The organism is Nonomuraea deserti, assembly GCF_004348685.1.
GTDB classification, from domain to species: Bacteria; Actinomycetota; Actinomycetes; order Streptosporangiales; family Streptosporangiaceae; genus Nonomuraea; species Nonomuraea deserti.
Genome location: NZ_SMKO01000066.1, coordinates 1 through 44,875, shown reverse-complemented (window position 1 = coordinate 44,875; position 44,875 = coordinate 1). Strand labels below are relative to the sequence as shown.

The window sequence follows — 44,875 nt, the reverse complement described above, 5'->3', positions numbered from 1 at the left end:
GCCCCCGCCAGGTCCACCTTGCCGTCCCCGCCCACCCTGGGCAGCCGCAGCGCGTACGCGATGAGCGCCATGCCGAGCAGGCCGAGCGGCAGGTTGACGGCGAAGATCCAGCGCCAGCCCGCGGCGTCGGTGATCGCTCCACCGGCGAGCGGGCCGCCCACGCCGGCCAGGGCGAACACGCCGCCGGTGAAGCCCTGCACGCGGCTGCGCAGCCGCTGCGGGTAGAGCTCGGACAACACGATCGTGGGCAGCACGAACAGCGCGCCGGCGCCGACGCCCTGCACCGTCCTGGCGGCGATCAGCTGGGGCATCGTCTGCGCCAGGCCGCACAGCGCGGAGCCCGCGACGAAGACGGCGACCGCGACGAGCAGGACCGGGCGCCGGCCGTACCGGTCGCTGACCCGGCCGTAGAGCGCGCCGGTCGCGGTCGAGGCCAGCACGTACGACGTGACGACCCAGCCGATCGCGTCCATGCCGCCCAGGTCGGCGGCGATGTCGGGCAGGGCGATGGCGACCACCGTCTGGTCGAGGACCGACAGCAGCATGCCGAGCAGGAGGCCGGCCGTGGCGAGCGGCACGTTGCTCGTTCCAGACGCGGCACCGAGCATGACCCTGGGCACGGCGATCAGCTCCTTGCCCGAGCGAACGGGTCGGGGAGGCCGAAGTCGGCGCCGACCAGGTCCTGGTCGATGACGGCGCCGGCCAGGGTGCCGCCGGCCGCGGCGGCGACGACGGCGGCCAGCGGCACCGGCAGGGTGGCCCGCCGGGCCATGTCGCCGGCCGCGTACACGCCGGGCACGCTCGTCCGGGCGAACTCGTCGACCTCGACGCACCCGTCGGCGAAGGCCGCGCAGCCGAGACGCGCGGCCAGGCCGGAGCGCTGGCGCGGCACGTTCACGACGAACACCGCCTCCCTGGCCAGGGGCGGGCCGCCCTCGAAGACGACCTGTTCGAGCCGGTCGCCCGTGCCCTCCAGACGGGCGACGGCCTCGCACCGTACGGTGACGCCGTTCGTCTCCAGCGTGGCCCGCGACGCCGCGTCGAGGGGCTCGCCGCCGGTGCAGAGGGCGACGTCGGCGGCGAAGCGGCTCAGCTGCAGCGCCAGCCGCACCCGGGCCGGCGCCGCGCCGAGCACCGCGACCCGCTTGCCGGCGCACTCGTAGCCGTGGCAGTAGGGGCAGTGGAAGGCGGACCGGCCCCACAGCGCCTCGACCCCGCGCGGGCCTGGCAGGTCGTCGGCCAGTCCGGTGGCCAGCAGGAGCCGGCGCGCGTCCACCGTGCCGCCGTCCACCGTCCCGCCGCCCACCGTCCCGCCGTCCACCGTGCCGCCGCCCACCGTCGCGCCGCCCGCCGTGCCGCCGCCCGCCAGGTCCAGGCGGAAGCCGCCGTCCAGCACCGTGGCGTCGGTGACCGTCCCGGCCCGGACGCGGACCGACGGGTACGCGGCAAGGTCGGCGCGGCCGAGCTCCCGCAGCCGGGCGGGCGGCGTGCCGTCGCGGGTCAGGAAGTTGTGCACCTGCCCGGCCCGGGCGTTGCGGCCTTCGCCCGCGTCGATCAGCAGGACCGTACGGCACATCCTTCCCAGGGTCAGGGCGGCGGCCGTGCCGGCAGGGCCCGCGCCGGCGATGACGACGTCGAACATGTTCGCCTCCAGGCGTCTTGACGTGGAGGCAAGTCTGCAAGTTAATGTCAACATGAAGTCAAGCGAACCCATGCGGATCGGAGAGCTCGCCGAGCGGTTCGGGCTCGCGCCGCACGTGCTGCGCCACTGGGAGGCGATGTCCCTGCTGGTGCCCGCCGCCAGGGTGAACGGCCGCCGCCGCTACACGCAGGAGCACGTCATTCGCGTCATGACGATCATCCGCGCCAAGTCGGCGGGGATGAGCCTGGAGCAGATCAGGGAGATCCTGAACGTCTCCGGCCAGGCCGAACGCCAGGCGCTCCTCCAGCGGCACCACGAGGAGCTCGAGCGCCGGCTGCGGGAGATCGCGGCGTCCAAGACGCTGATCGAGCACCTCATGGAGTGCCGCGCGGACGACTTCACCCAGTGCCCCGACTACCGGCGCATCGTGGAGACAGGTACGCCGGCTCAGGACATGTGCATGATCTGACCCGACCGCTGGCAGCGGCGGACGACCGGCTCCAGGTAGTCGACCAGCGGCCCGCCCAGCTCGGCAGGCGAGCGGACCAGGGCGATCCGGTCGAACTCCGGGTCTTCTTCCGCGGCCCGCAGGGCCGCGAACCGTGCGCGCAGGAACGACGCCGGCCTGCTCGGCGCGCTGAACAGCACACCGACGTTCCCGGTCGCGCCGCGCGTGACGAGCCAGAGGCTCAGGTCTTCGGGAAGCGTGTCGACGCCGGTCTCCTCGACCAGCTCGCGGGCGGCGTGCCTGCCCAGCGCGGCCACGTCGAGGGGCTCGTCGCCCTGGGGCGGTTCCATGGAGCCGCCGGGCAGTTGCCAGCGGCCGGGCGCGACCGTCACCCGCGACATCCGCCCGACCAGCAGGCGCCCGTCGTCCGCCGGCTGCACGACGGCGACGAAGAGCGACGGCAACCACGCGGCGGAGCCCATGACCCGGCGCAGGACGTGATGCCGGAACGTCGTGCGTACCCAGGAGACCACCAGGCTGTGCGGGCCTTCCCAGCCGAGGCTCGCGCACGCCACCACCGGGCCGTCGAAGAGGCTCGGGTTGGCCAGGACCGCCTCCTCCCACAGGCGGTTCATGGCGGCCCGCTCATCCGGCGACAGCCGGGGCGCGGCGGTTTCGACCAGGGAGAGCCGGTGGACGTCCAGGAGCTCGACGCCGGGCGTGCGCGGCAGCGGTTGGGTCACCGGCCCATGGTCACTCGCGGTGATGACTCCATCACCGGACTTGACCTGACCTTTGTCGCCGGAACGGCGGTGGGCACGGCTGCGCCGGATAGGACGTAGGGTCCAGATCAGCAACCATTCCCGGCCGCGCGCACGGCGGCCCCTGCGAGATGGAAGCCGCCATGACCGTCACTCCCGCACACCTGCGCGACCTCGCGGGCCGCGCCGAGGCGCTCACCGCCGAGGTCCTGGCGCTCTGCGACCGCGCCGCCCAGCCGGAGCCCGAGCCCCTCACGACCGCGCGGCAGGCCGCGAGCCGGCTGGCCCGGGGCGCGGAAGACCTCCACCGGGCGGCCACCGACCTGGCCAGGCTCCAGGTCCAGCCGTGCGGCCTGCCATGGGGGGTCTGCCCCGAGCACGGCAACACCCTGTCCGCCAGGGCCGGTGTCACCACGTGCCGCGTGTGCCAGCGCACCTGGGACCATGACCGGCTCGGCCGGCCGTGCGAGGAGCCGGTGACGTGGAAGGTGATCGACCGGGCCGGCACGGAGACGCGGATGTGCGACGGGCACCACTTCGGCGCCCGCGCCGCCGCCGCGGGGGCGACCTTCGTTCGCCTCGATGACAACGGAGCCTGATCCGCCGCCCGCGACACGCCGCTAAATTGCATCGTTCGTTATCTTGTATCGTTCGTGTTTATGGCGATACGGTGGCGGCCATGACCGCACCCAAGACGCCGACGACCGCCGAGGAGCTGCGCGGGGCAGGACTGCGGGTGACGGCAGCCCGCGTCGCGCTGCTCGAAACCGTCAGGAACGGCGACCACCTCGGCGTCGAGGCGATCGCCTCCGGGGTGCGCGAGCGCGTCGGCCACATCTCCCTGCAAGCCGTGTACGAAGCCCTTCACGCGCTCACCGCCGCGGGCCTCGTACGCCGCATCGAGCCGGCCGGCAGCGCGGCCCTGTTCGAGGGGCGTGTCGGGGACAACCACCACCACGTCGTGTGCCGGTCGTGCGGTGCCGTCGCCGACGTCGACTGCGCGGTCGGTCACGCACCCTGCCTGGCCGCGTCGGACGACCACGGTTTCTCCGTCGACGAGGCCGAGGTCATCTACTGGGGCCTGTGCCCCCGCTGTTCCACCAGTCGCAACTCCTGAGTGCCAGGAAGTCCCGATATCGGAAGGAATCCATGTCCGAGAACCACGAAGCAATCGTCACTGACCCCAAGACCGAGGGCGAGGGCGGCTGCCCGGTGGCGCACGAGCGCGCACTGCACCCTACTCAGGGTGGCGGAAACCGCCAATGGTGGCCTGAGCGGCTCAACCTGAAGATCCTCGCCAAGAACCCGGCCGTGGCCAACCCGCTCGGCGCGGAGTTCGACTACGCCGAGGCGTTCAACAGCCTCGACCTCGCGGCCGTGAAGCGCGACATCGCGGAGGTGCTGACCACCTCGCAGGACTGGTGGCCGGCCGACTTCGGCCACTACGGCCCGTTCATCATCCGGATGGCGTGGCACAGCGCGGGCACCTACCGGATCAGCGACGGCCGCGGCGGCGCCGGTTCCGGCCAGCAGCGGTTCGCCCCCCTCAACAGCTGGCCGGACAACGCCAACCTCGACAAGGCCCGCCGCCTGCTGTGGCCGATCAAGAAGAAGTACGGCAAGAAGCTCTCGTGGGCCGACCTCCTGGTCCTGTCCGGCAACGTCGCCCTGGAGTCGATGGGCTTCAAGACCTTCGGCTTCGCCGGCGGCCGCGAGGACGTGTGGGAGCCCGAGGAGGACGTCTACTGGGGTCCCGAGTCCACCTGGCTCGGCGACGAGCGCTACACCGGCGACCGCGAGCTGGAGAACCCGCTCGGCGCGGTGCAGATGGGCCTCATCTACGTCAACCCGGAGGGCCCGAACGGCAACCCCGACCCGCTCGCCGCGGCCCGCGACATCCGTGAGACGTTCCGCCGCATGGCGATGAACGACGAGGAGACGGTCGCCCTGATCGCGGGCGGTCACACCTTCGGCAAGACCCACGGCGCGGGCCCGTCCGACCACGTCGGCCCCGACCCCGAGGCCGCCTCGTTCGAGGAGCAGGGCCTCGGCTGGCGCAACACCTTCGGCACCGGCAAGGGCGGCGACACCATCACCAGCGGCCTCGAGGGCATCTGGACCAACACCCCGACGACGTGGGACAACAGCTTCTTCGAGATCCTCTTCGGCTACGAGTGGGAGCTGTTCAAGAGCCCGGCGGGCGCCCACCAGTGGCGGCCGAAGGACGGCGCCGGCGCCGGCACCGTCCCCGACGCCCACGACCCGTCGAAGCGGCACGCCCCGACCATGCTGACCACCGACCTGTCGCTGCGGGTCGACCCGGTCTACGAGCCGATCTCGCGCCGCTTCCTCGAGAACCCCGACGCGTTCGCGGACGCGTTCGCCAGGGCGTGGTTCAAGCTGACCCACCGCGACATGGGCCCGGTCGAGCGTTACCTCGGCCCGGAGGTCCCGTCCGAGACGCTGCTGTGGCAGGACCCGCTGCCCGCGAGGACGTACGAGCTCGTCGACGCGGCGGACATCGCCGACCTCAAGGCCAGGATCCTGGCCTCGGGCCTGTCGGTGTCGCAGCTGGTGTCCACGGCGTGGGCGTCGGCCGCGTCGTTCCGCGGCAGCGACAAGCGCGGCGGCGCCAACGGCGCCCGCATCCGCCTGGAGCCGCAGAACGGGTGGGAGGTCAACGACCCCGACCAGCTGGCGCTGGTGCTGCGCTCTCTGGAGGGGGTCCAGCAGGCCTTCAACGCCGCCCAGACCGGCGGCAAGCAGGTCTCGCTGGCCGACCTGATCGTGCTCGGCGGGTGCGCGGCCGTCGAGAAGGCCGCAAAGGACGCCGGCTTCGACGTCCAGGTGCCCTTCACACCGGGCCGCGTGGACGCCTCGCAGGAGCAGACCGACGTCGAGTCGTTCGCCTCGATGGAGCTCACCGCCGACGGCTTCCGCAACCACGTCGGGAAGGGCCACCGGCTGGCCGCCGAGTTCCTGCTGCTCGACCGGGCCAACCTGCTGACCCTGAGCGCCCCCGAGATGACGGTGCTCGTCGGCGGCCTGCGCGTCCTGGGCGCGAACCACCGGCAGTCGTCGCTCGGCGTCCTCACCGAGACCCCTGGGAAGCTCACCAACGACTTCTTCGTCAACCTGCTCGACCTGGGCACGGCGTGGAAGTCGACGTCCCCGGACCAGACCACGTTCGAGGGCCGCGACCGCGCCACGGGCGAGGTCAAGTGGACCGGCACCCGGGCCGACCTCGTCTTCGGGTCGAACTCCGAGCTGCGTGCGCTCGCGGAGGTCTACGCGAGCGACGACGCGAAGGAGAAGTTCGTGACGGAGTTCGTCGCGGCGTGGGACAAGGTGATGAACCTCGACCGGTTCGACCTGCGCTGAACCTCAGTCGCTGAACCAGAGGCGCGTCCAGGCCGGCCGGCGCGGGCCGGCCCGGACGTCCTCAGGCGTCCAGCACCGCCTGGAGGAAGTCCCGTGTGCGCTGCTGCTCCGGCTCGTTGAAGATCTGCTCCGGAGGCCCGTCCTCGACGATCTGGCCCTGGTCGAACATGAGGACCCGGTGGGAGATGTCCCTGGCGAAGTTCATCTCGTGGGTGACGCACAGCAGGGTCAGGTTGCTCGAACGCGCGATGTCACGCAGCAGGGACTGCACGCCTGAGACGAGCTCGGGGTCGAGCGCCGAGGTGACCTCGTCGAGCAGCAGCACTTCCGGCTCCATCGCGAGCGCCCGCGCGATGGCGACCCGCTGCTGCTGCCCTCCCGACAGCTGCGACGGATGCGCGAGCGCCTTGTCGGACAGCTCCACCATCTCCAGCAGCTCGCGGGCCTTCTCCTCCGCCTGCTCACGGGGCACGCCGAGGGCCCGCACCGGAGCCTCGGTGATGTTGCGCAGCACGTTCATGTTGGGGAACAGGTTGAACTGCTGGAACACCATGCCGATCTTCTTACGGACCTGACGCAGGTGCTTCTCGTCGGCGGGCACGGTACGGTCGCCGCGTTTCATGTGGGACAGGCACTGGCCGTCGACCTCGATGGTGCCGGAGGTGACCCGTTCGAGGGTCATCAGCAGGCGCAGGATCGTCGTCTTCCCCGACCCGCTCGGCCCGATCAGGGTGACGCGTTCCGCGGGCTTGACGTGGAAGTCGAGCTCGCGCAGGACCGTCACGTCACCGAACCGTTTGACGACCTTGTCGAACTGGATCATCCACTGCTGATCCCCCTCGGCACGGGGATCTTTCTCAGACTGCGTTTCAGGTATCAAGACGGCGCTCCATACGACGGATGAGCATCGACGCCGGGATCGCGATGAGCAGGAAGAACAGCCCGGCGATGGTCATCGGCTCCAGGTAGCGGAAACTCTCGGAGCCGACCCCGCGGGCGAGCCCGACGACGTCGACGACGGTGATCACGGACAGCTGGGGCGACTCCTTGAAGATCGCCACGACGTAGTTGCCCAGGGCGGGCAGCGCCCGGCGTACGGCCTGCGGGAGAACGATGCTGATCCAGGTGTAGGGGCGGGGCATGTTGAGGGCGATCGCCGCCTCCCACTGCCCCTTCGGCACACCGTCGATGCCCGCACGGTAGACCTCCGAGGTGTAGGCGGCGTAGTGGACGCCCAGCCCGATGATGCCCGTCGTCAGCGCGGTCATCTTGAACCCGAAGTCCGGCAGCACGTAGTAGAGCACGAACAGCTGCACCAGCAGCGGCGTGCTGCGGATGAACTCCATGACCGCGCCCACCGGCCGGCTGATGTACGCCCTGCGCGAGCGGCGCAGCAGCGCCACGACCAGCCCCAGCGCGAACGCGAGCACCGCACCGCCGAGCGTCGCCTGAACGGTGACCAGCAGTCCCTGCGTGAGCAGCTGGGGAAGGATCTCCAGTGCCCAGTTCCAGTCCCAGATCATCGGGCCGCCTCCGCTGCCGCCGTGGCCCGCCGCGGCTTGCCCCGTCCCACCATGCGGGCGGCCCGCTTCTCGACGAACCTCATCACCAACGTGATCGTGTACGAGAACAGGAAGTAGATCACCAGCATCAGCGCGAACACGACCAGCTGGTCGCTCCCGGAGTTGACGAGCAGCCGGCCCTCGTAGGCCAGGTCGGCCACGGTGATGACGGACAGCAGCGACGTCGCTTTGAGCAGCTCGATGAGGAGGTTGTTCATCGGGGGGACCATTTCGGCGAACGCCTGCGGCAGGATGACGTAGCGCATCCGCTGCAGCGGCGTGAAGTTCAGCGCGATCGCGGCCTCACGCTGGCTGGGGGGCACGGCCTGCAGCGCGCCGCGCACCACCTCCGAGCCGTAGGCGCCGAGGTTGAGACCGAGTGCCAGCACGCCGGCGAACACCTTGTCCAGCTGGTAGCCCGTGAGGATGGGCATCGCGTAGAAGAGCCAGAACAGCTGGACGAGCACGGACGTGCCGCGGAAGAACTCCATGTAGACGCGGGCGACGCCCCGGACGGTCCGCAGAGGCGAGGACGCCATCAGCCCCACGATCAGGGCGATGACGATGGCGAGCGCGGCGCCGCCCGCCGCGCTCTGCAACGTGACCAAGGCTCCCTGGCACAGGAAGGGCATCGTCTCGCCGAAGACGCCAGGCAGGTCCCCGCTGCACGGGTTGACGGTCATCATGCTCGCGTCAGGAACCCGCGCAGAGCTGCTGGGCGGTGAGCTTGGCGGCGTTGTCGACCTCGGTCTTGCTGAAGCCGAACTTCTCGATGAGCGGCAGCACGCCGTTCGAGTCCTGCAACTTCTTCAGCTCGGCGTTGAACGCCTCGATGAGCCCGGTGTCCGCCTTGCGGAAGCCGAACCCGCCCGCGCCGACCTGCTCCTTGCCGTCGACGACCGGCACGAACGACTCGGTCACCTCCAGCGGCTCGTCCGCGTACTGCTGCTGAAGCGTCCAGCGCAGCGAGACGGCGGTCAGCGCGATGGCGTCCACCCGGCCGGCGAGGATGCCCTTGAAAGCCGCGTTCTGGTTGGGGAAGACCTGGATCTGGCTGCCCTTCACGCCGCCGCTCTCCGCGTAGCCCTTCTCGACGGCGCCTTCGAGCACGCCGACCTTGGCGCCGCCCTTCGCGATCTCCTCGAAGCTGGTGATCTTCTTCGGGTTGCCCTTGGCCACCAGGAACGCGGTCGTGCCGGCGTAGTCGGGGTTGGAGAAGGCGATCTGCGAGCACCGATCGGGGGTGATGAACATGCCGGCGGCGATGAAGTCGTACTGCTTCGACTGCAGCCCGGGGATCAGGGAGCCGAAGGAGTCGACGATCTGCGCCTCAAGGTTGTCCACACCGAGCGCCTTGAAGATCACGCGGGCCACCTCGGGGGCCTCGCCGGTCAGGTTGCCGTCCTTGTCGCGGTAGCCGTACGGCTGCTCGTTGGCGATGCCGACCTTGATCGTGCCCGTCTGCTTGAAGCGGGCGAGGGGGTCAGCGCTCTGCGAGGCGCTGGTGGTGCCGTCGTCGACGCGGCTGCAACCGGCGATGAGGGCGGGGCCGCCGACGAGGGCCGCCGCAGTGAGTCCCGAGCTTCTGAAGAAATCCCGACGCGTCCAACGGTTGGCCGTCACGCTCTACTCCCGTTCGTGCCGATAACGTTAACTATGCTCATCCGAACGGATCAAAGACAGGTGTCCCCGCCGTTCGGTTTCCTATGCAAGAGGGGAAGGCCCGGAGGCACCGTGGCCTCGCGATACGCTCCGCCGCTTCGGCGCCGCTCGAAGACATCCGGCCCCGCGCATGCGGGCAGGGCCTCCATGCGTACGCCGAACCGGCGATGCGTTTCGCCAACATGGGCCCCGAACCTAGCGGACGTTCCTGTGTGCTCCTCCGAACCGTCTTCGGTCCGCGATGTTTGAGGCCCCGGTATCACCGGGTAGGGAAAATGGCTTGTCCGTTTTCCGAGTCGTCTGGTGGGTTATACTTGCCGCCAAACCCGGTTACTACCCTGTCTGAGCTGGGCAAACGTCGCCGGTGACGGTGATCGCCCCATCCCGCCGAAACGCTTTCGAGGCCGTCACGGGACGATCTCAAACAGAGAACGGGGCGCTTGTCCAGAGAGAAAATATGTGATTCGCGTTACGTGACATTGATGTCAACCTGTGACCTGGGTAAACCCACCCGCCCACCGGCACCTCCCGCGCGCGCACGGCCGGGGCGCTTCGGCAAATTCCCAGGTGAAGCACGTAGGGCTTGGCATATCTGGACTGAGTGACACCCTTGCTATCGGATGATCCGATTTGATGAAGGTGATGCCCCCACCGAAGCCTCCCGGAGCTTCGCCGCCGTCCTTGACCAGGCCGAACACGGGGAGACAATAGTGGTGACCCGCGGAGGGAAGCATTGCCGTGATATGCCCCGCTCCTGTCGCACCGCGGCGCATGGTCAAGGCGTTTCTGGCCAGCCGCGGCCACGGCGAGAACAGTGATCACGATGGACGCCTCGGCCGCGTTCGATGAGCTGCCGGGCGTCCGCGCTCAGGTGGTTCCCCGCTGAGAGCCGGCCGGCATCTCCGGCGAGGGCTTCACGTGCAGCGTCACCGCCACCGCGAGCAGGGGGATCGCGACGGTCAGCAGGCCAGGCGGCCAGCGCGGTCGTCGCGTGCTCCGGTGCGAACCTCACGACGACAGGGCGGACCACCTCCCGCAGGCCCGGCCGGGCGCGCTCGCCACGGTTGCCAGCCGCCATTCCGCCAACGGCGAGTTCAGCCCTCGCCGAACATGAACGCCGAACCGCGCTCAAGGATGCCCAATCGACTATGCCGCCGCGTGTTCGCAAGCCCTGATCCCTGCGCGAGGTGCTCTGCCAAGAAGACGGCACCGACAAGGAAATTCGTCACCGGATTAGCGAACACGTCATAGACCCGTGAACCGCCCTCTCACAACGATGACGGGCCGACCCGTGATGGACCGGCCCGTTTCCCGTTATCGGGTTGAGCGCCTCCAGCCGATCGGCCTTACACAGCCATGAGCATGGGCATCGCGGCGGATTTCAGAGGTCGGTGTTGTACCGCTTGCCCTTGTAGTACATCTTCACGCCGTAGGCCCCCATGATGATTTCCCGCTTGAACGTGTGCGACGTCCCTTTGGAAATGGCCACCCAGCCACTGTCCTTGCCCGACCATTCGACGTTGGCCTTGAGCGTACTCTGACAGTTGTTCTTGACCGTGACGTAGCGATACGACTGCCAGCCGCCCTTCTCCGTGACCTTCGAGCACTTCAGCCTGGGATAGCCGCTGGCCGCCTCCGCGCTGACCTGGGTCGTCGCCTGGGCGCCGGCGGATGGGGCGGCGCCCAGCAACAGGGTGGCGGCAGCACCTGTCGCGGCCAGGGCGGGGATCACTTTCCTTAGCTTCACGCTTGGTCCTCTGTGAGGGGGAATTGCCGATGGGGACTCTAGTGGATCCCCATAACGAACTCAATTTGTCCTCTTGACCAGCAGTCAAGCCATGACTTACTCCCCGTGGGCATCCGTCCGGGTGACCCGTGCCGACACGGCGGTGGACCGCTCGGCGCATGATCTTTATGTCTGCCGAGGACCGCAGGCTGGTCTCACATGCCGGCGCCCTGCTACGGAGGGCTGTCATGAGAGCTGGCCCAGCCCTCCATCGCTATGGCGGCCGTCGTCGCGATCAACACCCAGGTACTGCCACCATGGCGCGGCGGAAATGCTCACATATCTTTGCCCTATCGAATACCAAGTGTTCACGCCCGGCAATTTCCTCGGAAAGCAGGCCACGACAAATGAGCGGAGAGTCCTGCGCACGTGCTCGCATTGCAGCGGACGCCGTTCGCCGAAGGCCACCGGGACGGATGCGCTGGATCGGGTAAGGGCGCCGCCGTTCGACGGCCTGCCTTTCCACGCCTGCGGCACCTCGGCGAGGGCCGCGGCCTTCATCCGCGAATGTTCCCCGTCCAGAAAGGCGCGGCTCAGGGTGGACGCTGCCGATCGGCTGTCCCCGGCCGGCTGCGCGGAGTCCCAGGACTGCTCGATGTCGGCAGCTCCGGCAGCTGGATGCGCAGAGAGTGTGCCAGGGCGCGCGCGCGATATTCTCCCTGCATGGGACGTGACGAACGTGGTGTGACTCCTCAGCAGGAGGACTTCTCTGCCTGGTACAACGAGCTGGTCGCCAAGGCGCAGCTCGTCGACAGGGGCCCGGCCAAGGGCACCATGGTCATCCGACCGTACGGCTACCGCCTGTGGGAGCTCATCCAGGACGAGCTCGACCGCCGGATCAAGGACACCGGTCACGAGAACGCCTATTTCCCTCTCCTGATCCCGGAGAGCTACCTCCGGCGAGAGGCCGATCACGTCGAGGGATTCTCGCCCGAGCTCGCCGTCGTCACGCACGCCGGCGGCAAGGAGCTCGAAGAGCCGCTGATCGTCCGGCCCACCTCGGAGACGATCATCGGTGAGATGATGGCCAAGTGGGTCTCATCCCATCGTGACCTCCCCCTCCTGCTCAACCAGTGGGCCAACGTCGTGCGCTGGGAGCTGCGGCCGCGCATGTTCCTGCGCACGACGGAATTCCTCTGGCAGGAGGGTCACACGGCACACGCCGGCGAGGCCGACGCGATGCGCGAGACGATGCTGGCGCTCGATCTCTACACGGAGGTCGCGCGGGACGTCGCGGCGATCCCGGTGGTGCCGGGCGAGAAGACGGCCGGTGAGCGGTTCGCCGGCGCCGTCCGTACGTTCACCATCGAGGGCATGATGCGGGACGGCAAGGCGCTCCAGGCCGGCACCTCCCACTACATGGGCACCAACTTCGCCAAGGCCTTCGACATCCAGTACACCTCGGAAGCCGGCCAGCTCGAGCTGTGCCACACCACCTCATGGGGCATGTCGACGCGGATGATCGGCGGGGTCATCATGACCCACGGCGACGACAAGGGGCTGGTCCTGCCGCCCAGGCTGGCCCCCTACCAGGTCGTCATCGTGCCGATCGGACGCGGCGACCAGGGCGCGCAGACCTCGGCCGCGGCGCGGGAGCTCGCGGGGCGGCTCAAGGCGGCCGGTGTACGCACCCACGTCGACGACCGCGCACAACTCTCGCCCGGCTTCCGGTTCAATGACTGGGAGCTGCGCGGAGCTCCCGTCCGGCTCGAACTCGGTCCGCGCGACCTCGAGTCCGGCACCGTGGTGATGGCCAAGCGGCTCGGCGACGAGGGCAAGCAGAGCATCCCGCTGTCCTCCGTACCGGAGCTCCTTCCTGGCGTGCTGGAGGATTTCCAGGCCTTCCTTCTCCGGCGGGCGACCGAATTCCGCGACAGTCACACCGCGGAGGTGGAGTCCTGGGACTCCTTCACGGATGCCGTCGCGTCGGGATGGGCGTTGGCGTTGCACTGCGGCAAAGCCGCGTGCGAGGCCGACATCAAGGCCAAGGTCGCGGCGACTCCGCGCTGCATTCCGCTCGACGGCGCCCCCGAGACCGGGCGGTGCGTGCTCTGCGGTGACGCCTCCGCCTACGGCAAGCGGGTCATCTTCGGGCGGGCCTACTGATTCTCGCGGGCGTCGATCAGCTCGTCCATGTGTGTCTCCGCCCAGGCACGCGCCGCGTCCAGCAGCCCGAGCAGGCTCCGGCCGAGCGGGGTCAGCCCGTAGTCGACGTGCCTGGCGGGCCCGGCGTGGACCGTACGGACGACGAAGCCGTCGCGTTCCAACGCCCGCAGTGACTTCGTGAGCACTTTGGGGGTGATGGTCCGCAGCGGTACGAGGAGTTCGGAGAACCGCCGGGGACCCTCTTCGAGGCACTGGATGATCATTCCCGCCCATTTGTCCCCGATCCTGATCGGCATCAGGCCGGAGGGGCAGACCGGGTCGAACATCTCCGGATCCAGCGGCTGCGTCACGGAACTACCGTAACCGCGCTATCCACGCGGTAACCACGGCCCCGGCTACCTTGGCGCAGCACATCGGAGAAGAGGTGGACCATGGGAAAGATCATTGTGTTCGGTGCCGGTGGGCGCGCTGGACGGTCGGCCGTCGGCGAGGCCCTTCGCCGCGGCCACCAGGTCACCGCGGTCGTCCGCGACCCGGACAGGCACCGGCACCTCACGGGCGCCGCAGTCCGCGCCGGCGACGTCACCGAGGCCGGCGCGGTCGCCCGCCTCGCGGCCGGGCACGACGCCGCGATCATGGCCGCGTACGACGCCGGCGCACGGCCCGACGCCTTCTTCCCGGCCGCCGCCCGCGCCCTTCTCGACGGCCTGACGCGGGCGGGGGTGGGCAGGCTGGTCGCCCTCGGCCTCGCGGCGACGCTGGAGACCGCCGACGGCACACCGTTGATGGACACCCCAGGCTTTCCTCAGGAATTCCGCCCCATCTGCCTGGGGCACGCGGCCGCGGCGGCCGTGCTGCGCTCCTCGGACGACCGGATGGACTGGCTGATCGTCAGCCCGGCCGGCGACTTCGACCACGCCGGTGCGCGTTCCGGCCGCTACGCCGTCGCAGCTGTCGACATGGCCGGCCGCATCTCCTACGGCGACCTGGCGGTCGCCCTGCTCGACGAGATCGACACCCCTCGCCACCATCGCACGCACATCGGCGTCACCGCAGCGCCGCGGTGAAGTGAGGGCGGTTGGCGCCGGTGAAGGCGTGTTCGCGTTCGGACCAGGCGATGCTCTCCTCCGGGTCGGCCGACCCATGAGCGGGGCCGGTCAGGCGCCCGGTCCACCACCGGATGTTGCGGGACTGGCGGTCAAGGATCGCGTCGACGACGGCGGCGCGGCGCTCGGCATCGAGTCCATAGGCGTCGACGAGGACCCGCACCTGGGCGGCCTGTTCGGCGGCAGGCGGCGCGGTGCTCTTCGACGAGACGCACCACGTCCAGGCCATGTAGCCGATGTCCTCGAGCGGATCGCCGGGGGCGGCGGTGTCGAAGTCGATGAAGGCGACCGGCAGCCCGGCGCGGAACACCGTGTTGTTCGGTCCGGGGTCGTGATGGCAGACGACCGGGTGCTCGCCGGTGAGCCCGCTGCTCCGCGTGGCGTCGTGCAACGAACGAAGCAGCACGCCGGCCGCGGCGACCTGGGTGTCGCTCCAGCGCCGGAACGTGGCCGGCACCCAGCCGGGCAGGTAGCTGAGAACGTCCCGGCCGGCTGTGTCCCGGCCGAGATAGCGCGGCGCTCCCGAGAACTGACAGCGCTGAAGGTGCGTGAGCAGACGGGTGACGAAAGCGGAGGAGCCAGTGGCGGGGCGCCGAACGGTGTCGGCGACGCGGACGACGCCTGGGGTGATGCGCCCTCCGGTCAGGGGAACTTCGGCAGGGACGTCTCGCATGGTGGGGGAGTTCTCCTCTTCGGCGCCCTGGCGTGGTCCTGAAGCCGATGATCATAGGAATGCCGAGTTTCTTGCACGTCGAAGAGGAGACTCAAGCGCCCCAGATAACGAAGCCCAACCGTTTCCAGATCAACCCGCCAACTAACCGTTGTCCGGCCGTCATTGATCACGTTTTAATGACGGAGAGTTTAGGCGCCCGTCGACCCAGGGAGGGGAAGCGTGCGACCGATATTCGGGGATGGCGCGGTCAAGGGATCAGTGACGGGTTGGAGTCCAGATGTATGACGAACCGGCACCGGCACCCTCCCTCGCCGCGCGCGTCTGGAACCTCTTACGACAGGTAGGGACACTTTTCCGCCGCAAACTCGTGGTGATCGTCGTTGTGGTCGCCGTACTGATATCCACTGTCGTACTCGTGAATTACACCCAGGGGTGGTGGCCCTGGGGCGGTTGTGAAACGCAGAGCGAGGACGTCGTCGCCATCGAAGGCGAATGCGTCGGGCTGATGGACCCGGCCGACGGGACGATGGTCCTGGGCAAGGAGTACCACCAGCTCCTGGAGGTCATCGCGGCGGAGAACCGCAAGGTCACCGAGGGCACCGACTACAGCACGATCGCGCTCCTCGCCCCCATGGGGGCGGGCCCGCGCGGTCTGGTCGGAGATCGTGCTCTCCACCAGCTCGAAGGGGCGTTCATCGGCCAGTATCGGGCCAACCAGTCCGAGACGTTCCCCAAGATCCGGCTCGTGCTGGCCAACACCGGCCACGACGGCTCGAAGTGGCGGACGGCGGTGCAGGCGGTGCGGAAGAACGCCGCCACGGGCGCGACGGGGAGTCCCGGTCAGATCGTCGCGGTCACCGGAATGGGCCCGAGCCAGCAGGAGAGCATCGACGCCGCGCGTGCCCTGGCCAAGGACCCCGGAATTCCGATGGTGGCCGACTTCATCACCGCGGCCGGATTCAACACCACCGGCGAGATCGACGACGGCGGACCCATTCCCGGTCTCACCCGCACCGCGGTCAGCACCACGGCCCAGCTCGAAGCCATCGCGAAAGAGTTCAAGAAGAAGAAGGTCGAGGGGAGCGCGGCCCTGATGTGGGCTGACGTGACCCCGCAGGGCACCAAGGACCTTTACGCCCTCTCGCTGAAGGACGCCTTCCTCGATCCGGAGCTCGGGCTGAAGCCGTATGTCGACGAGTCCGGGCTCAGTTTCCCCTTCGATCCGCGTGGCGGACCCTCGCTGCTCCGGACCATCAGCGACACGATCTGCGGATCGAAAACCGACATGATCTTCTACGCCGGCCGCCAGACGTTCATGCCCACGTTCCTCAAGCTCCTGCGGAACCGGCCCTGCCGATCCACGCCGATCACCGTGGTCACCGGCGACGACGCCCAGAACCAGGATCCGGAGGACCCGTCGCTGCACGACCCGGATGCGCCCATCAAGGTGATGTTCGTGCCGCTCGCCGACCCCAAGCGGCTCGACCACGAGGACAACCAGCACCGCCAGCTCTACCAGCAGTTCCGTAACGAGTTCGTGGCGCCCCACCACGGCGAGACCTTCTCCGCGGCGCATCTCAGCAGCGGGTTGGCGATCATGGCGTACGACGCGGTGACCGCCGCGGCCACCGCGGTGCAGAAGGCCGCCATCGGCGCCGACCCGTCCCAGCTCAGCCTGCCCTCCACCGCGGCGGTGCGCGGGCAGCTCTACCTGTTCACCGGCACCAACGTCATCCGCGGCGCCAGCGGCGCCTTCACCCTCGACTCCAAGACCGGGGAACGCGTGAACGTCACCGCGCCCACGCCCGTCACTATCCCGTGACGGCGACGTAGACCAGCAGCGCCACGGCCGCGGCGAGGAGGAGCAGCAACCACCAGCGGGCGGCGGGCATCCGGCCGAGCCGTACGCGCTCCAGCGCCCCCGCCTCGGTGAGGCGGAGCACCGCCGTACCGATCGTGAACCGATCGCCAGGCCGCAGGGTCGCGTAGAGCACGGGGCTGCCGTCGATGAACGTCCCCAGGCCGCTGCTGTGGTCGTGCAGCCGGTAGCCGGCGCTCACCTTGCGGACGGTGGCGTGCGCCGGGGCGATCCCCTCACCGTGGATCACGATGTCGGCCGCGGGCCCGCTGCCCAGCGTGGTGGTCTCCTTCAGCGTTCCGACGACGGCCGACAGGATCCGGGTGCGGGGCACCGTCGCCTGAACGTTCTCCGACTGATGCCCCACGAGGCGGCCGAGCAGTTCCATGGTGGTGGGCCGCCGCGCCGGATCCTTGGCCAGGCAGTCGGCGATCAGCGAACGCAGCGGCTCGGAGATCACCGCCACGTCGGGGGTCTCGTTCAGGACACGGTTGATGATGACGGCCACGTTGCTGCCCGCGAACGGCATCCTGCCGGTGGCGGCGAAATACATGGTGGCCGCCCACGCGTGCACGTCGGCGGGGAAGCCCACCTCGGCGTCGGCCCCCACCACCTGCTCCGGCGCGAGATAGCCGGGGGTCCCCACGGGCGTGGTGATCACGGCCGTCGCCTCCAGGGCCCGGGCGACCCCGAAGTCCACGACGCGTGGTCCGTCCGGCCCGATGATGACGTTGGCGGGCTTGAGGTCCCGGTGGACGACTCCCACGCCGTGGATCGCCGCCAGGGCGGTGGCCGTGTAGGTCGCCAGCCGTTCGAGCGCGGGCCCCGACAGCGGCCCGTGGTTGTCGACGAGTTTCTGCAGTGACGGGCCTTCGACGTACTCGCTCACGATGTACGGCTGGTCACGGTCGATGGCGGCGTCGATGATCATCGCGGTGTACGCCCTGGGCACCCGCGACGCGATGGACACCTCGTCCGCGAACCGCCTGCGCGCCCTCGGGTCGGCCGCCCCCTGCGCGTGGATCACCTTGATCGCGACCCGGCCGGCCTCGCTCTGCCCGAGGTAGACCGTACCCTGGCCGCCGACACCCAGGCGGCCGAGCACCTCGTAGGGCCCGATGTGCCGTGGCTCGCCGGTGTCCATTCAGGCTCCCAACGTGACCGCTAAGACGACGGCGAGCGCCGCCAGGACGACGAGCAGCACCACGACCGCCCCGCGCCGACCCCGCGAGCCGTCCCCCACCGCGGACTTCCCCCGCCGCCACGCCTCGCGCAGGTTGGAGTCGGTTTCGACGTAGATGCGTTCGGGAGTGACGAGCCACTGCCACGACTCGCCGGCCGCCCGCCATCGTTCGGTGTCCACTGATTCGGGTGAATCGTCCAGACACTGCCTTATCAGGCGGCGGTGCCGCAAGGGCAGAACCCTGGCGAGTGCGGCATCGTCGAGCGACCACGCCTCGGCGCTCTCCTGGAGGCACCGTACGACGGCCCAGGCGAACTTGTAGTAGTCGGACTCCTGGGTGAATGCGCCTTCACGGGGGAGTTTCCACTGCTCGGGATCGACCTCCGCCAAGGCGCCGCGGCCCCCGACCGGTAGGCAGGAGTCGCAGTCCAGCAGGTACACCGCGGGCGACGGATCGAGGGTGAAGACGGCGTTGCGCAGTTGCAGATCGCCCACCACGTAGCCCTGCTCGTGCAGCCACTGCACCGTCGCGAGCAGCTGACCGAGGACGGCCAGTTTGTAGGGCGGCTCGTAGTACCGCGTGCCATAGTGATCGCGAAGCGCGCTCACCCGCTCGGGCGACCGCGTGAGCTCGTCGAGGTGCCGCGGCACCAGCCGGTCGCGCAGCTCGACGAACATCTGCCTGGGAGCGGGCCTGATCAGAATGCCGGTGATCCGGTCGTGCCGGACCGCCGCGACCGGCCACGCACACCGCTGATCGAGTGTCGCGCGGTCGTGCCGGGGAAGGTCTCGCCGCCAGCGCACCATCGCGAGCAGGGCCTCCTCGTCCAGCCCCGCCAGCGTCTCCTCGTCGTACCGCTTGAACAGGAACCGGCCAGGGACGCCGCTGACCTCGCACAGCTCCAGGCTGCGCGCCTGACCGCCCGGACGCAGGGAGTAGGCGTCGGCGTCCGTGGGGGGCTTCAGATCCGCTTCGTCGACCACGTCTGGGGGATTCATGCTTCTGCTGCCGCACTCCTGTCACAGGACGGCCGTGTCGTGGCGGCCCGCCCACAACGCCAGAACGGTCCGGTCGTCGTCGTAAGTCGACAGATGGAAACCCACATCGCGGAAGAAGCTGCGCAGCGCGGGCGGCGAGCTCCACGATGTGACGAGCTGCTGGGCGAGCACGCTGCCGCCGCCGCCCATGGCCGTCCCGAACCCGTCGCTGCACAGGACGAGCACGTCCCCCGGCTGCCAGTCGATCTGCCGTTCGCGCAGCTCACCGAGGTCGTCCGGCAGGGCGGAGGTGACGTTGCCCGGTCTCTGCCCGTCCGGTGGGAAGAGCTCGGTCCACGTCCCGTCATGGAGCCACAGCGCCGGCGAGTCCCCGATGGCCGCGCAGGCGGCGATCCCGCGCCCGCCGTCCGCGGGGACCACCGCGATCGTCAGCGTCGTGGCGGGCGGATCCGACCCCCTGCCGGCGGGCTGGCCGGCGAACCGGGCGGTGGCGCGCATGACCTCCCCTGCGATGGTGGCGAAGGCCGCGTGCCAGCCGGGGTCGGGGGTCAGGGAGAGGCTCGTGGCGGCACGTACGGCCACCGCGGCGGCGTGTTCGGCGTGCAGCGTACTGCCCAGCCCGTCGGCCACGGCCGCGATGACCCACCGCCCGTCCGCGCTCAGCCGTACCGCGTAGGCGTCCTGCAGGGGTTCGCCGCGATATCGATGGCGCCGCCCGCGGATGCTCACGGCGCGGATCGTCGTCTGGGCGAGCATGCCGCCGTCGAGCGCGACGCCCGGGGCGCGCGAGTCCGCGCCGCCCGCCAGCAGGACGGGCAGCGGCTGGGGAGGCGGGCCGAGGGGCGTTCTGCCGTCGGCGGCGGCAGTACGGTTCCTGCGCGCGAGCACGAACCGCCCGAGAAGCACGGCGCCGGCGCCGGCGATGCCGGACAGGATCCACAGCGGCCAGCCCGACGCCGCACCGCCCCCCTGTGCCGGACCGGGCGTCACGGTCACGGTCACCGTCGGCTCCGGCGACGGAGCAGGCCGCGCCCCCACCGGACCGATCCCGATGACCAGGAGTAAACCCGCCAGCGCCGCCTTGATCATCTCAGCTGCCGCATCCCTGCGGGCCCGCGCAGGACGGCCGTGTTCCTGTTGACGGAGGCGCTGATGCTGTCGGAGACGGCCTGCGCGATGCCGTGCAGCACGGTGGCCGCCCCCGTCGCGACCTCGCCCGCGAAGGCCAGCACTTCGCCCCTCAGAGTGGTGGCGACCCGTCGCAGGGTGTCCTCCTGCACCGACCCGAAGCCGAGGGCCACGATGTACGGAGCCGGGTCGAGGCCCGCCAGCCGGTCGCGCGCGGGGCCCCAGATCTCGACGTCCTGGTGGTTCGCGCCGACGTACGGCTCGCCGTCGGTGATGAAGAAGACCACCGGCGCCCGTACGTCGAACTGTCTGGACAGCTTCCTGTGGTCCTTCTCGATGATCTTCACGAGCCCGCGGAAAGCCGCCAGGTAATCCGTCTGCATGCCGGGTCGCAGGGCCGGGACCCTGATCGCGTCGCACGGCCTGGTCAGCGGGAGCACCACCTCGACCTTGTCGGCGAAGGACACGACGGCGACGTGCGCGGCCTCGCTGACGCCCGGGTCGCCCGCCTCCAGCTCGAAGAGCAACTCCCCCACGCAGTTCGACAGCACCTCGAAGGGGGTGGGCCGTCCGTCCTCGCGGGCGGTGTGCATCGAATGCGATACGTCGCACACGATGTAAAAGGGGAAGGCGCGAGGGCGCCCGTTAGCCGATGTCATCGGCTTTTCATCCTTATCGGGATTATCGGTCTTGGCAAGGTCGGCGAACGAATGGATGCGGCAGCGGCCTACCGGACACGCTCACCTCCCTCGGATGCGGGCGTGCAGGTGCATGTCGTGCCGTCCGTCGTCATGCACGGCGGCGCTCCGCTTGGTGCCTTCCAGCAGATAGCCGCACTTCGTGGCCACCCCGCAGGAGGCCGTGTTGCGCGTCGAATGGTCCAGCTCCAGGCGGTGGAAGCCGATCTCGTCCAGGGCCCAGGCCGTGAGTGCCGCGAGGGCGAGGGAGGCCACGCCGACACGGGCTGTCGAACCACTCCCGGACCTGGGTCACGGTCGAGGGGCGGCGCGTGTGCCAGCGCCTGATCTCGTCATCCTGGTACGCGGAGAGGAACGCCGGCGCGTCGGCCCTCTCCCAGGGACGCAGCACCAGCCCCCCGGCGGCGGGCAGCACGGGTTGGGGCGAGCCGGCGAGGGAGCCGGAGGCCATGACGGGCGGCGTCGACAGGGCGCGGGTCATACCTCATGATCGGTGACCAGCAGGAGCGCGCGAACAGCGGCCCGGCAGCGGTCGCGCGGGAGCGGAAATCCGATCGACAGGCAGGCCCGCGGTGCATTGTGATGGTCCCGCCGCCCGCCGCACGGAGCGGGCCGATCACAGGAGTTGCTCTTGGCGACCTCGGGCATCCCCGACACCCGCCCCACGATCACTGCCGCACTGGCCAGAAGGCTGGTCGACACGCAGTTCCCGCAGTGGGCCGAGCTGCCGCTGAAACTGCTCGACCCGGCCGGCTCCGACCACGTGATCTACCGGCTGGGCGAGCAGCTGTCCGTCCGGCTCCCCCGCCACGCCGGCGCCATCGGGCAGGCCGCCAAGGAATACGAGTGGCTGCCCCGGCTCGCCCCGCACCTGCCCCTGGCCATCCCGGTGCCGGTCGGAGTGGGTGAGCCCGACTTCGGCTACCCGTGGCGGTGGGCGGTGTCCCGCTGGCTGGAGGGCGAGGTGGCGACCGTCGAGGCCCTGGCCCACTCGTCCGCTGCGGCCGTCCAGCTGGCGGAGTTCCTGGCCGCGCTGCAGCAGTACAGGCCCGATGACGTACCGACCCCGGAGACCCGCGACGACCTCACCGGCCAGTCGTTGAAGAGCCGCGATCAAGCGACGCGGGCCGACATCGCGGAGGTCGGCGACGTGTTCGACGCCACCGCCATGACCGATCTGTGGGACACCGCCCTGGACGCCCCCGCGTGGGATCGCCCGCCGGTCTGGTTCCACGGCGACTTCCACACCGGCAACCTGCTGACCCTCGGCGGCCGCCTCAACGCCGTCATCGACTTCGGCGGGCTCGGCATCGGCGATCCGGCCTGCGACCTCACCATCGCCTACACCCTGATGTCGGCCGGCAGCCGGGCCGCCTTCCGTGCCGCGCTCGGCGTGGACGACGCCACCTGGGCCCGGGGCCGCGGCTGGGCCCTCACCACCGGCCTGAACGCCTACACCTCCTATGCCGCCGTCAACCCGAGGATCGCCGCGCAGACCACCCGCCAGATCACCGAGGCCCTCATCGGCTAGTGAACCCGGCCGCACGCGAGTCGCCCGAACCGCTCAGCGCGAGGCCCTGGCCCAGAAGCCGACTGCTGACGAAGGCGCGCGCGGCCGGGCCGTATCGGGCGCTCCACGACACGCGAACCGGCGAGTCCGGTCAGGAGCGGTCCCACCACGGTTCCACGCCCTCCTCGGCGACGAACTCGTGGAAGTCCATGTTGGCGATCTCCAGGTTGCACGCCAGCGACCCCACCATGCGGCAGGGAAGGACGGCGGGTTGCCCTGGGGTGTCGTACAGGTCGACGACCGTCAGCGGCCGGCCGGGCTCGGCGAAGGTCCGGGCGTCGGCGAGCGCGACCAGCGTGGTGTGCTCCTCGGGCGGCACCAGCGCCGGGACCTCACCCGGCTGGAGGCCCTCGAAGGCCCGGTCGTCGACGACCAGCGCCTCCAACGGGGCGTCCTCCTCGTCGAGCTCGTCCTCGTCCAGGTCAGCGCCGAGCAGGCCGTCCCCGTCGGCCCCGCCGAGCTCGTCCAGCAGGGCGCGCCAGCCGTCCTCGTCGTCGAACGAGGTACGGACCAGCAGGGCCGAGGCGGTGGAGGGCAGCGCCGGGAAGGACCGGCGCGGCGGCGCCGCCGGCACGGGGAAGGCCGGCCGGCCGCCGTCCCCCAGGTACATGCCGTAGCGGTCCATGCCGCGTACCAGGTCGTCGAACGCGAGCGCGCCGGCCAGCAGGGCCGCCAGGATCTCGCTGAGCCGGTCCTGCTGGACCCGCACCCCGCGCCCGGGTGTCGCCGCCAGGTCCACCAGCAGTGGCCCGTCTCCGCCGTACACCACCGGAATGTCCACCAGGACGGCGACCGGCGGGACGGGGCCGCCGTCCGGGACGAGCGCCGGGACGTTACCGCCGTGCAGGTAGTCCCATCCAGGGTCCTCGACCGTGCGGAGCCGCACCCCGCTGTCCTCGAGAACGAGCACGTCGCCTTCCTGGTGTCCCCCGATCTCGTTGAGCAACCGGCCGTACAGGGCCTTGCCGTCCTCGTAACACGTGCAGACCAGCAGCACGTCGCCGGGCGCCGGCCGGGGAAGCTTGGGACGGGACATGACTCCTCCGAGGAAAAGACGCGAAGATCAGGACATTACCGTGAGGGAGGGCAGGGGCCGCGGCGCTCGTCGCCATTCCGGTGACAACCGCGCCGAGGCAACCGCTGCCGGGAAGAAGCGGCCGGTCAGGGCCGGTCAGCCGGCTCCGGAGGCGAGGAGCGTACGGACCCGGCCGGGGGTGTGGCCCAGCTCGTCGCGCATGACGCGAGTCAAGTGGGCCTGGTCGCTGAAGCCGAGGCTGACCGCGAGCGCCGCGAGGTCCGTCTCGCCCTGGTCCAGGCACGTCAGCGCGCGGCTCACGCGTACGCGATTGCGGTAACGGCTCAACGGCATGCCCACGTGATGGCGGAAGGTGTGGCTCAGGTGAGACGGGGAGGTCCGCAGCCGGTGGGCCAGGGATGTCAGGTCGGCGCAGCCCGGCTCGTCGGCGACGATCGCCTCCCGAGCACGATCCGCCAGCTCGCGCCGTCCCGGCGGGGACACATCCTGGGGCTGCTCAAGGAGCGCCGGCAGCAGGAGGTCGAGGACGGCCTCGACGGCGGCGAAGCCAGGGTCCGCGCCGGCGCGCAGCAGCAGGTGGTGGGCCAGTTCGAGCCGCGCGTCAACGCGGACCGCGGGAGAGCGGACGGCATCGAGCCCGGCCGTCAGCACGTCACCGGTGAACGTGATCGAGGTGCACACGTCTCCCCCTGCCGGGTGGGCGAAGCGTATCTCCTGCCCCGGACGGTGCAGATAGCCGGTGGTGGGTTCGACCGTCATCTGCCGGCCCTGCGAATCGAGCCGGAACCGGCCCCGCCGGACGAGCACGATCTGGGCGGCGGGTGACGTCTCGGGAGCCGACCAGCCGGCGTGGTCGTCCGCGCACTCGACTGCGTGGATCACGAAGTGTGGGCTTTCGATCAGCCTTTTCGCCGTACGCACCGGACAACCCTACGCATCGCCACCGACAATGCCGCCCGCATATTCGTTCAAGACGGGGCGGCACGGGACGGCCGATGCTGAACGCATGACCACTCTTGCTCCTCCGCCGGTGACGGCTGCCCGCCGGGGCCGGATGCTGGCCGTACTGCTCACCGGGCAAGCCATGGCGTCCATGGACGGGTCGATCGTGTCCGTAGGGGCGGTGACCGTTCGCGAGGGCCTGCACGCCACCGACGCCGAGATCCAGCTGATCGTGTCGGGTTACCTGCTGGCCACCGGTGTCCTGCTGGTCACGTGCGCGCGGATCGGCGACGTCATCGGGCACAGGCGTGCGTTCCTGGTGGGGCTCGGCTGGTTCACGGGCGCGTCGTTGCTGTGCGGGCTGGCCCCCGACGCGACCGTTCTGGTGCTCGCCCGCATCGCCCAGGCCATGGGGGCGTCGCTGCTCATGCCGCAGATCTTCTCGCTCATCCACATGCACTGGGAGGGAGCAGCACGCCGCAGGGCGATCGGCGTCTACAGCATGGTGCTCGCCCTGGGGGTCGCGCTGGGGCAGGTCATCGGCGGGCTGGTCGCCGGCGCTGACCTGCTCGGCCTCTCCTGGCGGCCCATCTTCCTGATCAACATCCCGATCGGCGTGATCTTGTTGCTGGTCGGCCCGCGCGTCCTGCCGAACTCCCGCACGGACCACCGGCAGGTACGCCTCGACCCGGCCGGGGTGGCCCTCCTGACCGTCGCCATGACGGCGCTCACCGTCCCGCTCATCTTCGGCCAGGACCACGGCTGGCCCACGTGGGCATGGATCTCGCTGGCGGGCGGCGCCGCGCTGCTGGCGGCGTTCGTCCGCTATGAGACCGGAGCGCGGCACCCGCTGCTGGACCTCGCGGCGCTGCGGCCGGGCGGAACCAAGTCAGGGCTGGCAGCCTGCTGGATCATCAATGGGTGTTACACCGTCTTCCTGCTCGTCCTGACCCTGCACCTCCAGACCGCGCTCGGTTACTCCCCGCTGCAGGCAGGACTGGCGTTCGTCCCGTACGCCCTGGGCTTCGGCATGCTCAGCCTGAGCTGGAACCGCTACCCGCAGGGGCTGCAGAACGCACTGCCGACAGCGGGACCGATCATGTTCGCGGCGGGGTCGGCCCTGCTGGTGTTCCTCTACCGTGACCAGTGGAGCCCGTTCGGCTCCATACCGCTGCTGCTCCTCGCCGGAGCCGGCCACGCCGCCGGGTACAGCCCGCTGATCGCGCAGATCACCTCCCTGGTGGACGCGCGGTTCGCGTCAGCGATCTCGGCGCTGAACGCCACCGGCCCGATGCTCTCCGGGGTGACCGCCGTCGCCGGGCTCGGGAGCGTCTACTTCGCGGCGCCCTCCTCCGCCGAGGGTCTCCTGCGGGTGGTCACCGCCGGCATCGTCCTCCTCGCGATCGGTACGGCGTGCGCCGTCCGGGTCGCCCTGCTGGCTCGGCGTACCGCGAGAGGAGGAGTGAGCTGAACGTGCGACGCGGCCGCCGAGCCGGACGGGAAGCGCCTGCCCGAGCGCGACCCCGGTCAGCAGAACATCGGCTTGCCGGCGTCCTGGGGAACCTCCGGCATGGAGCCGACGACCTTCACGCTCATCACCGCCGTGCTGGCGCCCGGAACCTCCTTGACCTGCCCGCCTTCCTGCCGCCCGATCCAGGTCCGGTAGCCGAGGAACCGATACGTGGCCGGCTCGAAGATGAGCTCCCCGCGTTCCCAGCCGTCGGGGCTCTCCAGCTTGAGCGAGGCGCCCACCCCGCGTCGTCCGGCGGGGTCGGTGAGGTTCGGGACGATGGTCACGGTCGGCAGCTTCGACAGCGTGCGGAAGACCGCGGCCCTGATCTCGGAGGAGGTGAGCGGGTCCTGCGCCAGCCCGAGCAACGAGCTCGCGACAACCTTCTCGACCCGCATGTCGATCTCGTCCTCGCCCAGGCCCGTCTCCCCTCGCCTGCGCTGGTCCGACCGGACGAACGCCTCCGCGTCCTCGCGGATCTCCGCCAGAGCCCGATCAGGATCGGCGAGAAGATCGGTGGCCTGGAACGGCAGGCTCAGGGAGCGCTCGTGGCACTGCCCCGCGCGCCGGTACTCCACCGTCCCGGGGGGTTGCCGGTGCGCCGGACGCCCGCTGATGACGTGCGCCTGCCCGTACGTCGAGCGCGTCAGAGCCCTGCCGGGATCCCCGGCCGGCAGCCACACCTCTCGGCGTACGTCCTGGGTGTACTCGCCCTCGGAGCCGGAGGCGAACGTGACGTCCTTCTGGTCGACGTAGACGAACTGCCCCGGCCCGGGCCGTACCTCCTCCCGCGCCGCGACCGAGGCCGCATTCCGGAGCAGTTCGGCGGCGCTGGCGGGAGGCGTACCGAACGAAGCGGAGTCGTGGCCGCCACGCACCAGGATCAGTCCGGCGGTCACCGCAGCCGCGAGGCCCACGGCCACGCCCGCCCTCAGCGCCAGCCGGCCGCCGGGAAAACCGCCAAGCACCCGCCCACGTGGCCGCACCGCCTGACCGTGGCCGCTCCCGGCCCGCTCGGCCTCGACCTCTTCGACCAGCAGGCCCCATGCGCGCGCGCTCACCTCGGGCGCGGGTCCGGGCAGGCTGTCGTGGTGGCTCTTGATCGCTTCGAGTTCGTTCATCACAGTGCCTCCCCGGCGGGACCGATGATCTTGCGGAGCTTCTTGCGGGCACGATTGAGACGCGATCCCACCGTTCCCCGAGGTATGCCGAGAGCTTCGGCCACCTCCTCGTAGCTGAGCTGGGCACAGGCGACCAGCAACAGGACGTCCCTGTCGCCGGCCGAGAGCCTGCCGAGTCCGGCGGCCAGCCGCGGCTGCATGACCGCCGCGGAGACCCGCTGCGCCACACGCTCGTCGTGACTTTCGATCTCCGCGGTGTCGCCGCTTCTGGCCAGTGCCCGGTACCTGCGCGCCTCGCCGCGACGGTGCTCGGCGACCAGGTTGGAGGCGATGCCGTACAACCAGGGGCGGGCGCTGGAGCAGCTGAGGTCGAAACGTTCCCTGCTGCGGAAGGCGCGCAGGAAGGTCTCCGCGGCGAGGTCATCCGCGGCCGACGCGCCCAAGCGCAGCTGCACGTAGCGGTGGATGGAAACGAAATAACGATCGAAGACGGCGCCGAAACGATCAGGATGTCGCCACGACGCCTCTATTACCTGGGCGTCGGTCCCCTCCTCGGGAGGCGCCGAATCTCGAAGGGAAGCTGTCATGCATGCCGGCCTTTCAGGCGGTGACGTCGGAACACTGGTTGTTCGGCGAACTCCCGAGTCCTGTTCACGGTCCATCACGCCGTCCACGGCTGCCCGTTCGCCGGGTTCCGCGTCCCGGACCGGCAACGACGGGCTCCCGGAACCGCGTCCTACGGATTCCGGCGCCCCTCGGCGATCACCCCCGGAGCCGGCGGGCTCTCAGCCGGTCATGGACCTTCCCCTGCTGGGTCCGGCCGCGCAGGGTTCACCGCCTGCCCGGCTGACGCAGCAGGACGGCCTTGGCCAGGTCTGCGGGTGTTCCCGTGCTGGTGTCCACCGTCATGTCATAGGCGACGCCGTGGTCGTGGACCGTCCGGAAGTGCCCGCGTGCCAGACCGGGCGGGTTGCGGCGTCCTGCTTCCCGTTGCTCGGCGATCGCCAGCGGACACATCACGCCCACGAGCAGGACATCGAGGCCCGCCAGCGCCTTCATCCACACGGGCAGCAAATCTGGGGTCAGCAGCATCTCGTCGATGACGACGCTGTCGCCGCCGCGGGCGAAGGACGCCGCGGCAGCACAGGCCGAACGGATCATGCGGCGGCCGACCGGGCCGTAGCGGACGACCACGTGGGGACGGCCGTCCTCGTCCTGAGTGGTGCGGTCGTACCAGAAGCCGGATCTGCTGAGCGGGCCGTCGCGTCCGCCGCCCCAGTTCGGCGGGACGAGGCTGAACAGGGTGTCGATTCCCCAGTAGACGAAGGGGATGTCGCTCTCGTCCTGGATGGCCCGGGCCAGAGTGGTCTTGCCGGCGCTCGATGTCCCGTTGAGGAAGATGACGCGACCTTGGGATCCGGCGTATGGCACGCCGGCCACTGTAGTCGCGACCAGGAGCGTATGCCGCTCTGCCCCCGTATGGTCGACGTGGTCCTCACCAGCGGTCACGAACAGGCCCCTGAGGGTCAAGTTGTAGTAAAGTGGCACCGTTTATAACGCTGCGTCGTGAGTGGGAGCGGGACAGTGAGGCCCATGTCGTCCTGGGACCTCGGCGGTGAGCCGCGGGGGCGTGCCCCCCTTCGAGGCTGACTGATGGCGGTCGTCCTTCCGGCAGCGCTGCAGACCCCGTTCTCCATGCTCGGGGTGGAATGGCCGTCAGAGGACGAGGATCATCTCCGTGCGTGCGGAGCCGTCTATCGGTCCTGCGCCACCAACCTGGCGGACGGCGTCAATCCCAGCGCCCACGGTGTCGTCACGTACGCCTCCCAGAACAACTCCGGCGACCACATCGACGAGCTCAACACATTCTGGGCCGACTATCACGGTGACGGAGAGCAGAAGGGGCACCTGCAGAGCCTCGCGACCTCCCTGCACGCGCTGGCCGACGGCCACGACCTGTACGCGAAGGTCGTCGAGACCGTCAAGATCGTCCTCAAGTTGCTGGCGATGTACGCGCTGATCGTCCTGCTGTGGGCGGCCGCTTCGGCGGCGGTCAGTGGCGGTTTCGCCGCCCTCAAGGCGCGGGGATCGCTCATGAGGCTGCGGGCTTTCGCCAGGAAGGCGCTGGCGACGCTGCGGCACAGGTTCGCGCGGTATTTCGGGCAGAAGCTGATCCGCGGCGTGGAGACGCGGGTGCGCCGGATGCTCGGCGCCAAGGCGCCGAAGTTCGCCGCCCCGGCGAAGGGCTCACGTCTCGCGACGGCTTTCGGGCGTACGACCGCGCTGGCGACCGCTGGAGCCGCGACCACGCTGCTGGAAGAGGCGCCCAATAGCCACTCCCCGTCCCCCGTCCACCAGCCGAAAGGTGATGACAAGAACGGGAAATACCACATCGGCCGGGGGGAGCCGACCGTCGGCTACGACCACGACTTCCCCTACGACCCCGATGAGAAGCCGACTCTTGACGACTACAAGAGCTGGTTCAAATGGCGGGCGATGCTACGCGGCGGCGAGTTGAAACGGGAGGACCTCAAGGACGGCCTCGCCGTTTACGAGCACTACCTGAACGGGTCGGGTGAGGATTTCGAAGTCGACTTCGAGCGTGCGTACAAAGAGGACCGCGATATCCGGGATTCCGTCGACTACGCGGTCGAAGACGCCAAGTCCGAGGCCATGCGGCTCCACAAGGAAAGTGGCCAGAGCCACTTCCGGATGACGGGCGGGTTGTCGTCCGGAAACTCCGACACGGAGAACTGGCAGAAGACGCTCGGCAGCTACACCCAGTGGGGCTCGGCCGACGTCCGGGTCGAGGGCGGGCGGGCGACGATGGAGATCACCGTCCACGCCGAGGACCGGTACAACTTCAACAAGGGAGCCCACGACATCGCGACGGACAAGCCCGACGACGCGAACGGGCGCTTCGAGACCCTCGGATGGGCCCGGTCCTTTCGCACGCACGGGGCGCTGACGCGCACCGTGACGTGGGACATCCCGTCGGACTGAGCCACGCCGGCCGGCTACGCCTCCGCCCCGGCGGTCATGGTGGCCTTCCCCGCCCCCGCATTCGCCATCAACCACGCGGACTGCAACGTGAGTCACAGTCGTGAAGTCCTGCAGATCTTCAATGGTACGGACCACCACTGCTTCGCGAACGCCGGCACGATGAGCGTGGCCATCTACGGCGTCGGCCTGATCTCCGCAGGCAACAACAAGGTGGCAATCGAATACACCGATGACGTAGGCGGGCCCGCCAAAGCCATGCTGCTTCCCAAATGGAACATCTGGGAGGGCTCGCCGGGGAGCAACGGCAACATGCATATGGTGTACCGGATCAGAATCGTATAGGTCGGAGGGCCGCTGCGCCCGACCTGCGGCCTGGATGCGCGGACCACAACGGTGGAAGAGAACGACATCAGCGCGTGCCACAGGTCGGGCGCAGCGCCGGCGGCCGGCTTCTGTCAGCGCGGTCCGGCGATAGGGGTGGCGGCGGCGCGCCTTCTTGGCGAAGTTTTGGGGGCCGGTCCGCCAAAGGCCGCCCTAAGCTGGAAAAGATCCGCAGGTCACGCCTTCGAGGAGGAAGCCATGGCGAAGTTCATGGACGTGCATCACGGCATGACGGGCATCACCGACGAGGAGCTCAAGCAGGCGCACGCCGCCGACCTCGCGATACAGAGAGAGGAAGGCGTGACCTTCCAGCACGCATGGGCCGACCCTGACGAGGGCGTGGTGTACTGCCTGTCGGAGGCGCCGGACGCGGATGCCGTCCAGCGCATCCACCAGCGGGCGGGGCACCCGGCCGACGAGATCCACAGGGTGCCGCTGACCGTCTGATCGCTGATCGGCGGGCTAGGGCGTCCGAGCACCACGGCAAGCAATAGGCAGCACCCGCTTCCAGCAGCGCCGCGTCTCGGCCTCGGTGGCTTATGGGAGAGCCCGGCCGTGGCGGACGTAGACCCTGCCGGCCATAAGGATCAGAACCTCGCTTCGCATATTCATCGCCGGGAAACACCAGCCGGGCCGTCTCGACGATGCCCCGCCCGCGGAGCATGCCCGAGACCAGCGATGCGCTCGGTGCCCCGTCGCCTTCACCAGGTCGGCGACCTCGTCGGCCGGCGGCTGACGCGCGCAATCCTGGTATGGGATCTCGAACAGGATGAGTGATTACCCGACTGCCCGATCCTCCTGGACTTCGAGGGCGAGCAGGTCGAGATCGACGAGCTCTCCATCACCCGGATCCGCTCCCGCTGTGGGCCACCACGCCGTCTAATTACCTTCCGCACCCGGGAGAGGCCAGGTGCCCGGCATCGAGATGTGTTCGTGCGTGATCAGCCACTTGTCGTTCGACCGCCGGCAACAGACCGTCGATCGAATCCATACGGCGCCGTCGACCCCGTTGTTACGCGTTCCGCTGTCCACGTGAAGCATGTGCACGAACGCCACGTCCGCACTCACCGCGATCTGCAACTCGTGCGTTTCGAGGCCGATGGAGCCCTCGTACTCATCGAACCACCGCTTGAAGTTGCGGCGGACTTCGTCGGACCCCTTGAACTGGAGTGGGGGCACGACGTCGAAATAGACGATGTCGGATGCGTAAAGTGACATGAGTTTGTCGAGGTCCTTCGCCCGGCAGGCCTCGACCCGCCTGTCCAGCATTGCCCTGACCTCGGACTCGCTCGAAGCCATGATGTCCTCCGTTCGAACGTCTGCGCAGAATGAAATACAGGTGACTCGGTCAGCCGGCGCGGCCGGCCTTGAGCGCGGCCGCGGTGTCCACCGCCCGCCGGGCCTGGTAGCGGGCCGATTCCAGGGCTACATCGTTGGGCGGGCCATCGCCGGCCACGTGGGAGGCGCCGTAGGGATTGCCTGACTTGAACTGGACGGGGTCGGCGTAGCCGGGGGGCACGATGATGCCGCCCCAGTGGTAGAACGTGTTCCCCAGGGCCAGGAGGGTGGACTCCTGTCCGCCATGGGCGGTGTTGGAGGCGGTGAATGCCGAGAACACCATGTCGGTGAGCTGGCCCTGAAACCACAGAGGGCCGGTGGTGTCGATGAACGCCCTGAGCTGGCTGGCCGGGTTGCCGAAGCGGGAAGGGGTGCCGAACAGCACCACGTCGGCCCAGGCCAGGTCGTCGAGGCCGGCCTCGACGACGTCGGCGGTCTCCTGGATGTGCCGGCCCCAGTCGGGGTTGGCGTCGATCGCCTCCTGCGGGGCGAGTTCGCGCACCTTGCGCAGTCGCACGTGCGCACCGGCCTTCTCCGCGCCCTCGGCGGCGGCCTGGGCCAGGGCATGCACGGTGCCGGTGGCGCTGTAGTAGATGATCGCGACGTTCACGGGTTCCATGGTCAATTCACGTCCTTATCGTTCGGTTCATCCTTAGGACGACGTAGCCCTCCGGAACGTCAGGCGGCACGACAACCTCACATTTCGGGTAGCTGTCTCGTCGAACCGGTGAGGGCAGATGCGACAAGGAGAGTCGGGGACACGATGACCACCCCATCCGAGCCAGGGCCTGGCCAGCTCGACCTGGGTCTGAGCGCGATCATGAGCGAGCGGCGCCAGCTGATCGGTCTCGCCTACCGGCTTCTCGGCTCCCTGGCCGAGGCCGAGGACGCCGTCCAGGAGACCTACGCCCGCTGGTACGCCATGACCCGGCAGCAGCAGGAGGCCATCGCATCCCCCAGCGGCTGGCTGACGAAGGTCGCCAGCCGCATCTGCCTCGACCTGCTCGGCTCGGCACGCGCCCGGCGCGAGCACTACGTGGGCTCATGGGTCCCCGAGCCGGTGCCAGAAGCCTCGGAGTGGATCAGCGAGCGGCCGGGGGACACCACGCTCGACCCGGCTGAGCGCGTCACCCTCGACGAGTCGATCAGCATGGCGTTCCTCGTCGTGCTCGAATCGATGACCCCGGCCGAGCGCGTCGCGTTCATCCTGCACGACGTCTTCCGCTACCCCTTCGCCGAAGTGGCCGAGATCGTCGGCCGTACCCCGGCGGCCTGCCGCCAGCTGGCCTCCTCGGCCCGCCACCGCATCCGCGCCGCGCACACCCCCGCGGCTCCGGCAGCGCGGCAGGCCACGATCGTCAGGCATTTCAAGCAGGCGTGGGAAGCCAAGGACATCGGCGCCCTCATCGCCCTCCTCGACCCCGACGCCACGGCGGTCGGCGACGGCGGCGGACTCGTCAGCGCCGCGCTCCGCCCGGTCGAAGGCGCCGAGCAGGTCGCGCGCTTCTTCGCCGATCGGGCCGACGCGCTGTCCAACGTGACGATCCTGGAGTGCACGGTCAACGGCCGGCCCGGCCTGATGGCTCAGCAGGACGGCGGCACCATGGCGGTGATGGCGTTCGACGTCGCAGGTGACCGGATCAAGCGCATCTGGGCAGTGCTCAACCCCGACAAACTCCGGCCCTGGACGACGGGCTGAGGCTGCGCGGAGCACACAGCAGGACGTGACCGTTGGGCCGTGCTGGAAGACACCCTGGCCTCAGAGCCGGCGGACTTGCTGGCTCAGCGACGGCTACGCGATGCCGAGCCGTTCACGTGGCCGAGGTGAAATGCGTCGGTCAGTACGACGAAGATGTGCAGTTGTGGCCGGGAAGCTCGGGACGGTCCATACGGCCACAGATATCAACTCATCAACCAGCGCGTATTGGACGTATCACCCCTGGTCCTCCTAGCGTTCGTCGGGTGACGGAGCGACGCGCGATTCTCAGCGGATCGACCTTCGAGGAACAGATCGAGTACGCCAGGGCCGTCGACAGCGACCGCGTGCACGTGTCGGGGACCACCGGGCTCGACTACTCGACCATGACGACCTCGGCCGTGATCAGGGAACTCCATACGAACGAGGAGTTCGAGCGGGTCGATGAGCTGTTCGAGCGAATCTGGGGATTCGAGCCGGACGGCCGGCCGATCACCGCCGGGCTGATGCGGGCGCTGACTCACGCGGGCAACTACGTCTCCGGTGCCTTCGACGGCGACCGGATGGTGGGGGCGTCGGTGGGCTTCTTCGGGCAGGACTCGACCCTGCACTCGCAAAACACGGGCGCGGCAGCGGGACGGGGCATCGGCTTCGAGCTGAAACTGCACCAGCGGCAGTGGGCGCTGGACCGCGGGATCTCCCGGATCACCTGGACCTACGACCCGCTGGTCCGCCGCAACGCGCACTTCAACCTGGCCAAGCTGGGTGCGCGGCCGGCGGAGTACCTGCCATGTTTCTACGGCGTGATGGCCGACGCCATCAACCAGGGCGACGAGTCCGACCGGATCCTGGCCGTGTGGCCGCTGACCGACCCGGCGGTGGAGGCGGCGGTCCGGCGGGTGCCGTGTCTGCCTGCGGTGCCGGAGGACGCCGTGGTCGGGTTGGGCGACGACGGCGGCCGCCCGGTCGAGGGCCGTACCGACGGGCGCGTGGTGCTGGTCGCGGTCCCCGAGGACATCGAGAGACTGCGCGGGGTGGACGCCGGCGCCGCCAAAGCGTGGCGGCACGCCGTGCGCGAGGTGCTGGGCGGCCTCATGGAGGAGGGCGCCACGGTGACCGGCTTCCATCGCAAGACCTACTACGTGGTCGAGAGGAACGCCTGAAGATCACCGGGTGGAGCTGCGGCGGATCGCGATGCCGCTGGACGCACCGTTCCGTCGTTCGGCACCGACACGACGCGGGACGTGCTACTGGTGTGCGTGGTCACGCCCGACGCCGAGGGCTGGGCGCCTGCTCGATCGTGAACATCAGGCCTGGCTGGGTGGGCGGCTACCTGGAGGCGCGCCGCATCCACAACCTGTGCCGGGCGCACGGGATCGCCACATGGTGCGGCGGCATGCTGGAGACCGGGCTCGGCAGGGCCGCGAACGTGGCGCTGGCCGCGCTGCCCGGCTTCACCCTGCCGGGCGACACGTCGGGGTCGCGGCGCTGCTTCGCGACGGACGTGACGGCGCCGTTCGCGTTGGACGGCGGGCACCTCGCCGTGCCGACCGGCCCCGGCCTGGGCGTCGAGCCGCTGACCGACGTGCTGGAAAAGAGGTGACCACCGCCACCGAGTGGATCACCTTCCAGACGCATGTGGTTGATGCGCGGAGGAGGAGACGATTCAGGGTTCGCCGCGGGCGGCCTCAAGGAATCGTGTGACCACGGGGTTCTGGTCGTCACCACGCCAGGCCACTGCGACGGTGGTGCGTGAGCTGTTCGGTTCGATCCGGCGGTATGCGACACCGTTGAGGCGGATCCGGCGGATGCTCGCCGGGGCGAGTGACACGCCCAGTCCTGCCTCGACCAGCGCGCAGACCGTCTGCCATTCGACCGCCTGCTGGCCAAGGCGGGGTTCGAAACCCGCACTGCGGCACAAGTCGAGGATCCGGTCGTAAAACATCGGTCCGGCACTACGGGGCAGCAACACGAACGGTTCGTCCGCGAGTGCTTCGATCGGGACGACGCGCTGGGCCGCAAGGAGGTGGGCGGCCGGCAGGACCGCGATGAACTCCTCGGACAAGATCGTCTCGGTCGCCAGCCCCGGCTCGTCCGGCGGCTCGCGCAGGAGCCCGACGTCGATCACATGCTCGTGCAGAGCGGTCGCCTGCGGCGCCGTGGTCATCTCACGGATCTCCATCTCCACCTGGGGAAACCGATCGCGGTAGGCGCGCAACAAGCCCGGCAGGACGGTCAGTGCGAGCGATGCGGAAAAACCGATCCGGATACGACCGGCCTCACCGCTGCCAGTGCGTCGGGCCGTGTCCAGGCCGACGGCGATCTCGTCGAGTGCGCGCCGAGCAGCGGGCAGGAGTTGGTGTCCTGCCGCGGAGAGGGTGACCGCGCCGGGTCCTCGGGTGAACAGCGGGTGCCCGACCTTCGCTTCCAGGCGGCGGATCTGCTGACTGAGCGGCGGTTGCGCGATGCCCAGCCGCTCCGCTGCGCGCCCGAAGTGGAGTTCCTCGGAGAGGACCACAAAGGCGTGAAGCTGCTGAAGGCTGAGCTCAGGACGATCCATACCTTTAGAGATATCAGACGATTCTCGGAGAGGTATTGGACATATATCTGCTGGTTGCCTACCTTTCACCACATGACAGAGCGACGCGTGATCTGCGCATCCACGCCGACCTGCGCGAGCTCGATGGGGTGCGGGTGGGTCGCAAGCGGGTGGCCCGGTTGATGCGGGCCGCCGGACTGATCGGGGTGAGCCCGCGCAGAGGCTGTCGCACCACCATCGCCGACCGGCAGGCAGTCGCTCCGTCCGACCTGGTCACACGCCAGTTCGCCGCGGGCTGACCAGCGCCGAGAAGGACGAGCTCGTCGACCGCGGCCAGCCGCATCCCGCGATAGAACGATCCAGGCAGCCCTTCCGGAGCCACCGACCCCGGACAGTGCACGAAACAGCCCTTCCAACGGGCCCGCCGCCCAGCCGCTGCCGGGCACGGGTTGAGGAGGACTTGTTCGGGACCGACTGATCCTTTCGCCCAGTGCTCCCACCAGGTTCTCAGCGACGTCGTCATAGGAGTCTTGCTGAAACAGCGCGAGCACGAGGACAAAGTAGATCATGAACCGCGGCGGCAACGCTCCCGGCCTGCTGCCCTCACGGCGGTGTTCGGCCGGCACTCGATCCACAAGTTCGAGCGTCACCCACCCGCTCGGTGAGCACTTCAAGACGCCGTCATCGGACAACCCGATCCACGGATGCATGTCGACAAGCGCACAGCTGGAACGTCACTTGCTTGAGCCCCAAGGAACCCTTGCGTTAGTCAAGCAACGGCATTGGGTGCCCGGCGGGAAATGTCAGACCGTGACCAGCAGCCCGGCCTCGGCATCGAACGCGGCCAATTCGGCCTTCCAGAGCCGTTGGCGGTAGCTGTTCGAACCACCCGCGTCCGCGGTGATCAGCAGCCGGGACGCGCTGGGGTAGTCGGTATGGCCGCGCGCCTGCCACCAGCGGCGGATCGAGGCGACCGCGAACGCCGCGGTGTCGTGGCCGACTCCGACGTCCACCCAGCCCGTGTTGGCGGTGATGTCGTAGATCCCATAGGGCACCATCGTCTCGACGTTCGGGCCGGCCCAAAGCTATGGTCCTCCTGCACCGGCTCGCCGCGAGGCCGCCATTCCCGCCTGCTCAGACGACAGGCCGGTGACGCAGAGGTCGGCGTAGCCGATGCCGTCGTGGTGCAGGAAGATCTCGGCGGTGTCGGTGGTCTGCCCCTTGCGGCCGGAGCCGGTGCGGCCGAACAGCAGCGGCCAGATCAGGAGCGGGTGGCGGGTGTTGCCGATCTGGACTAACGGCCGTGGCCGATAACCGCGCCGCAGGCGGACAGGGCCGAGACCAGCACGCCTACCGGGTCGGTTTCGGTGGACGGGCCGACGGTGGGACCGGCAGGCCGATGCTCAGGTCGCCGGACTGGTCGCCGTCCACGACCCTCCGATGACCCGGCTTGGCATCGCCGTAAGGGTTGATTGCAACCGACCAGCGTCCACGGCCGGTGTTACGTGCCGGAAGCCGTACCCGAAATTATAGTGACCAAGGCGGCCATGACGCCCGCGGCCGCGCATATCGCGATGGCGCAGTGCGCGCCGAGAAGCTCGCCCAGGGCGCCGCCTGCCAGAATGCCGAGTCCTTGCCCCGCGATCAACCCGGCCGTACCGACACCGATCAACTGGCCCCGCTGGTCGTCCGGCGCCGTATTGATGAACCGGGCGTGCGCCACGACCATGTAGCTGGACAGGAACCCGGTCAGGCCCAGCGAGATCAAGGCGATCGGCAGTCCGGGCTGGACCGCGAAACACAGCAGCGGCACGCCGGTGAGCACGGCCATCGGGGCGAGGAGCCGATTGCGCCGATCCGGGGGGACAAACCGCGTGATCAATAAGGTCCCGACCGCGGAACAGGCGGGGTCTATGCCCATGAAAAGGCCGATGGCTGCAGAGCTTGCCCCGATCTGCGTGGTGTATGGCACTGCGAGGGCCTCAGGCACCACAAAGAACGAGTAGAGCCAGGTCAAGCTGGCGAAATAGCGCAGTCGCGGGTCCCTCCACAGGGTTCGAATGCCACGCAGCGCAGAGTGGCCGAGCCAGCCCTTTCTACCGTCGGAGGCTGTCGCGGGCGCACGAGAACGTACAAAGGTCGCAATCGCCCACGCTGACACAACGAAGGTGGCGGCGTTGAGCGTGAGTGCGACGGGCGGCCCGAATGTGGCCACGATCAGCCCGCCCCCACCGAAGCCAAGGAGTTGTACGGCCTGTTGTGTCGTGTTGGTGACGCCCAGTCCAACGGTGTAGCGGTCCCCGGGCAGGATATCGGCGAGGGCGGTCAGCCGCGCGGCATTGAACGGTGCGTTGAGCATCACTACGGCCACGACCAGCATGCCCACCGCCGGCAGCGGCATTCCTGGATGAGCCATGACGAGGACGAGTACTGCCCGGATGAGATCCGCCACGACCATCACACGGCGTCGAGGGTAGCGATCGGCCATGCCACCTAGTAATGGGCCGCTGATCAAGGCAGGCACCATCGTCAGGGCGTAGGTGAGCGCAGTGATGGAGATGGAGCCTGTCCGCCCGAAGACAAGCACGGAGAGGGCCACCCGAGCGATCTGGTCGCCGACGATGGACAGGCTGTGAGCCAGCCACAGCGCGCGGAATTCACCCGAGGCCAATACATCACCGATGGTGACATGCGACTGGTCGTCGACTGCCATGGCGACGCTTGGTCCTCCCCCCGATTACTGTTCGAGCTGAGATGCTCGTCACGTCGCCATGCCAGGATTACTTCCGGATGCGCGTCGGCACGTCTCCCATCACACCGCGTACAGCGATTCGCCAAACTCCTCCTGATAGAGGCTCATAGTCTGGGCGAATGCCTTCTGCAGATTGAGCTCGTCCTCTTCACCGCGCATTCCGAAGTAGGGAAAGTGATGCATGTATGCGCCGAAGATTCGCTGGCAGTCGCTGTGATAACGACGGGTGTCGAGAATATGTTGATGCCAGATCTCGTCCACTTCCACGGACGGCGAGATCGTATAGTCGGACCCCATATGCTTGCGGACCAGCTTCAGATAGTTTTTATACTGCTGGACCGCGGCCTTGGCCGCCTCCTCGGTCCAGACCCGTGCGATATGAGGGTCGGGACGGGTCAGCTTGAAGATGATCCAGGAGAAGTCCATCTGGTCAATGAACGTCATCGCCACTTCGTATTCAAGCATGCCGCTCTCCGTGGATACCGCGAGATCGACACGGCGGCCGGTGGCCGCCTCGGACTCGAACGCGACGGCACAGCGGTCCGCAGACGCCTCGGACTCGAACGCGACGGCACAGCGGTCCGCAGACGCCTCGGACTCGAACGCGACGGCACAGCGGTCCGCAGACGCCTCGGACTCGAACGCGACGGCACAGCGGTCCGCAGACGCCGTCTTGAGGTCACCGGCGAACGGGTCGGCCATGATGTTCTCCCTGCTAGCTTGGCTATTCCAATTCACTCCCGTCAGCATCAGTAAAGTATGGACAAGAATGCCAGGGCATTGACCGGGCGTCTTCCGGACACTTACGGGAAAATACACAGAGTCATGCATCTTCACTGTGTGTTCTGATCTCGGGTGCCGCCCTGCGTCAAGTTCCACAGTGAGAGGCGGTCCGGAAGTCGATGACCGCTATGCCGTAGCGTAATCAGCTGGATTTATACGGTTACCACCGGTCGATGAGCTCAGCTGTGCTGGGATGGCCGGGTCAGCGAGCCCAAGCGGTACCCTGGCGGCTTATCCGACGAACACTGGGCATCGATCGAGCCGGTGATCACGGCATGGAAGGCCGCGCATCCGTCGGTCAGCGGCCACCAGGGCACATACGAGATGCGCGAGATCGTCAACGCGCTTCTCTACCACTAGTCCTCCAGCCGCACTTTCCCTGAAGTGAGTGCGCTTGGGCATGCCTGGGACCACCCGGGACCACCTGGGTGATTCCCAGGTGAAGGAGGAACGGCCACCGCTGTGATCATTCAGGCGTGATGGAACTGAAGATCATGCGGTGGCCACGTCGGTCAGAGTAAAACATCTCAGCGCTGCTCGTCTGCAGACCGCCCTGGACGCTGCGTTCGCACAGGTAGAGGGACGTTTCAAGCGTCCCGAAGTGCGGCGGCGGGCCCGTGCCTGCCTGGAGGGGATGCTGGTCTGGGCTGGAGCGCAAGAACGGCTGGTCGCTGGCCGAGTACGCTGGTGAGAACACCCCGGATGGGATGCAGCGGCTGTTCAATACGGCCAGATGGGACGTCGACGGGGTGCGCGACGACATCCGCGGCTACCTGATGGCGCACCTGGGCGAAGACGACGGGGTCCTGGTCGGTGACGACACCGGCTTCGCCAAGCATGGCGACTGCTCGGCGGGAGTGCAACGGCAATACACCGGCACTCTTGGCAAGGTCGCCAACTGCCAGATCGGGGTCTTTCTCGGCTATGCCTCCAGCCGTGGCCGCGCCGTGCTGGATCGAGAGCTCTACCTGCCCAGGGACTCCTGGATCGCCCGGCCGGAGCGATGCGCTGCCGCGCACATCCCCGAGCAGGTCGGCTTCGCCACCAAGCCTCAACTGCTGCAGGTCATGATCGAACGAACGCTCGCGGCGGGCGTGCCGTTCGGCTGGGTGACCGCCGATGAGGCCTATGGCGACAACGGGCCGTTGCGCCGCTTCCTGGAGGCCCGGCATATCGGCTACGTGCTCGCGGTCTCTCGCTCGCATCAGATCACCAGCGGTGTCGACAAGGTCCGCGCCGACGTGATGGCCGGCAAGGTACCCAAGAGCGGATGGCAGCGCCTGTCGTGCGGAGCGGGCGCCAAGGGCGAACGGCGCTACGCCTGGGCGCTGATCGCCACCGACAGCCCTGCGCATCGCCTGCTCATCCGCCGCTCCCTCAGCAACTCCTGACCTGGCCTTCTATCTGTGTCACACACCGCAGCCGGTGCCGTTACAGCGCCTGGTTCAGGTGGCCGGAGCGCGCTGGACGATCGAAGAATGCTTCCAGACCGGCAAGAACGAGGCCGCCTTCGACCACTACCAGGTCCGGCTCTATCCCGCTTGGTACCGCTACATCACCCTGGCCATGCTCGCCCTCGCCTTCCTCGCCGTCACCCGCGCCGCCCTGGCCCCTGACCCCGCCCAGCCGGCCACCACCAGCCAGCTCATCATGATCTCCGCGAACGAGATCCGCCGCTTGTTCGCCCTGCTGACCCAGCCACCCCACACCGAGGATGAAAGAGCTACACCCAACTCAGTTAACGAGTGGTAGCTGTCGCTGGGAGGCGCCCATCAGGGTGTCCTGACCTCCAGGTCCCCGGAGTCGCTGGACAGCGCGATCGTGCGCTGGGCCGAGGGGACGCTCGCGGGCTTGATGTGCTTGTGGCCGGAGTCCGTCTCGGCCACGATGTTGTACGACCCCTGAGGCACCTGGATCACGGTCTTGCCCGAATCTGTGATGGTCGTGATCTCGTCGGGCTGCCCGGCGAAGGCCAGGGTCATATCGCCCGAGCCGGTCCTCGTGGCGACCTTCTCGCCTGTCAGCTCGGTCGCCTCGATTGCCCCGGAGTCGGTGATGGCTTCCAACTCGCCTGACAGGTTCTTCACCGTCAGGTTCCCCGAGTCGGAGCGCACCCTGACGCGGAGACCCGTGGGCACCTCGACCAGGTAGTGGACGTCGCAGGTCGCGCCCAAGGCGCCCCACCCCCAGGTGGTGGGACAGGCGAACGTCAGTTCCAGCGTGTCTCCTTGCACCTTGTGGCTGGCCTTCGGCTTGTCCTTGAGCCAGCTCAGGCGCTCCGTCACACGAATGCCCTGACGATCCGCCTCGACCACTTCGACGGTCCCGGCGTTGTCGGCTTCGACGTGCAGCGCCGCCACCTTGCCGGTGATGTCGTACGACACGGTGTCCTCCTTCAGCGGACTGCTGGTGCCGCACCCGGTCGACACCGCCAGGAGCCCGAGAAGGCCCGCGATCAGTATGGTTCTCTGCATCTTCATGGTTCTCTGCATCTTCGCCATGTTCATCTCTGAGAGATTCGGCCGTACCGGCGTTTTCGAGGCCGGACGGATCAGGCCCGGTTGCCCGAGAAGCTGGCGACCACGAGCGGCAGCGCCTTACGGACGGTCTGGTTATGATCCACGTTGCCTGCGTCGGTGAGGGTCTGCGTGGCGCCGTGGGAACGCAGTTGACGCTGGCAGTACAGCGCGTTGTCGTAGGCGACGTCCGTGTCCCCCTTGGCGTGATACAGACGGACCGGAACGTCCGGCTTCCAGTTACAAGTGGAGTCGAGCGCGGTCAGCAGCTCTTTCAGTTTGCCGGTCGGCTTGCGCACCCTGTCCAAGAACTGCGCGGTGAACAACTTCTCGGACGTCGGCGGCAACGCCTGGGCGATCTCCGCGGCCTGATGGTTGCCGTCAAAGAGCTTCTCCACCTGCTCGTCGTACGGGGCGCGGAAGGCCTCGCTCGGCGTGCGGTAGACGTCGGTATAGCGGTCCGCCGAGATCACGAAGTAAGCCAGGTAGAGCGAGGCCATCCGAATCTTGTCGTCCGCCGCGGCGGCCTCGAAAGAACTCAGGTCGAACGGGCCGGCGATCGGAGCGAGTCCGCCCAGCCGAAAGTACAGGTCCCGCCCCTGTTGCAGGAAGCGCCCCACCATCATGGTCGCGGGACCGCCCTGTGAGAAGCCGCTGACCAGCACGCGCGAGTCGAGCCGGCGCTCGCGGCCCCTGGCGAAGGCCCGGGTCGCCCGCAGGGCGTCCACCGGGGCGGAGACCGTGGTCCGCGGGTCTCCGTAGGTGTGGTTGCCGGGCCCCGTGCCCAGGCCGAGATAGTCAGGGGCGGACACCGCATGCCCGGCCCCCGCGAACAGCAGCGCCGCGGCGCGGTCGGTGGATTTCTCGTTCACCGAGGCCACATCACCACGGTAGACGGTGGTGCCGTGCAACCAGGAGACGACCCGCAGGTTGCGCCGGGTGTTGTCAGGCAGGGCGACCAACTGGCTGGCGGTGGTGGACCGGCCCTTGGCGTCCACAGTGCGATAGACCACGCGAAAGGCGCTGACCCCGTACTTCACCTGCGCCGCATCGATGCCTTTTGCCTTGATCCGCTCGGCGACCTGGCCCTGGTCCAGCTTCTCCACAAGGGTCCAGGAGACCACGGCGCCGCGTGCCAGAGTTTGTGCTACTGAGGCTTCGGCGGGGAACGTGGTGGCAAGGCACCCCAGGGCGAGCCCGGCGGTCACTATGGCGCGAGAAAAGGTCATGCCGAAACCCTAGATACAGCCGCAAAGAGCGGCATTGCTGGCGGCACCCTGCTTCTTGGTAGTGCCAGCCTTACCCCTGCGCCGCCGTGGAGCGTAACGACGTCTTCGTCCCGCCCGGACCGCATCTACCGGCATCAAGCACGCGCCTGCTGGTTCCGCCAACGCCCCCGCCCGGCCGCCGCATATACCCAGCTCAGCTAACGAATGGCGGCTGCCGTACTAGGGCCTGTACGGAGTAGAGATCAGAGGGATTGCCTGCGATATGGCCGGCGGTCCCGGTAAGCCATCGGGCATGGCGCGTGGAAACCCCACCGATGAGGAATGGTGCTTGATCGAGCTTCACTTACCGCCGGGCGAGCGGGGCCCGATCCCGGATCTGCGGCGGCTGTTCAACGCGGTGATGTGGCGGTTTCGTACCGGCAGTCCATGGCGGGTCCTGCCGGCCGAGTACGAGCCTTGGTCTACCGCCTACGATCGCTTACGCTCCTGTCCGCTGAGAGCGGCTGATGCAGGCGATGATCGCCGACTCCGCAGCTCGTGGGCAGACCGATCTCGACCTGGTCAGCGTCGACTCCACCACCGCCCGCGCCCACCATTCCAAGGCCGGTCGCCGTACGGTCGGCATCTCCGCAGTGATCGTTCCGGCGCTCACCGAACATCTCACGTCCTATGTCGAGCCAGAAGATAACGCGTTCGTGTTCCTCGGCAAGCTGGGCGGGTTCCTGCGGGGAAGTAACTTCCGGCGTGCCGCGAAGTGGGGTGAGGCGCTGAAGGAGATGGGGCTCGCCGGCCTGCACTTCCACGATCTTCGCCACACGGGCAACACGCTCGCCGCGCAGTCAGGGGCGAGCCTGGCCGATCTCAAGGCGCGGATGGGGCACGACAGCGATCGGGCGGCGCTCATCTACCAGCACGCCACCAAGGACGCCGACCAGCGGATCGCGGATGCGCTCAGCGCTCGGGTGGAGGCCGAGAGAAAGAGACTGGGCCAGGATGGCTAATGGCCCGTTGTTGGCCCGAACACCCCGTCACAAGATCAGTGGCGGGGTGTTTTCCCTGGTGGAGCCTAGGAGATTCGAACTCCTGACTTCCTGCTTGCAGACGGGAGCCAGTCACGACTTGTAGAGGCTTCGGTCCTGCTCAGACGTGTGATGGAGAACGTAAGGGTGCGCCACCGTGCGGGCCCGTTGCTGTACTTCTCTGCTGTACAGCAACCCCGACCATCAGCGATGGGTGCGGATTCTTTCCAGGGGTGCGACACGAAGTCGCGCATATCGAGTGAACTCGCAGATTGGAGGCCGGTTATGCCGGGTGCGTAGTTCCTGATCAGTGTTCGAATTTGGTCCCCGCCCCGACGTGCGTCGGTGGGTCTTGCTCACCGGGGTGCGAAGCTCGGGGAAGACGCCCAAGGGCCCCTGTTCCGTCTGGGGGAGCAACCGGGCAAGGGGAAGACCGGACGGGTGAAC

Annotated in this window: 44 protein-coding genes and 6 pseudogenes; 19 read left to right on the top strand and 31 right to left on the bottom strand. The window is 68.8% G+C overall.

Annotation, left to right across the window (positions count from 1 at the left end):
- On the bottom strand, positions 1-620 hold a 620-nt coding region (locus E1292_RS23935; RefSeq protein WP_132597448.1), incomplete at its 3' end, for an MFS transporter.
- Between the two features lie 5 nt (positions 621-625).
- On the bottom strand, positions 626-1,642 hold the full coding sequence (locus E1292_RS23930) for an NAD(P)/FAD-dependent oxidoreductase (RefSeq protein ID WP_132597447.1): 1,017 nt from the start codon (positions 1,640-1,642) through the stop codon (positions 626-628).
- 52 nt (positions 1,643-1,694) lie between these two features.
- On the opposite strand from E1292_RS23930, the gene E1292_RS23925 reads away from it, so the two are divergent.
- Positions 1,695-2,111: a helix-turn-helix domain-containing protein gene (locus E1292_RS23925; RefSeq protein WP_132597446.1), complete on the top strand. Its 417-nt coding sequence runs from the start codon at positions 1,695-1,697 to the stop codon at positions 2,109-2,111.
- Here E1292_RS23925 and E1292_RS23920 read toward each other — a convergent pair.
- Positions 2,090-2,833, bottom strand: coding sequence for an NUDIX hydrolase (locus E1292_RS23920; RefSeq protein ID WP_220447029.1), 744 nt, complete (start codon positions 2,831-2,833; stop codon positions 2,090-2,092). The two genes, E1292_RS23925 and E1292_RS23920, sit on opposite strands and share 22 nt — an antisense overlap.
- A 161-nt stretch (positions 2,834-2,994) precedes the next feature.
- On the opposite strand from E1292_RS23920, the gene E1292_RS23915 reads away from it, so the two are divergent.
- From E1292_RS23915 to katG, 3 genes are all read left to right on the top strand, one after another.
- Positions 2,995-3,450 carry a hypothetical protein gene (locus tag E1292_RS23915; RefSeq protein ID WP_132597445.1) on the top strand — a complete coding sequence of 152 codons (456 nt, stop codon included), beginning with the start codon at positions 2,995-2,997 and terminating at the stop codon, positions 3,448-3,450.
- 80 nt (positions 3,451-3,530) lie between these two features.
- On the top strand, positions 3,531-3,968 hold the full coding sequence (locus E1292_RS23910) for a Fur family transcriptional regulator (protein WP_132597444.1): 438 nt from the start codon (positions 3,531-3,533) through the stop codon (positions 3,966-3,968).
- Positions 3,969-4,000: 32 nt separating this feature from the next.
- Entirely contained in the window at positions 4,001-6,232 is a 2,232-nt protein-coding gene (gene katG, locus E1292_RS23905; RefSeq protein ID WP_132597443.1) for a catalase/peroxidase HPI, read from the top strand.
- Positions 6,233-6,293: 61 nt separating this feature from the next.
- On the opposite strand, the gene ehuA is transcribed toward katG, so the two are convergent.
- The 6 genes from ehuA to E1292_RS23865 form a co-directional block, all read right to left on the bottom strand.
- Complete coding sequence (gene ehuA, locus E1292_RS23900) at positions 6,294-7,055, bottom strand: ectoine/hydroxyectoine ABC transporter ATP-binding protein EhuA (RefSeq protein WP_132597442.1); 762 nt, start codon at positions 7,053-7,055, stop codon at positions 6,294-6,296.
- Between the two features lie 46 nt (positions 7,056-7,101).
- Positions 7,102-7,755: an ectoine/hydroxyectoine ABC transporter permease subunit EhuD gene (gene ehuD, locus E1292_RS23895; RefSeq protein ID WP_132597441.1), complete on the bottom strand. Its 654-nt coding sequence runs from the start codon at positions 7,753-7,755 to the stop codon at positions 7,102-7,104.
- Complete coding sequence (ehuC, locus tag E1292_RS23890) at positions 7,752-8,480, bottom strand: ectoine/hydroxyectoine ABC transporter permease subunit EhuC (protein WP_220447028.1); 729 nt, start codon at positions 8,478-8,480, stop codon at positions 7,752-7,754. The genes ehuD and ehuC overlap by 4 nt, the downstream gene beginning before the upstream one ends.
- A gap of 7 nt (positions 8,481-8,487) precedes the next feature.
- Positions 8,488-9,417 (bottom strand): ectoine/hydroxyectoine ABC transporter substrate-binding protein EhuB, encoded by a 930-nt coding sequence (ehuB, locus tag E1292_RS23885; protein ID WP_132597440.1) that lies wholly within the window; start codon positions 9,415-9,417, stop codon positions 8,488-8,490.
- 1,420 nt (positions 9,418-10,837) lie between these two features.
- The gene (locus E1292_RS23870) at positions 10,838-11,188 is read right to left on the bottom strand and encodes an alpha-amylase inhibitor (protein ID WP_132597438.1); all 351 of its coding nucleotides are present in this window, start codon (positions 11,186-11,188) and stop codon (positions 10,838-10,840) included.
- Between the two features lie 240 nt (positions 11,189-11,428).
- Entirely contained in the window at positions 11,429-11,743 is a 315-nt protein-coding gene (locus E1292_RS23865) for a hypothetical protein (protein WP_132597437.1), read from the bottom strand.
- 162 nt (positions 11,744-11,905) lie between these two features.
- Here E1292_RS23865 and proS point away from each other — a divergent pair, with 162 nt between their 5' ends.
- Positions 11,906-13,348 carry a proline--tRNA ligase gene (gene proS, locus E1292_RS23860; RefSeq protein WP_132597436.1) on the top strand — a complete coding sequence of 481 codons (1,443 nt, stop codon included), beginning with the start codon at positions 11,906-11,908 and terminating at the stop codon, positions 13,346-13,348.
- Here the strand turns inward: proS and E1292_RS23855 are convergent.
- Positions 13,342-13,698 (bottom strand): winged helix-turn-helix transcriptional regulator, encoded by a 357-nt coding sequence (locus E1292_RS23855; RefSeq protein ID WP_132597435.1) that lies wholly within the window; start codon positions 13,696-13,698, stop codon positions 13,342-13,344. The two genes, proS and E1292_RS23855, sit on opposite strands and share 7 nt — an antisense overlap.
- Positions 13,699-13,779: 81 nt before the next feature.
- Here E1292_RS23855 and E1292_RS23850 point away from each other — a divergent pair, with 81 nt between their 5' ends.
- Positions 13,780-14,415 carry an NAD(P)-dependent oxidoreductase gene (locus E1292_RS23850; RefSeq protein ID WP_132597434.1) on the top strand — a complete coding sequence of 212 codons (636 nt, stop codon included), beginning with the start codon at positions 13,780-13,782 and terminating at the stop codon, positions 14,413-14,415.
- Here E1292_RS23850 and E1292_RS23845 read toward each other — a convergent pair.
- Positions 14,396-15,127, bottom strand: coding sequence for an aminoglycoside phosphotransferase family protein (locus E1292_RS23845; protein WP_132597433.1), 732 nt, complete (start codon positions 15,125-15,127; stop codon positions 14,396-14,398). The two genes, E1292_RS23850 and E1292_RS23845, sit on opposite strands and share 20 nt — an antisense overlap.
- 415 nt (positions 15,128-15,542) lie before the next feature.
- Here E1292_RS23845 and E1292_RS23840 point away from each other — a divergent pair, with 415 nt between their 5' ends.
- Positions 15,543-16,949 carry a type 1 periplasmic-binding domain-containing protein gene (locus E1292_RS23840; protein WP_132597432.1) on the top strand — a complete coding sequence of 469 codons (1,407 nt, stop codon included), beginning with the start codon at positions 15,543-15,545 and terminating at the stop codon, positions 16,947-16,949.
- On the opposite strand, the gene E1292_RS23835 is transcribed toward E1292_RS23840, so the two are convergent.
- From E1292_RS23835 to E1292_RS55855, 6 genes and pseudogenes are all read right to left on the bottom strand, one after another.
- The gene (locus tag E1292_RS23835) at positions 16,939-18,129 is read right to left on the bottom strand and encodes an FHA domain-containing serine/threonine-protein kinase (RefSeq protein WP_132597431.1); all 1,191 of its coding nucleotides are present in this window, start codon (positions 18,127-18,129) and stop codon (positions 16,939-16,941) included. The two genes, E1292_RS23840 and E1292_RS23835, sit on opposite strands and share 11 nt — an antisense overlap.
- A complete protein-coding gene (locus E1292_RS23830) occupies positions 18,130-19,167 on the bottom strand; it encodes a protein kinase family protein (protein WP_132597430.1) in 1,038 nt (345 codons plus the stop codon).
- A 21-nt stretch (positions 19,168-19,188) separates the two neighbouring features.
- Positions 19,189-20,256: a protein phosphatase 2C domain-containing protein gene (locus E1292_RS23825; protein WP_132597429.1), complete on the bottom strand. Its 1,068-nt coding sequence runs from the start codon at positions 20,254-20,256 to the stop codon at positions 19,189-19,191.
- Entirely contained in the window at positions 20,253-20,954 is a 702-nt protein-coding gene (locus E1292_RS23820; RefSeq protein WP_132597428.1) for a vWA domain-containing protein, read from the bottom strand. The genes E1292_RS23825 and E1292_RS23820 overlap by 4 nt, the downstream gene beginning before the upstream one ends.
- 81 nt (positions 20,955-21,035) lie before the next feature.
- A complete protein-coding gene (locus E1292_RS55000) occupies positions 21,036-21,248 on the bottom strand; it encodes a GNAT family N-acetyltransferase (protein ID WP_220447027.1) in 213 nt (70 codons plus the stop codon).
- A 22-nt stretch (positions 21,249-21,270) separates the two neighbouring features.
- A pseudogene (locus E1292_RS55855) lies at positions 21,271-21,444 on the bottom strand (GNAT family N-acetyltransferase); the annotation flags it as partial.
- 180 nt (positions 21,445-21,624) lie between these two features.
- Between E1292_RS55855 and E1292_RS23810 the strand changes: the two are divergent.
- Entirely contained in the window at positions 21,625-22,524 is a 900-nt protein-coding gene (locus E1292_RS23810) for an aminoglycoside phosphotransferase family protein (RefSeq protein ID WP_132597427.1), read from the top strand.
- 130 nt (positions 22,525-22,654) lie between these two features.
- Here the strand turns inward: E1292_RS23810 and E1292_RS23805 are convergent, their stop codons facing one another.
- Together E1292_RS23805 and E1292_RS23800 are read right to left on the bottom strand one after the other, a co-directional pair.
- The gene (locus E1292_RS23805) at positions 22,655-23,599 is read right to left on the bottom strand and encodes a DUF6924 domain-containing protein (RefSeq protein ID WP_132597426.1); all 945 of its coding nucleotides are present in this window, start codon (positions 23,597-23,599) and stop codon (positions 22,655-22,657) included.
- Positions 23,600-23,734: 135 nt separating this feature from the next.
- Positions 23,735-24,481, bottom strand: coding sequence for a helix-turn-helix domain-containing protein (locus tag E1292_RS23800; protein WP_220447026.1), 747 nt, complete (start codon positions 24,479-24,481; stop codon positions 23,735-23,737).
- 124 nt (positions 24,482-24,605) lie between these two features.
- Here E1292_RS23800 and E1292_RS23795 point away from each other — a divergent pair, with 124 nt between their 5' ends.
- Positions 24,606-26,012 (top strand): MFS transporter, encoded by a 1,407-nt coding sequence (locus E1292_RS23795; protein WP_132597425.1) that lies wholly within the window; start codon positions 24,606-24,608, stop codon positions 26,010-26,012.
- Between the two features lie 56 nt (positions 26,013-26,068).
- Here the strand turns inward: E1292_RS23795 and E1292_RS23790 are convergent, their stop codons facing one another.
- The 3 genes from E1292_RS23790 to E1292_RS23780 form a co-directional block, all read right to left on the bottom strand.
- Entirely contained in the window at positions 26,069-27,172 is a 1,104-nt protein-coding gene (locus E1292_RS23790) for a CU044_5270 family protein (RefSeq protein WP_132597424.1), read from the bottom strand.
- Positions 27,172-27,759 carry an RNA polymerase sigma factor gene (locus tag E1292_RS23785; protein WP_132597423.1) on the bottom strand — a complete coding sequence of 196 codons (588 nt, stop codon included), beginning with the start codon at positions 27,757-27,759 and terminating at the stop codon, positions 27,172-27,174. The genes E1292_RS23790 and E1292_RS23785 overlap by 1 nt, the downstream gene beginning before the upstream one ends.
- Positions 27,760-28,003: 244 nt before the next feature.
- Positions 28,004-28,603: a chloramphenicol phosphotransferase CPT family protein gene (locus E1292_RS23780; RefSeq protein WP_132597422.1), complete on the bottom strand. Its 600-nt coding sequence runs from the start codon at positions 28,601-28,603 to the stop codon at positions 28,004-28,006.
- Between the two features lie 222 nt (positions 28,604-28,825).
- On the opposite strand from E1292_RS23780, the gene E1292_RS23775 reads away from it, so the two are divergent.
- The 3 genes from E1292_RS23775 (at position 28,826) to E1292_RS23765 (ending at position 31,003) form a co-directional block, all read left to right on the top strand.
- Positions 28,826-30,175 carry a WXG100-like domain-containing protein gene (locus tag E1292_RS23775; RefSeq protein ID WP_132597421.1) on the top strand — a complete coding sequence of 450 codons (1,350 nt, stop codon included), beginning with the start codon at positions 28,826-28,828 and terminating at the stop codon, positions 30,173-30,175.
- 36 nt (positions 30,176-30,211) lie between these two features.
- Entirely contained in the window at positions 30,212-30,517 is a 306-nt protein-coding gene (locus E1292_RS23770; protein WP_132597420.1) for a beta/gamma crystallin domain-containing protein, read from the top strand.
- Between the two features lie 237 nt (positions 30,518-30,754).
- A complete protein-coding gene (locus E1292_RS23765) occupies positions 30,755-31,003 on the top strand; it encodes an SCO4226 family nickel-binding protein (protein ID WP_132597419.1) in 249 nt (82 codons plus the stop codon).
- A gap of 432 nt (positions 31,004-31,435) precedes the next feature.
- Here the strand turns inward: E1292_RS23765 and E1292_RS23760 are convergent, their stop codons facing one another.
- Both E1292_RS23760 and wrbA read right to left on the bottom strand, forming a co-directional pair.
- The gene (locus tag E1292_RS23760; protein WP_132597418.1) at positions 31,436-31,855 is read right to left on the bottom strand and encodes a YybH family protein; all 420 of its coding nucleotides are present in this window, start codon (positions 31,853-31,855) and stop codon (positions 31,436-31,438) included.
- 49 nt (positions 31,856-31,904) lie between these two features.
- Complete coding sequence (gene wrbA / locus E1292_RS23755; protein ID WP_132597417.1) at positions 31,905-32,513, bottom strand: NAD(P)H:quinone oxidoreductase; 609 nt, start codon at positions 32,511-32,513, stop codon at positions 31,905-31,907.
- A 144-nt stretch (positions 32,514-32,657) separates the two neighbouring features.
- Here wrbA and sigJ point away from each other — a divergent pair, with 144 nt between their 5' ends.
- The 3 genes from sigJ (at position 32,658) to E1292_RS23740 (ending at position 35,193) form a co-directional block, all read left to right on the top strand.
- Positions 32,658-33,593, top strand: coding sequence for an RNA polymerase sigma factor SigJ (gene sigJ, locus E1292_RS23750; protein ID WP_132597416.1), 936 nt, complete (start codon positions 32,658-32,660; stop codon positions 33,591-33,593).
- A gap of 263 nt (positions 33,594-33,856) precedes the next feature.
- Complete coding sequence (locus tag E1292_RS23745) at positions 33,857-34,753, top strand: GNAT family N-acetyltransferase (RefSeq protein WP_246090291.1); 897 nt, start codon at positions 33,857-33,859, stop codon at positions 34,751-34,753.
- Positions 34,754-34,890: 137 nt separating this feature from the next.
- Positions 34,891-35,193: an enolase C-terminal domain-like protein gene (locus E1292_RS23740; RefSeq protein WP_246090290.1), complete on the top strand. Its 303-nt coding sequence runs from the start codon at positions 34,891-34,893 to the stop codon at positions 35,191-35,193.
- Positions 35,194-35,256: 63 nt separating this feature from the next.
- Here E1292_RS23740 and E1292_RS23735 read toward each other — a convergent pair whose 3' ends face one another.
- The gene (locus E1292_RS23735) at positions 35,257-36,150 is read right to left on the bottom strand and encodes a LysR family transcriptional regulator (protein ID WP_132597415.1); all 894 of its coding nucleotides are present in this window, start codon (positions 36,148-36,150) and stop codon (positions 35,257-35,259) included.
- A 95-nt stretch (positions 36,151-36,245) separates the two neighbouring features.
- On the opposite strand from E1292_RS23735, the pseudogene E1292_RS23730 reads away from it, so the two are divergent.
- A pseudogene (locus E1292_RS23730) lies at positions 36,246-36,422 on the top strand (IS3 family transposase); the annotation flags it as partial.
- Between the two features lie 198 nt (positions 36,423-36,620).
- Here E1292_RS23730 and E1292_RS55850 read toward each other — a convergent pair.
- The 4 genes and pseudogenes from E1292_RS55850 to E1292_RS23710 all read right to left on the bottom strand — a co-directional run.
- A pseudogene (locus tag E1292_RS55850) lies at positions 36,621-36,839 on the bottom strand (transposase domain-containing protein); the annotation flags it as partial.
- 96 nt (positions 36,840-36,935) lie between these two features.
- Positions 36,936-37,258 (bottom strand): annotated as a pseudogene (locus E1292_RS23720) (ISAzo13-like element transposase-related protein); the annotation flags it as partial.
- A 372-nt stretch (positions 37,259-37,630) separates the two neighbouring features.
- On the bottom strand, positions 37,631-38,842 hold the full coding sequence (locus E1292_RS23715; RefSeq protein ID WP_132597414.1) for an MFS transporter: 1,212 nt from the start codon (positions 38,840-38,842) through the stop codon (positions 37,631-37,633).
- A 99-nt stretch (positions 38,843-38,941) separates the two neighbouring features.
- On the bottom strand, positions 38,942-39,583 hold the full coding sequence (locus E1292_RS23710; RefSeq protein ID WP_165974705.1) for a glycine-rich domain-containing protein: 642 nt from the start codon (positions 39,581-39,583) through the stop codon (positions 38,942-38,944).
- Positions 39,584-40,205: 622 nt separating this feature from the next.
- On the opposite strand from E1292_RS23710, the pseudogene E1292_RS23700 reads away from it, so the two are divergent.
- Positions 40,206-41,416: pseudogene (locus E1292_RS23700) on the top strand (IS701 family transposase).
- 20 nt (positions 41,417-41,436) lie between these two features.
- On the opposite strand, the gene E1292_RS23695 reads toward E1292_RS23700, so the two are convergent.
- Together E1292_RS23695 and E1292_RS23690 are read right to left on the bottom strand one after the other, a co-directional pair.
- Positions 41,437-42,144, bottom strand: coding sequence for a DUF4097 family beta strand repeat-containing protein (locus tag E1292_RS23695; protein ID WP_165974704.1), 708 nt, complete (start codon positions 42,142-42,144; stop codon positions 41,437-41,439).
- A 71-nt stretch (positions 42,145-42,215) separates the two neighbouring features.
- A complete protein-coding gene (locus tag E1292_RS23690) occupies positions 42,216-43,409 on the bottom strand; it encodes a lipase family protein (protein ID WP_132597411.1) in 1,194 nt (397 codons plus the stop codon).
- Between the two features lie 262 nt (positions 43,410-43,671).
- On the opposite strand from E1292_RS23690, the pseudogene E1292_RS55845 reads away from it, so the two are divergent.
- Together E1292_RS55845 and E1292_RS23680 are read left to right on the top strand one after the other, a co-directional pair.
- Positions 43,672-43,881: pseudogene (locus E1292_RS55845) on the top strand (transposase); the annotation flags it as partial.
- 34 nt (positions 43,882-43,915) lie between these two features.
- Complete coding sequence (locus E1292_RS23680) at positions 43,916-44,410, top strand: tyrosine-type recombinase/integrase (protein ID WP_132597409.1); 495 nt, start codon at positions 43,916-43,918, stop codon at positions 44,408-44,410.
- Positions 44,411-44,875 lie beyond the last annotated feature (465 nt).

Bases quoted from the DNA above. Each gene is read 5' to 3' on its own strand.
- E1292_RS23915 (WP_132597445.1), top strand. From the start codon at position 2,995: ATGACCGTCACTCCCGCACACCTGCGCGACCTCGCGGGCCGCGCCGAG.
- wrbA (WP_132597417.1), bottom strand. From the start codon at position 32,513: ATGGAACCCGTGAACGTCGCGATCATCTACTACAGCGCCACCGGCACC.
- sigJ (WP_132597416.1), top strand. From the start codon at position 32,658: ATGACCACCCCATCCGAGCCAGGGCCTGGCCAGCTCGACCTGGGTCTG.
- E1292_RS23805 (WP_132597426.1), bottom strand. From the start codon at position 23,599: ATGTCCCGTCCCAAGCTTCCCCGGCCGGCGCCCGGCGACGTGCTGCTG.
- E1292_RS23710 (WP_165974705.1), bottom strand. From the start codon at position 39,583: ATGGCCGACCCGTTCGCCGGTGACCTCAAGACGGCGTCTGCGGACCGC.
- E1292_RS23790 (WP_132597424.1), bottom strand. From the start codon at position 27,172: ATGAACGAACTCGAAGCGATCAAGAGCCACCACGACAGCCTGCCCGGA.
- E1292_RS23695 (WP_165974704.1), bottom strand. From the start codon at position 42,144: ATGAAGATGCAGAGAACCATACTGATCGCGGGCCTTCTCGGGCTCCTG.
- E1292_RS23865 (WP_132597437.1), bottom strand. From the start codon at position 11,743: ATGAAGGCCGCGGCCCTCGCCGAGGTGCCGCAGGCGTGGAAAGGCAGG.
- E1292_RS23775 (WP_132597421.1), top strand. From the start codon at position 28,826: ATGGCGGTCGTCCTTCCGGCAGCGCTGCAGACCCCGTTCTCCATGCTC.
- katG (WP_132597443.1), top strand. From the start codon at position 4,001: ATGTCCGAGAACCACGAAGCAATCGTCACTGACCCCAAGACCGAGGGC.
- E1292_RS23765 (WP_132597419.1), top strand. From the start codon at position 30,755: ATGGCGAAGTTCATGGACGTGCATCACGGCATGACGGGCATCACCGAC.
- E1292_RS23930 (WP_132597447.1), bottom strand. From the start codon at position 1,642: ATGTTCGACGTCGTCATCGCCGGCGCGGGCCCTGCCGGCACGGCCGCC.
- E1292_RS23795 (WP_132597425.1), top strand. From the start codon at position 24,606: ATGACCACTCTTGCTCCTCCGCCGGTGACGGCTGCCCGCCGGGGCCGG.
- E1292_RS23910 (WP_132597444.1), top strand. From the start codon at position 3,531: ATGACCGCACCCAAGACGCCGACGACCGCCGAGGAGCTGCGCGGGGCA.
- E1292_RS23715 (WP_132597414.1), bottom strand. From the start codon at position 38,842: ATGGCAGTCGACGACCAGTCGCATGTCACCATCGGTGATGTATTGGCC.
- E1292_RS23760 (WP_132597418.1), bottom strand. From the start codon at position 31,855: ATGGCTTCGAGCGAGTCCGAGGTCAGGGCAATGCTGGACAGGCGGGTC.
- ehuA (WP_132597442.1), bottom strand. From the start codon at position 7,055: ATGATCCAGTTCGACAAGGTCGTCAAACGGTTCGGTGACGTGACGGTC.
- E1292_RS23735 (WP_132597415.1), bottom strand. From the start codon at position 36,150: ATGGATCGTCCTGAGCTCAGCCTTCAGCAGCTTCACGCCTTTGTGGTC.
- E1292_RS23830 (WP_132597430.1), bottom strand. From the start codon at position 19,167: ATGAATCCCCCAGACGTGGTCGACGAAGCGGATCTGAAGCCCCCCACG.
- E1292_RS23820 (WP_132597428.1), bottom strand. From the start codon at position 20,954: ATGACATCGGCTAACGGGCGCCCTCGCGCCTTCCCCTTTTACATCGTG.
- E1292_RS23785 (WP_132597423.1), bottom strand. From the start codon at position 27,759: ATGACAGCTTCCCTTCGAGATTCGGCGCCTCCCGAGGAGGGGACCGAC.
- E1292_RS23925 (WP_132597446.1), top strand. From the start codon at position 1,695: ATGAAGTCAAGCGAACCCATGCGGATCGGAGAGCTCGCCGAGCGGTTC.
- E1292_RS23770 (WP_132597420.1), top strand. From the start codon at position 30,212: ATGGTGGCCTTCCCCGCCCCCGCATTCGCCATCAACCACGCGGACTGC.
- ehuD (WP_132597441.1), bottom strand. From the start codon at position 7,755: ATGATCTGGGACTGGAACTGGGCACTGGAGATCCTTCCCCAGCTGCTC.
- E1292_RS23850 (WP_132597434.1), top strand. From the start codon at position 13,780: ATGGGAAAGATCATTGTGTTCGGTGCCGGTGGGCGCGCTGGACGGTCG.
- E1292_RS23690 (WP_132597411.1), bottom strand. From the start codon at position 43,409: ATGACCTTTTCTCGCGCCATAGTGACCGCCGGGCTCGCCCTGGGGTGC.
- E1292_RS23835 (WP_132597431.1), bottom strand. From the start codon at position 18,129: ATGGACACCGGCGAGCCACGGCACATCGGGCCCTACGAGGTGCTCGGC.
- E1292_RS23680 (WP_132597409.1), top strand. From the start codon at position 43,916: ATGCAGGCGATGATCGCCGACTCCGCAGCTCGTGGGCAGACCGATCTC.
- proS (WP_132597436.1), top strand. From the start codon at position 11,906: ATGGGACGTGACGAACGTGGTGTGACTCCTCAGCAGGAGGACTTCTCT.
- E1292_RS23845 (WP_132597433.1), bottom strand. From the start codon at position 15,127: ATGCGAGACGTCCCTGCCGAAGTTCCCCTGACCGGAGGGCGCATCACC.
- E1292_RS23825 (WP_132597429.1), bottom strand. From the start codon at position 20,256: ATGATCAAGGCGGCGCTGGCGGGTTTACTCCTGGTCATCGGGATCGGT.
- ehuC (WP_220447028.1), bottom strand. From the start codon at position 8,480: ATGATGACCGTCAACCCGTGCAGCGGGGACCTGCCTGGCGTCTTCGGC.